Source organism: Caulobacter vibrioides OR37, assembly GCF_000372645.1.
GTDB classification, from domain to species: Bacteria; Pseudomonadota; Alphaproteobacteria; order Caulobacterales; family Caulobacteraceae; genus Caulobacter; species Caulobacter vibrioides_E.
This window is the reverse complement of record NZ_APMP01000031.1, coordinates 1-52,733: the sequence shown is the minus strand read 5'-3', so window position 1 is coordinate 52,733 and position 52,733 is coordinate 1. Positions and strand designations below refer to the sequence as shown.

Annotated in this window: 40 protein-coding genes; 11 read left to right on the top strand and 29 right to left on the bottom strand. The window is 68.5% G+C overall.

Annotated elements, in window-relative coordinates:
- Nucleotides 1-44: 44 nt before the first annotated feature.
- The 6 genes from serA (at nucleotide 45) to OR37_RS21905 (ending at nucleotide 7,870) form a co-directional block, all read left to right on the top strand.
- The gene (serA, locus tag OR37_RS17965) at nucleotides 45-1,625 is read left to right on the top strand and encodes a phosphoglycerate dehydrogenase (RefSeq protein WP_004623128.1); all 1,581 of its coding nucleotides are present in this window, start codon (nucleotides 45-47) and stop codon (nucleotides 1,623-1,625) included.
- Between the two features lie 56 nt (nucleotides 1,626-1,681).
- Nucleotides 1,682-2,053 carry a hypothetical protein gene (locus OR37_RS17960; protein ID WP_004623127.1) on the top strand — a complete coding sequence of 124 codons (372 nt, stop codon included), beginning with the start codon at nucleotides 1,682-1,684 and terminating at the stop codon, nucleotides 2,051-2,053.
- Nucleotides 2,054-2,529: 476 nt separating this feature from the next.
- Nucleotides 2,530-3,354, top strand: coding sequence for a flagellin (locus OR37_RS17955; RefSeq protein ID WP_004623126.1), 825 nt, complete (start codon nucleotides 2,530-2,532; stop codon nucleotides 3,352-3,354).
- 622 nt (nucleotides 3,355-3,976) lie between these two features.
- Nucleotides 3,977-4,798: a flagellin gene (locus tag OR37_RS17950; RefSeq protein ID WP_004623125.1), complete on the top strand. Its 822-nt coding sequence runs from the start codon at nucleotides 3,977-3,979 to the stop codon at nucleotides 4,796-4,798.
- A 355-nt stretch (nucleotides 4,799-5,153) separates the two neighbouring features.
- Nucleotides 5,154-7,637, top strand: a complete 2,484-nt coding sequence (locus tag OR37_RS17945; RefSeq protein ID WP_165570630.1) for a glycoside hydrolase family 3 protein — start codon at nucleotides 5,154-5,156, stop codon at nucleotides 7,635-7,637.
- 77 nt (nucleotides 7,638-7,714) lie between these two features.
- A complete protein-coding gene (locus OR37_RS21905; RefSeq protein WP_004623121.1) occupies nucleotides 7,715-7,870 on the top strand; it encodes a hypothetical protein in 156 nt (51 codons plus the stop codon).
- On the opposite strand, the gene OR37_RS17940 is transcribed toward OR37_RS21905, so the two are convergent.
- From OR37_RS17940 to putA, 6 genes are all read right to left on the bottom strand, one after another.
- Nucleotides 7,851-9,479 carry a carboxylesterase/lipase family protein gene (locus OR37_RS17940; RefSeq protein WP_004623119.1) on the bottom strand — a complete coding sequence of 543 codons (1,629 nt, stop codon included), beginning with the start codon at nucleotides 9,477-9,479 and terminating at the stop codon, nucleotides 7,851-7,853. The genes OR37_RS21905 and OR37_RS17940 overlap by 20 nt on opposite strands.
- 83 nt (nucleotides 9,480-9,562) lie before the next feature.
- On the bottom strand, nucleotides 9,563-10,885 hold the full coding sequence (locus tag OR37_RS17935; protein ID WP_004623118.1) for a glycoside hydrolase 5 family protein: 1,323 nt from the start codon (nucleotides 10,883-10,885) through the stop codon (nucleotides 9,563-9,565).
- A complete protein-coding gene (locus OR37_RS17930) occupies nucleotides 10,882-12,252 on the bottom strand; it encodes an alpha/beta hydrolase family protein (RefSeq protein WP_004623117.1) in 1,371 nt (456 codons plus the stop codon). Before OR37_RS17930 ends, OR37_RS17935 begins: the two co-directional genes overlap by 4 nt.
- Before the next feature lie 168 nt (nucleotides 12,253-12,420).
- The gene (locus OR37_RS22220) at nucleotides 12,421-12,690 is read right to left on the bottom strand and encodes a type II toxin-antitoxin system RelE/ParE family toxin (protein ID WP_035017674.1); all 270 of its coding nucleotides are present in this window, start codon (nucleotides 12,688-12,690) and stop codon (nucleotides 12,421-12,423) included.
- A gap of 129 nt (nucleotides 12,691-12,819) precedes the next feature.
- Nucleotides 12,820-13,095, bottom strand: a complete 276-nt coding sequence (locus tag OR37_RS17920) for a hypothetical protein (RefSeq protein ID WP_004623114.1) — start codon at nucleotides 13,093-13,095, stop codon at nucleotides 12,820-12,822.
- A gap of 16 nt (nucleotides 13,096-13,111) precedes the next feature.
- Nucleotides 13,112-16,210 carry a bifunctional proline dehydrogenase/L-glutamate gamma-semialdehyde dehydrogenase PutA gene (gene putA / locus OR37_RS17915; RefSeq protein WP_004623113.1) on the bottom strand — a complete coding sequence of 1,033 codons (3,099 nt, stop codon included), beginning with the start codon at nucleotides 16,208-16,210 and terminating at the stop codon, nucleotides 13,112-13,114.
- Between the two features lie 426 nt (nucleotides 16,211-16,636).
- On the opposite strand from putA, the gene OR37_RS17910 reads away from it, so the two are divergent.
- Nucleotides 16,637-17,104 (top strand): Lrp/AsnC ligand binding domain-containing protein, encoded by a 468-nt coding sequence (locus tag OR37_RS17910; protein ID WP_004623112.1) that lies wholly within the window; start codon nucleotides 16,637-16,639, stop codon nucleotides 17,102-17,104.
- 163 nt (nucleotides 17,105-17,267) lie between these two features.
- Here OR37_RS17910 and adeC read toward each other — a convergent pair whose 3' ends face one another.
- From adeC to OR37_RS17890, 4 genes are all read right to left on the bottom strand, one after another.
- Nucleotides 17,268-18,671 carry an AdeC/AdeK/OprM family multidrug efflux complex outer membrane factor gene (gene adeC, locus OR37_RS17905; protein WP_004623109.1) on the bottom strand — a complete coding sequence of 468 codons (1,404 nt, stop codon included), beginning with the start codon at nucleotides 18,669-18,671 and terminating at the stop codon, nucleotides 17,268-17,270.
- A gap of 2 nt (nucleotides 18,672-18,673) precedes the next feature.
- On the bottom strand, nucleotides 18,674-21,841 hold the full coding sequence (locus OR37_RS17900; protein WP_004623107.1) for an efflux RND transporter permease subunit: 3,168 nt from the start codon (nucleotides 21,839-21,841) through the stop codon (nucleotides 18,674-18,676).
- Nucleotides 21,842-21,853: 12 nt separating this feature from the next.
- Nucleotides 21,854-23,035 (bottom strand): efflux RND transporter periplasmic adaptor subunit, encoded by a 1,182-nt coding sequence (locus OR37_RS17895; RefSeq protein WP_004623105.1) that lies wholly within the window; start codon nucleotides 23,033-23,035, stop codon nucleotides 21,854-21,856.
- A gap of 241 nt (nucleotides 23,036-23,276) precedes the next feature.
- Nucleotides 23,277-23,885, bottom strand: a complete 609-nt coding sequence (locus OR37_RS17890; RefSeq protein WP_004623103.1) for a TetR/AcrR family transcriptional regulator — start codon at nucleotides 23,883-23,885, stop codon at nucleotides 23,277-23,279.
- A gap of 188 nt (nucleotides 23,886-24,073) precedes the next feature.
- Here OR37_RS17890 and OR37_RS17885 point away from each other — a divergent pair, with 188 nt between their 5' ends.
- Nucleotides 24,074-24,298: a hypothetical protein gene (locus OR37_RS17885; RefSeq protein ID WP_004623100.1), complete on the top strand. Its 225-nt coding sequence runs from the start codon at nucleotides 24,074-24,076 to the stop codon at nucleotides 24,296-24,298.
- Nucleotides 24,299-24,754: 456 nt separating this feature from the next.
- Here OR37_RS17885 and OR37_RS17880 read toward each other — a convergent pair whose 3' ends face one another.
- The 8 genes from OR37_RS17880 to OR37_RS17845 form a co-directional block, all read right to left on the bottom strand.
- Entirely contained in the window at nucleotides 24,755-26,191 is a 1,437-nt protein-coding gene (locus OR37_RS17880; RefSeq protein WP_004623098.1) for a sugar porter family MFS transporter, read from the bottom strand.
- A gap of 202 nt (nucleotides 26,192-26,393) precedes the next feature.
- The gene (locus OR37_RS17875) at nucleotides 26,394-26,597 is read right to left on the bottom strand and encodes a hypothetical protein (RefSeq protein ID WP_004623096.1); all 204 of its coding nucleotides are present in this window, start codon (nucleotides 26,595-26,597) and stop codon (nucleotides 26,394-26,396) included.
- Between the two features lie 150 nt (nucleotides 26,598-26,747).
- Nucleotides 26,748-27,161, bottom strand: a complete 414-nt coding sequence (locus OR37_RS17870) for a hypothetical protein (RefSeq protein ID WP_004623094.1) — start codon at nucleotides 27,159-27,161, stop codon at nucleotides 26,748-26,750.
- Nucleotides 27,162-27,367: 206 nt separating this feature from the next.
- Nucleotides 27,368-29,143, bottom strand: coding sequence for a xylonate dehydratase XylD (gene xylD, locus OR37_RS17865; RefSeq protein ID WP_004623093.1), 1,776 nt, complete (start codon nucleotides 29,141-29,143; stop codon nucleotides 27,368-27,370).
- Nucleotides 29,136-30,011 carry a D-xylonolactone lactonase gene (gene xylC, locus OR37_RS17860; RefSeq protein ID WP_004623091.1) on the bottom strand — a complete coding sequence of 292 codons (876 nt, stop codon included), beginning with the start codon at nucleotides 30,009-30,011 and terminating at the stop codon, nucleotides 29,136-29,138. Before xylC ends, xylD begins: the two co-directional genes overlap by 8 nt.
- Nucleotides 30,012-30,102: 91 nt before the next feature.
- Nucleotides 30,103-30,852, bottom strand: coding sequence for a D-xylose 1-dehydrogenase (xylB, locus tag OR37_RS17855; RefSeq protein WP_004623089.1), 750 nt, complete (start codon nucleotides 30,850-30,852; stop codon nucleotides 30,103-30,105).
- 46 nt (nucleotides 30,853-30,898) lie between these two features.
- A complete protein-coding gene (locus tag OR37_RS17850) occupies nucleotides 30,899-32,053 on the bottom strand; it encodes a fumarylacetoacetate hydrolase family protein (RefSeq protein WP_004623088.1) in 1,155 nt (384 codons plus the stop codon).
- Between the two features lie 178 nt (nucleotides 32,054-32,231).
- A complete protein-coding gene (locus OR37_RS17845; RefSeq protein ID WP_004623086.1) occupies nucleotides 32,232-33,287 on the bottom strand; it encodes a LacI family DNA-binding transcriptional regulator in 1,056 nt (351 codons plus the stop codon).
- An 88-nt stretch (nucleotides 33,288-33,375) separates the two neighbouring features.
- Here OR37_RS17845 and mobA point away from each other — a divergent pair, with 88 nt between their 5' ends.
- Nucleotides 33,376-33,888, top strand: a complete 513-nt coding sequence (gene mobA / locus OR37_RS17840) for a molybdenum cofactor guanylyltransferase (protein ID WP_035017671.1) — start codon at nucleotides 33,376-33,378, stop codon at nucleotides 33,886-33,888.
- Nucleotides 33,889-33,895: 7 nt separating this feature from the next.
- Here mobA and OR37_RS17835 read toward each other — a convergent pair whose 3' ends face one another.
- The 11 genes from OR37_RS17835 to OR37_RS17785 all read right to left on the bottom strand — a co-directional run bounded on the left by OR37_RS17835 (nucleotide 33,896) and on the right by OR37_RS17785 (nucleotide 47,934).
- Nucleotides 33,896-35,398 (bottom strand): sulfite reductase subunit alpha, encoded by a 1,503-nt coding sequence (locus OR37_RS17835; protein ID WP_004623081.1) that lies wholly within the window; start codon nucleotides 35,396-35,398, stop codon nucleotides 33,896-33,898.
- Nucleotides 35,398-36,399, bottom strand: a complete 1,002-nt coding sequence (locus tag OR37_RS17830) for an FAD:protein FMN transferase (protein WP_004623080.1) — start codon at nucleotides 36,397-36,399, stop codon at nucleotides 35,398-35,400. Before OR37_RS17830 ends, OR37_RS17835 begins: the two co-directional genes overlap by 1 nt.
- A gap of 146 nt (nucleotides 36,400-36,545) precedes the next feature.
- Nucleotides 36,546-37,466, bottom strand: coding sequence for a DUF4198 domain-containing protein (locus tag OR37_RS17825; protein ID WP_004623078.1), 921 nt, complete (start codon nucleotides 37,464-37,466; stop codon nucleotides 36,546-36,548).
- A gap of 14 nt (nucleotides 37,467-37,480) precedes the next feature.
- A complete protein-coding gene (locus tag OR37_RS17820; protein WP_004623075.1) occupies nucleotides 37,481-37,990 on the bottom strand; it encodes a DUF2271 domain-containing protein in 510 nt (169 codons plus the stop codon).
- Between the two features lie 10 nt (nucleotides 37,991-38,000).
- Nucleotides 38,001-38,630: a PepSY-associated TM helix domain-containing protein gene (locus OR37_RS17815; protein ID WP_004623073.1), complete on the bottom strand. Its 630-nt coding sequence runs from the start codon at nucleotides 38,628-38,630 to the stop codon at nucleotides 38,001-38,003.
- 131 nt (nucleotides 38,631-38,761) lie between these two features.
- Nucleotides 38,762-40,732 carry an HWE histidine kinase domain-containing protein gene (locus OR37_RS20840; protein WP_004623071.1) on the bottom strand — a complete coding sequence of 657 codons (1,971 nt, stop codon included), beginning with the start codon at nucleotides 40,730-40,732 and terminating at the stop codon, nucleotides 38,762-38,764.
- A gap of 115 nt (nucleotides 40,733-40,847) precedes the next feature.
- On the bottom strand, nucleotides 40,848-41,546 hold the full coding sequence (locus tag OR37_RS17805) for a 2OG-Fe dioxygenase family protein (RefSeq protein ID WP_004623070.1): 699 nt from the start codon (nucleotides 41,544-41,546) through the stop codon (nucleotides 40,848-40,850).
- Nucleotides 41,543-41,956 carry a group III truncated hemoglobin gene (locus tag OR37_RS17800; protein ID WP_004623068.1) on the bottom strand — a complete coding sequence of 138 codons (414 nt, stop codon included), beginning with the start codon at nucleotides 41,954-41,956 and terminating at the stop codon, nucleotides 41,543-41,545. Before OR37_RS17800 ends, OR37_RS17805 begins: the two co-directional genes overlap by 4 nt.
- 214 nt (nucleotides 41,957-42,170) lie before the next feature.
- Complete coding sequence (locus OR37_RS17795) at nucleotides 42,171-44,591, bottom strand: glycoside hydrolase family 3 N-terminal domain-containing protein (protein WP_004623067.1); 2,421 nt, start codon at nucleotides 44,589-44,591, stop codon at nucleotides 42,171-42,173.
- A 337-nt stretch (nucleotides 44,592-44,928) separates the two neighbouring features.
- A complete protein-coding gene (locus OR37_RS17790; protein ID WP_106404408.1) occupies nucleotides 44,929-46,872 on the bottom strand; it encodes a M61 family metallopeptidase in 1,944 nt (647 codons plus the stop codon).
- A gap of 198 nt (nucleotides 46,873-47,070) precedes the next feature.
- A complete protein-coding gene (locus OR37_RS17785; protein ID WP_004623062.1) occupies nucleotides 47,071-47,934 on the bottom strand; it encodes a BON domain-containing protein in 864 nt (287 codons plus the stop codon).
- Nucleotides 47,935-48,165: 231 nt separating this feature from the next.
- Here OR37_RS17785 and dnaG point away from each other — a divergent pair, with 231 nt between their 5' ends.
- Together dnaG and rpoD are read left to right on the top strand one after the other, a co-directional pair.
- Entirely contained in the window at nucleotides 48,166-50,094 is a 1,929-nt protein-coding gene (gene dnaG / locus OR37_RS17780) for a DNA primase (protein ID WP_004623060.1), read from the top strand.
- Nucleotides 50,095-50,639: 545 nt separating this feature from the next.
- The gene (gene rpoD, locus OR37_RS17775; protein WP_004623058.1) at nucleotides 50,640-52,598 is read left to right on the top strand and encodes an RNA polymerase sigma factor RpoD; all 1,959 of its coding nucleotides are present in this window, start codon (nucleotides 50,640-50,642) and stop codon (nucleotides 52,596-52,598) included.
- The last annotated feature ends 135 nt before the right edge of the window (nucleotides 52,599-52,733 follow it).

The following is a 52,733-nucleotide window of genomic DNA, read 5'->3' as shown; positions in this document are numbered from 1 at the left end:
CCCAGCCCCTCCCCGCAAGGGGGAGGGGAGCAAGGTACAGAACCATGACCGCTCCTCGCGTCCTCATCGCCGACAAGCTCAGCCCCGCCGCCGTCGACATCTTCAAGAACCGCGGCGTCGATTTCGACATCAAGACCGGCCTCTCGAAGGACGAGCTGATCGCCGTGATCGGCGACTATGACGGCATCGCCATCCGCTCGGGCGCCAAGCTCGACAAGGACGTCATCGCCGCCGCTCACAAGCTGCGGGTCATCGCCCGCGCCGGCATCGGCGTCGACAACGTCGACATCCCGGCCGCCACGGCCAAGGGCATCGTGGTGATGAACACGCCGTTCGGCAACTCGATCACCACGGCCGAGCACGCCATCGCCATGATGTTCGCCCTGGCCCGCCAGATCCCCGCCGCCGACGTCTCGACCCAGGCCGGCAAGTGGGAGAAGAACCGCTTCATGGGCGTTGAGCTCTACGCCAAGACCCTGGGCCTGATCGGGGCCGGCAATATCGGCTCGATCGTCGCCGACCGGGCTTTGGGCCTGAAGATGAAGGTCGTGGCCTACGACCCCTTCCTGTCGCCGGAACGCGCCGTCGAGATCGGCGTCGAGAAGGTCGAGCTGGACGACCTCTTGGCCCGCGCCGACGTCATCACCCTGCACACCCCGCTGACCGACAAGACCCGCAACATCCTGTCGGCCGAGAACCTGGCCAAGACCAAGAAGGGCGTGCTGATCGTCAACTGCGCCCGCGGCGGCCTGGTCGACGAGGTCGCGCTGCGCAAGCTGCTGGACGAGGGCCACGTGGCCGGCGCCGGCTTCGACGTCTTCGTCACCGAACCGGCCAAGGAAAACCCGCTGTTCGGCTCGGACAAGGTCGTGGCCACCCCGCACCTGGGCGCCAGCACCAGCGAAGCTCAGGAAAACGTCGCCCTGCAGGTCGCCGAACAGGTTTCGGACTACCTGCTGACCGGCGCCGTGACCAACGCCCTGAACAGCCCCTCGATCACGGCGGAAGAAGCCCCGAAGCTGAAGCCGTTCGTCGCCCTGGCCGAGAAGATCGGCGCCCTGGCCGGCCAGATGGTCGACTTCGGCATCAAGGCCATCGACATCGCCTATGAGGGCGAGGTCTCGAACCTGAACGTCAAGCCGATGACCTCGGCGGCCCTGGCCGGCGTGCTGAAGCCGATGCTGGCCGAGATCAACATGGTTTCGGCTCCGGCCGTGGCCAAGGAGCGCGGCGTCACCGTTTCGGAGAGCCGCCAGGAGGTCAGCCCCACCTATGACAGCCTGATGCGCGTGACCATCACCACCGAGAAGGGCAAGCGCGCCTTCGCCGGCACGGTGATCGCCGGCGCGCCGCGCATCGTCGAGGTCAAGGGCATGGAGCTGGACGCGGGCTTCTCGCCGGCCATGCTGTACATCAACAACCTGGACAAGCCGGGCTTCATCGGCGCGCTGGGCATGTTGCTGGGCGAGGCCGGCGTCAACATCGCCACCTTCAACCTGGGCCGCATGGCCGCCGACGAGGACGCCATCGCCCTGGTCGGCGTCGACCAAGCCCCGGACGCGGCCCTGCTGGCCAAGATCCAGGCCCTGCCGCACGTCAAGGAAGCGCGCGCGCTGACGTTCTGAGGATAATGGATCCTCCCTCGCGACGCGGGGGAGGATCTTTATTTCAAAGGCCCCGCATGTCGCTGTTCATTCCCCGCAAGATCAACAAGCTGGGCCTGGCGGCCTTCTTGGCGGCCGTGGCTTTCACCCTCTACGCGGCCCTGGCGCCCGGCGACGACACCGCCGGCCTGATCCCCTGGGACAAGGCCAAGCACTTTATCGTCTTCTATGGCCTGACCTTCCTGGCGACGATCGCGCTGCCCCGCAGCCGGTACTGGAAGATCGGCCTGGCCCTGCTGGGCCTGGGGATCGCCATCGAGCTGCTGCAGGCCCTGCCGGTGATCAACCGCGACTGCGACCCGTTCGACGTGATCGCCGACGTTTGCGGCATCGGCTTCTATTGCGGACCGATCCTCGTCAACCGCTGGCTGGAACGGGCCAGGCTTTAGAGCGCGCTCCGACGCTTCGGTCGCGAAACCGCGCCGGTCTCCGCCGCATCGGGGCTGGAGCAAAGTCCGCGATTGCCTGATCGCTTGGGTTGTCCAGCGGGCGAGGCGCGAAAAAAATCCGTCTTCGGTCGAATTTTTTCACGACATGGCGTTTCGCGCCGGCGTTGAGCGATATTTCGCGCGCGCGCGTTCGTTTACCCTGTTTTCTCACTGAACTGAGAATCTCGGAAACCTTGAGAAATAAAAATGCCACATTTCAGTCAAAATTGGCTCTCGTTGTGGCGAAATGAGGCGATTTCCTGGTTCATGACGAAATGTAAAATGTATTGGTGGTTGAATATAGTCCGGATTGACTCGTCTAGACTCTGGATAATTTAAAGGAGTCGGTAATCGAGCGGTCGGATGCTTGGCGCGGGCAAAACGCCTCCCTGGCGCCAAAAAGACGCTGGGGTTCACCTTGAAAAGGAACCCTCGTAATGTCGCTGAACAGCATCAATACGAACACGGGCGCGATGATCGCCCTGCAAAATCTGAACGCCACGGCCGCGCAGCTCGCGCAAACTCAGAGCATCATCAGTACAGGCAAGAAGATCGCCAGCGCCAAGGACAACGGCGCGATCTGGGCGATGGCCACGACCCAGCAGGCGAACGCCGACAGTCTGAACTCGGTCAAGGACTCGCTGCAACGCGGTCAGTCCACGATCGATGTCGCCCTGGCGGCGGGGGACACCATCACCAACCTGCTCAGCCAGATGAAGGACAAGGCCCTGGCCGCGTCCGACACCTCGCTGAACACCGCCTCGTTCAACGCCCTGAAGTCCGACTTCGAGTCGCTGCGCGATCAGATCACCAAGGCCGCCACCAACGCCAAGTTCAACGGCGTCAGCGTCGTCGACGGCACGACCGCCAAGCTGACCTTCCTGGCCAACTCGGACGGCTCGGGCTTCACCGTCGACGCCAAGACCCTGTCGCTGGCGGGCCTGGGCCTGTCGGCCTCGACCACGATGACCGACGCGGCCTCGGCCAAGGCGATGATCACCACGATCAGCAACGCCCTGCAGACCGCGACCAACAAGCTGGCCTCGCTGGGCACGTCCTCGACCGGTCTCGACACGCACCTGACCTTCGTCGGCAAGCTGCAAGACAGTCTCGACGCCGGCGTCGGCAACCTGGTGGACGCCGACATGGCCACCGAGAGCGCCAAGCTGCAGTCGCTGCAAACCAAGCAGCAACTGGGCGTCCAGGCGCTGTCGATCGCCAACCAGTCGTCCTCGTCGATCCTGAGCCTGTTCCGCGGTTAAGCCGCCTCATCAAAGCCAGGCCAGAAGGGAGCGGGTCCTAGGATCCGCTCCCTTTTCTTTTGGCAGTTCACACGTGGTCGCAGGTTCGGAGAGCACAGCGCGTCCCTCGACACGCTCAGGACGAGGATTGCGCGCGAGCCAAGCCTGCGGTCGCCCTCACCTTAGCGGCTTCAAGAGGAGAGACGGTCGCCGCGACGTCGCCGACGCTCAACCTCGACGCGGCTCCGCCCTCGGCGCTTGGGCCTGGCGCGGGTCGCGCTTTCGGAACCTCCAGGAGAGCGTTCGGGATACCGATCGCGCGGGGGTTTTGGCCGTTTTTGCCTACCCGCCAGACACTGAGTCCGCCTAGACTCTAAAGGCCTCGGCCGAACTTGCCTAGCTAGAGTCTCCGTCCGATTTTCACTAGGCAAAATGTGCCATTTTGAGACAAGCGAACTGGTTTTAGGGGCTCTGGGCGGGGCCGTTCCTGAGTCAACTATTAACGGAATGAGTTCGCGATATTGGCCGTGCGACATTGTGTCTTAAACGAAATGGAAATCTAGTTCGCGGATACCAGACGTTGGGCAAAATGCCCGCCGACGTCAAAACGACGTCGGGACACCTCGAATAGGAGTGTTTCGTCATGGCGCTAAACAGCATCAACACGAACAACAACGCGCTCATCGCGCTGCAAAACCTCAACGCGACCAGCGGCGAGCTGGCCACCGTCCAACAGCGCATCAGCACCGGTAAGAAGGTGGGCAGCGCCAAGGACAACGGCGCGATCTGGGCCACCGCCAAGAACCAACAGGCCACCGCCGACAGCCTGAATTCGGTGAAGGACTCGCTGCAACGCGGCCAGTCGACCATCGACGTCGCCCTGGCGGCCGGTGACACCATCACCAACCTGCTGGGTCAGATGAAGTCGAAGGCCCTGGCCGCTTCCGACACCTCGCTGAACACCGCCTCGTTCAACGCCCTCAAGGCCGACTTCGAGTCGCTGCGCGATCAGATCACCAAGGCCGCCACGAACTCCAAGTTCAACGGCGTCAGCGTCGCCGACGGCACGACCTCCAAGCTGACCTTCCTGGCCAACTCGGACGGTTCGGGCTTCACCGTCAACGCCCAAACCCTGTCGCTGGGCGGCATTGGCCTCAGCGCGTCGTCGACCTTCACCGACGCGGCCTCGGCCAAGACGATGATCACCACGATCAGCAACGCCCTGCAGACCGCCACCAACAAGCTGGCTTCGCTGGGCACGTCCTCGACCGGTCTCGACACCCACCTGTCCTTCGTCGGCAAGCTGCAAGACAGCCTGAACGCCGGTGTCGGCAACCTGGTGGACGCCGACCTGGCCAAGGAAAGCGCCAAGCTGCAATCGCTGCAAACCAAGCAGCAGCTGGGCGTCCAGGCGCTGTCGATCGCCAACGCTTCCAGCTCCTCGATCCTGAGCCTGTTCCGCTAAGTCGAAACACTCTTTCGATCCCTAGGGGGGGCGGGTCTTCGGACCCGTCCCCCTTTTTTTGCGCGCTGTCCGCCGCGATTCGCTCCGCCGGCGCGGACTAGCGGGTCGGGAGACCGGCCTGGCCGCCGTGGCGGAAAGGATTATTTCTCCGCTGCCGCGTCGTTGGATCGTCGGCGTCTCGGGGCGCGTGCGGCGAAGATTGTTAGCGCTGTCAAATAGATGCGCTCCGACCGGCGCTCCGGGAGTGAAAAACCCGGAAGACCGCCCATTGGTCGTACAAAATGAAGCCTATGGATCGTCGTCGCGGCCTATGACAACGTTGTCCTGCGCGGCGCGTGACCGCGAACGACAAGAGTTGGGGAGTATGAACACCAGGACCCTCCGCGTCGCCGCTCTGTTGGCGTCCACCGTTCTGTCCGGCGCGGCCGCCGCGCAAACCGGTCCCGCGAGCACGGCTCATCCCGCCCTCTGGCCGGCGGCCAAGAGCCAGGGCCTGGTCGATCCGGCGACGGAAGCCTTCGTGACGGCGCTGATGTCCAGGCTGACCGTCGAGGAAAAGGTCGGCCAGGTCATCCAGGCCGACATCGCCCACATCAAGCCCGAGGACCTTGTCGTCTATCCCCTGGGCTCGATCCTGGCCGGGGGCAGTTCGCCGCCGCTGGGCGCGCCGGACCGCTCGCCCCAGAAGCCCTGGGTCGATACGGCCCGCGCCTTCCGCGAGGCGGCCGCGCGCCGGCCGGGCGGAACCCCCATTCCGCTGATGTTCGGCATCGACGCGGTGCATGGCGACAACAATGTCGTCGGGGCCGTGCTCTTTCCGCACAATATCGCGCTGGGCGCGGCGCATGATCCGGCGCTGATCCGCCGCATCGGCGCCGCCACGGCGCTGGAGACCTCCGCCGCCGGCTTCGACTGGGCGTTCGGACCGACCCTGGCCACGCCGCGCGACGACCGCTGGGGGCGCGCCTACGAGGGCTATTCGGAGGATCCCGAGATCGTCCGCGCCTATGCCGGCCAGATGATCCTGGGCATCCAGGGGGCGGTCGGTCCCTATACGGGCGGCAAGGACGGCGTCATCCAGCAGGGTCACGTGGCCGCCAGCGCCAAGCACTTCCTGGGCGACGGCGGCACCCAGGACGGCCACGACCAGGGCGACGCGCGGGTCTCGGAAAACGACCTGATCAAGATCCACGCCCAGGGCTATCCGCCGGCCATCAACGCGGGGACCCTGACGATCATGGCCTCGTTCTCCAGCTGGAACGGCCAGAAGATGCACGGCGCCAAGGGCCTGCTGACCGACGTGCTGAAGGGGCGGATGGGCTTCGACGGCTTCGTGGTCGGCGACTGGAACGGCCACGGCCAGGTTCCGGGCTGCAAGCCCACCGATTGCCCGACCGCGCTGAACGCCGGCCTTGACATGTTCATGGCCCCCGACAGCTGGAAGGGGCTCTATGACAACACCCTGGCCGAGGTGAAGTCGGGCGTCATTCCGATGGCGCGCCTCGACGACGCGGTTCGCCGCATCCTGCGGGTCAAGGCCAAGCTGGGGCTGTTCCAGGCCGCGCGGCCCTACGAGGGGCGCGAGGGCGTGATCGGGGCTCCCGAACACCGCGCCCTGGCGCGCGAGGCGGTGCGCAAGTCGCTGGTCCTGCTCAAGAACGACGGCGTCCTGCCCGTGAAGAGCAGCGCCCACGTGCTGGTCGCCGGCTCGGGCGCCGACGACATCGGCAAGCAGTCGGGCGGCTGGACCCTGTCGTGGCAAGGCACGGGCAACACCAACGCCGACTTCCCCAACGCCGAGTCCATCTGGTCGGGCCTGAAGACGGCGATCGAGGCCGGCGGCGGCCACGCGACGCTGTCGGTCGGCGGCCAGTTCGATCAGAAGCCGGACGTGGCCATCGTCGTCTTCGGTGAAAATCCGTATGCGGAAGGTGTCGGCGACCTGAAGACCTCGCTGGAATACCAGCCGGGCGCCAAGACCGATCTGGCCCTGCTCAAGAGCCTGAAGGCGCGCGGCGTGAAGGTGGTGTCGGTGTTCCTCGGCGGCCGTCCGCTGTGGGTTAATCCCGAGATCAACGCCTCCGACGCCTTCGTGGCCGCCTGGCTGCCCGGCTCGGAGGGCGGCGGAATCGCCGACGTGCTGATCGGCGACAAGGCGGGCAAGCCGCGCGCCGACTTCACCGGCAAGCTGTCGTTCAGCTGGCCCAAGCGCGCCGACCAGTTCCGCCTGAACCGGGGCGACAAGCCTTATGATCCGCTGTTCGCCTACGGCTATGGCCTGAGCTACGCCAAGCCGGGCAAGGTCGGAAGGCTGTCGGAGGTCTCCGGCGTCAAGGCGGTGTCCGACAACGTCGTCAGCTACTTCGTGGGCGGCAAGACGCCGGCGCCGTTCGCGTTCCAGATCGCGCCGACCACCTCGGTCCAGATCGCGCCGGTCGACGCCGGCGGCGTGCAGGAGGCGGGGCGCCAGATCACCTTCGCCGGCGACGTTCCGGCCTTGCTGTCGATCGTCGGCGACAAGCCGCTGGACCTGTCGTTCCAGACCAATGCGGAGATGGCGCTGAGCTTCGACTACCGCGTGGACGCCCCGGCCTCGGCGCCGGTGACCCTGGCGATGGGCGCGGGACGCCTGGACGTCACCCCGCCGGCGGGCGCGCCGATCGGCCGGTGGTCCAGCCTGAAGATCCCGCTGAAGTGCTTCCAGGCCGCCGGGACCGACGTGACCAAGGTGGCCGCGCCGTTCGAGCTGGCCACGGCCGGGACCTTCAAGCTGTCGATCGCCGAGGTCCGACTGACGACCGACCCGGCCGGCGCGGTCTGTCCGGCCAAAGCGCGATAGCTTTCTCGGTTAACGCGCCTTAACCAGCAACCTCTTGATCCATCGGACGATTTCCTTCTTCGGAAAGGAGTCGTCCGGTGGATTACGACGTGCGTCAGGCCTGGATCGAGCTATGGCTGGCGGTCTTCGGCGAGCCACCGCCGATCGCGTCCGAGACCGATCTGACGGCGAAGATCCTGGTCCAGCATCTGCCGCCGACGCCGCCCTACGAGGTCAAGTGCCGAACTGAGTGAACGGAACGCGGTCGAAGAACGCGCGCTCGGCGCCGCGCGGGTCGTCCTCCATCCGCGACACGGTGTCGAAGATCATGGTCTGGCGGCGGGGCAGGGCGTAGGGCTCCCACCGGGGCAGGGCGCCGCCATTCGGATCGCCGGTCCGGGCGAAGGCGATGAAGGCGTCGCTCATCGTGTTCGACATGGCGACGGACTCCGGCCCCGTCCCGACGATCGAGCCTTTGGCGTCCAGCGTGCCGAACACCAGGCCGATGTCGATGGTGTGCGGCGCGCCGAAGATCCCGCCCTGGATCGGCGACTTCCAATTGACCTGATAGGCGTAGGCCGGGGCGCCGGCCCTGGCGCGCGCCTCGTCCTGGAGGATGGCCGCTTTCCACGAGCGCCCGGCCGTCGAGGCGGCGAAATAGACGTCCGCCGGCGAATAGCTCGGATAGGTCTTGCGGTAGAAGGCCACCACCGTCTCGGGATCGATGTCGATCCGGGCGTTGAACTGGGCCGGCAGGCGGGCGATCACCTCGTCCCAGGTCCTGGGGAAGGCCTTGGCGTCCCAGCCGATGAAGCCCTTGGTCTCGTCGTGGGTGTTGCCGCACATCATCGGCACGGACAGGCCCGTCGGGGCGGCGTCGGGGAAGAACGGGTGGCGGTCCAGGGCGCGCTCGTCCAGCACCGGACCCATATAGACCCCGCCCGAGCCGGCGATGGGGTCGATCGCCTTCAGGCCGTTCAGCATCTGGTCGGCGGGCAGGGCGCGCAGGGCGGCCAGATCCTTGATACCCAGCTTGTCGAGAAACGCCTTGGCGCGGCGGGTGGCGTTGAACGGGCCGCCGACCGTGACCTGCTGGCCGCTCATGGTGGCGGCGCGGTGGAAGAGGCCCTTGGCGGCGGGCATGGCCATCAGGGTGGCGATCTTGGCCCCGCCGCCCGACTGTCCGAACAGCATGACCCGGTCCGGATCGCCGCCGAACGCGGCGATGTTGTCGCGCACCCAGCGCAGGGCCAGGACCAGGTCCAGCTGGCCGACATTGCCGCTGTCGGCCACCGAGGGATCGTCGAAGAGACGGGCCAGATAGAGATAGCCGAAGGCGTTCAGGCGGTGGTTGACCGTCACCACCACCACGTCGCCGCGCTTGGCGAGCTTGGTTCCCTCGTACCAAGGCGAGGCGCCCGAGCCGCCGTTATAGGCGCCGCCGTGGATATAGACCATCACCGGCCGGCTGCCGCCGTCGGCGAGCCCGCTCTTGCCCGGCCCCTTTTTTTCGAGGACGGCGGGCGTCCAGACATTGAGGAACAGGCAGTCCTCGGACAGAGTCTCGCCGTCCTCGCCCTTGCCCGGCTGCATCGATGCGGGACCGTAGGCGAGGGCGTCCTTGACGTCGGTCCAGGGCTCGGGGGCGACCGGCGGCGAAAAGCGCCGCGCGCCGCCCATGTCGGCGCCGTACCGCAGGCCCTTGAAGACGCTGACCTCGCCGTCGCGATAGCCGCGCACCTTGCCGTTCGTCGTCGCCACCACCGGCGAGCGCGCCTCGGCCGTGAAACCGCTGGCCGGCATGGCGGCGTAGGCGGCCAGGGCGGCGGCGCCGGTGATCAGGGTGCGACGACGGGTGTCCATGGCTTCCTCCGACGCTTGTCCGCGCGTCCTGGCGCCAACCGGTATCATGAATGACACCGGTGACAATCCCTCTCGCCACGTTGTTAGACCAATCCCCGCACCGCGTCCGCGTGGGCCCTGATGACCGCCAGGGTCGACGCATCCGTGTCGAAAACGCCGTAAAGCCCTTGCTCCTCTTGCGGCGGATCGCCGACGAACGCGCGGTCGCCCTCGGCGAACCAGGCGTCGCGGTGCTGGGCGCGGCCCTCGCCGTTCCAGGCCCAGAAGTTGGTCCCGGCGACCGGCCCGCCGGCCTTCATGTCGGCCAGGGCCAGATCATGGATCGCGCGGTAGAAGCGGTCCTTGTCGGTCGTCGCCGAGCCGGGCGCGAAGGCGCGGCCGTCGCGGGCCAGGCCGAACTCCTCGATGACCAGCGGCTTGTTCAGGCCCTTGGCTAGGGCGATGTGGCGGGCGACGTAGTCGCGGCATCGCGCCTCGCCGGCGGCGTAGGTTTTCGGCTGGTTGCGGGCGTCGATCCAGCCCCAGTTGTTGGGCCAGACATGCAAGGTGACGTAGTCGATCGTCGCGGGCCTGTGGGCCTCGACCACGCAAGCCTCGCGCTCCAGGCAGCCCACGGCCCCCTCGCTTCCGGTGCAGACCAGGTGGCGCGGGTCGAGGGTCTTGATGATCGCCGAGGTGTCGGCGATCCAGCGGTAATAGGCGGGCAGGTTGGCCAGTCCGAACGCCTCGCTGCCGCCCGGGCGCGGCTCGTTGGCCAGCTGCCAGGCCATGATCGTCGGGTCGTCGCGATAGGCCTTGCCGGTCACGCTGTTGCGACGGCCGACCAGGGCGCGCAGGTAGCGGCGAAACAGCGCGTTGGCCTTGGCGTCGCCATAGAAACGGGCCGAATAGTCCGCATATTCCGGCCACGGATGGTTGGGGTCTCCCGCCTGGAACCAGGGGCCGTCGCCCGCCCAGTTCAGATAGGCCGGCATCCCGCCCGACCAGTCCCAGAAGTTGTTCAGATAGATCACCGCCTTCATGTCGCGAAGCGCCAGCTCGGCCAGCAGCGTGTCGAGGCCGCGCAGCAGCGCCTCGTCATAGACGCCGGGCGTCTCCTGCACCGTGGGCGCGACGGCGGCCTTGGCCGGCGAGCGCTCGCCCGCGCCCAGGACGCGCAGATTGGTGACGCCCAGGGCCTTCAGCCGATCCAGTTCCCGCGCCAGGCGCGCGCGGTCGCCGGAGGGGCCTTCCGAGCCCAGCCAGGCCCCGTACCAGAGGTTCGCGCCGACGAAGCGATAGGGCTTGCCGTCGAGGCTCAGGCGACCGTCCCGCGCCGTGATGAAGCCCTTGGGCGCCGGACCCGCCGCGCCGAGCGCGGGCAGCGCCGCTAGGCCGTGGAGCAACTGGCGGCGCGAGGCGGTCATTTCTTGGTCGCGTGGGCCACGGTCCAGTCGACGATCGTGCTCAGGGCGACGGGAGCCATGGTTTCCTCGATCGTTCCGTATTCGTCTGGCAGCCCTGTGCCGGCGGTCTGGAGCAGGTGATTCAGGCCGGGAAGCTCACGTGTGGTGACGTCCCGATCGCCGGCCAAGGCGGTCTTGATCGCGGCCAGGTTGGCGGCGGCTGGAACCTGCAGGTCCTTCGAGCCTCCGATCGCCAGGACCGGAACCTTGATCTGTTTCAAAGTGTCCGCGGGCCGCGTGTTGAGGGTGTAATGCCACCAGGGCGCCGCGAGGCTCAGAACCTGGGCCCGCGTTGGCGCGCCGACCGGCGCGCCTTGGCGGTCCAACACGGCGTTCAGGCGGACGCGGCCGTCGTCCTCGTTCCGGGCGTCGCGGGCGGCCTCGAACCAGGCGCGTTTGGTCTTCAGCATCGCTTCGACCGCCGTGGGCGGCGCGCCGGAGGCCTCGGCGATGGCGCGGTTCTGCGACAACAGCAGCTCCACCCCATCGACGCCGGGGGCGGCCATCAGAACCAGGAAGGCGATGCGAGGGTCCTGGGCCGCGACCAGGGGCGCGATCATGCCACCCTCGCTGTGGCCGATCAGGCCGATGCGGGCCGGATCGATGTCCTGGCGGCCGCGCAGGAAGGCGACGCCCGCCGCGACGTCGGTGGCGAAGCTCGCCGAGGTCGCCTTGGCGATGTCGCCGGCTTCCGATCCGCCCGCGCCGCGATCATCGACGCGCAGCACCGCCACGCCGCGCCGTGTCAGGGCGTCGGCGATCAGCAGGAACGGCTTGTGATCGAAGACGGTCCCGTCGCGGTCCTGCGTGCCCGAGCCCGTAATCAGCAGAACGGCGGGGAAGGGGCCCGAGCCTCGCGGCAGGGTCAGGGTCCCGGCCAGTTTCAGGCCCGAGGCCGGATTGACGTAGGTGACGTCCTCGGCGCGATAGGGGAAGGGCGGCTTGGGCGTTTGCGGACGCTTCGGGGCCGGCGCGGCGGCCGGCGCCGTGCGGGTCATGGTCAGCGGCAAGTCGCCCTGGGTCCACACGCCCGTCAGGCTGTTGCCGTCGGCCGAGGCCGCCCCCTGAAATCCGGCGTGGATAGCTTGCAGCGTTACGCTGACCTTGCCGTCGACCACGGTCGCCGTCGCGGCCAGGCCCAGGGCGTGCTGGGCGGGGCTGTCGAACGTCGCGGTCCCGTCGGCCTTGATGTGGAAGACGAGCGGCAGCGCCGCGCCTGGCGCCTGAAGCGTCCCGTACCAGTCCCCGACGATCGGCCCGACCTGCGCCGCCGCGACGGCGGGCGCGAGGAGCGCGGCGGCGACAACGGCGCGCGGCAGGAAACGCATGGTTCGGAACTCCACCCGATGGCGGCGGGATGATGGCCACGACCGGAGCGTGTCGTCTAGAGCCTTATCCGCTCGAATGGAATCATTCGAGCGGAAAAATAAGGCCCTAAATCAAACATTTAGAGCGTGATAACCGCCGAAACCGCTCACACTTTCGGCTATCACGCTCTAGCGTCTCTCCAACCCATGCCAGATCCGGGCGATGAAGACGCTGTCCGGATCGACCTCGTAGCGGATCACAGAGTTCGAGCCGCCGAACGGGACGACCAGCTCGCGGATGCCCTCGCCGATCGAGCGCCCCCGATCGGAGAAGTCGGCCAGGCTCTCGAAGTGATCTTGCAGGACTTCGATCAATCGCAGGGCGGCGTGCCGGTTCTTCTCGAACAGCCAGTCATGCAGGCGTTCGATATCGCGCCGGGCCGCCTCCGCGAGGTAAATCGGGCGCGCCAGGCGACTAGAGCATTTTCCGATAAGTGTGAAACGGTTATCGGATCGAAAATGCTCTAAACTTTTGATTTAGAGCCCTTTTTATCCGATCTGATTGGATCAATCAGATCGGAAAGGGCTCTAGCGGCGATGGCGGGCGAGAAGGCCGTCGCGCACATCCGGCCATGACGCGAACTGGCTCGTGCGCTTGGCGTGGTCGAGGATGGCGCGATCGATCGCGGGATCCGGATCGATCGAAGGCCGCGCGGCTTGGTCGATTTCGCGGTCGATGAGCAGGGCGGCGTAATCTTCCGCGGACATGTCGAGCTGATCCGCCAAAGCCTTCAGCTTGGCGGCGCGTTCAGCGCTGACATGGATATCGAAACCATCGGCCATGGACGAAAGGGTCTCGTCCATGGCCTTCGGAGTCAAATCACAGATTCAGCAGCGCCGGGTCGCCGCCCTGGGCGGTGATGTTGACGCTGACCGCGCGCTCCACGGCGAAGCGCAGCAGGGCGTGGGGGCCGCCGGCCTTGGGGCCGGTGCCCGACAGGCCCTCGCCGCCGAACGGCTGGACGCCGACGACCGCGCCGGTCATCGAGCGGTTGACATAGGCGTTGCCGGCCGGAACCAGCCGCTGGACGTCGGCGGCGAAGCGCTCGATCCGCGAGTGGACGCCCAGGGTCAGGCCGTAGCGCCGCGCCGCCAGGGCGCCGGCCACTTGCTCGAGGCGTTCGGGCTTGTAGCGGACGACGTGCAGGATCGGGCCGAACACCTCGCGCTCCAGGAAGTCGGCGCTGGGGATCTCGGCCAGGACGGGGGCGAAGAAGGTGCCGCCGGCCGGGGCGGCGAGGGCGTGCAGGATCTTGGCGTCCTTGGCCAGGCGCGCCTGGTGGGCGACCAGGGCCTCCTTGGCCTCGGCGTCGATGACCGGACCGACGTCGGTGACAGCCTTGGCCGGGTCGCCCAGCACCAGCGCGTCCATCGCGCCCTTCAGGCCGTCGATGATGTGGTCGGCGGTGTCCTCGGGCAGGAACAGCAGGCGCAGGGCCGAGCAACGCTGGCCGGCCGAGCCGAAGGCGCTGACGATCACGTCGTCGATCACTTGCTCGCGCTGGGCCGTGGTGTCGACGAACATGCCGTTCAGGCCGCCGGTCTCGGCGATAAACGGCACGATCGGGCCTTGGCGCGCGGCCAGGGTCTGGTTGATCCGCCAGGCGGTGTCGGTGCCGCCGGTGAAGGCGACGCCGTCCAGGCCCTCGTGGGCGACCAGGGCCGCGCCGACGGTCTCGCCGCGACCCGGCAGCAGGGCCAGCAGGCGCGGGTCGAGGCCGGCGGCGTGATAGAGCTTCACGGCCTCCGAGGCGATCAGCGGGGTCTGTTCGGCGGGCTTGGCCAGCACGGCGTTGCCGGCGGCCAGGGCGGCGGCGATCTGGCCGGTGAAGATGGCCAGCGGGAAGTTCCAGGGGCTGATGCAGACGAAGACGCCGCGCCCGGCCAGGCGCAGGCTGTTGGTCTCGCCGACCGGGCCTTTCAGAACTTGGGCCTCGCCGAACTGGTCCTCGGCCAGGGTCGCGTAGTAGCGGCAGAAGTCGACCGCCTCGCGGACCTCGGCGATCCCATCGCTCAGCGTCTTGCCGGCCTCGCGGGCCAGGATGGCGATCAGGCGGTCGATATTGGTCTCGAGCGCGTCGGCCATGGCGCGCAGCACCTGCGCGCGGGCGGGACCGCCGGCCTGGTCCCAGGCCGGTTGCGCGGCGCGGGCCAGGCGGAAGGCTTCGTCGATCTGCGGGGCCTGCGCCTCGGAGACCGCGCCGACCACCTTGCGGTCGTTGGCCGGGGCGATCACCGGCAGCGGCGCGCCGCCCGCCACGACCTTGCCGTCGATCAGCGGACCAGCCGACAGGGTCACGGCGTCCAGGACGACGACCGAGGCTTCGAGGCGCGCGCGGTCGGCCCTGACCGACAGATCGAGGCCGGCGCTGTTGCGGCGGCGGGGGCCGTAGACCTCGATCGGCGTCGGGATCTTGGCGTGGCGATCGGGGTGGGCCTCGACCGCGTCGATCGGATCGACCACGACCTTTTCCACCGGCACCCGTTCATCCAGCAGGGCGTGGACGAAGCTGGTGTTGGCGCCGTTCTCCAGCAGGCGGCGGACCAGATAGGGCAGCAGGTCCTCGTGGCCGCCGACGGGGGCGTAGGCGCGCAGGGTGACGCCGTCATACAGCTCCTCGGCGGCCTGGTAGAGCGCCTCGCCCATGCCGTGCAGACGCTGGTGCTCGATCTTGACGCCGGCGTTCTTGGCCATCCGCGCCACGGCCGCCAGGGTGTGGGCGTTGTGGGTGGCGAACTGGGCGTAGAGGTGCGGAGCGCCGTCGATCAGGGCCTTGGCGTTGACCAGGTACGACAGGTCGGTGGCGGGCTTGGTCGTATAGACTGGATAGTCCGGACGGCCGGCGACCTGGGCGCGCTTGATCTCGCTGTCCCAATAGGCGCCCTTGACCAGGCGGACCATCAGCCGGCGGCCGGTCTCCTTGGAGAGGGCCGTCAGGCGGGCGATCACCTCGCCGCAGCGCTTCTGATAGGCCTGGACGGCCAGGCCCAGGCCTCGCCATTCGCCGAGCTCGGGCTCGCGGCACAGGCGGTCCAGCAGCTTCAGCGACAGGGCCAGGCGATCGGCTTCCTCGGCGTCGATCGTGAAGTTGAGATCATGGCGGGCGGCGATCTTCGCCAGGCGCAGGGTGCGGGGATAGAGCTCCTCCCAGACGCGGTCCTCGTGCGTGGCCTCGTAGCGGGGGCACAGCGCCGAGAGCTTGACCGACACGCCGTGGCCGTTCTCCGGCCCCGCGCCCTTCGACAGCTTGCCGACGGTCTCGATCGCGTCGGCATAGGCCTTCTCGTAGCGCGCGGCGTCGGCGGCGGTGCGGGCGCCTTCGCCCAGCATGTCGAACGAGCACATGGTCGCCTCGTTCGCGGCGCGCTTGATCGCGGCCTCGATCGTCCGTCCCAGGACGAACTGTTCGCCCATGATGCGGATGGCCTGGCCGACGGCGGCGCGGATCACCGGCTCGCCGATGCGCCCGGCCAGCTTCTTGATGAAGCCGGGCAGGTCCTTCTGGGCCTCGGCGTCGGGCTCGACGATCTTGCCGGTCAGCATCAGGCCCCAGGTCGAGGCGTTGACGAACAGGCTGTCGGAGCCGCCGAGGTGCGAGGCCCAGTCGGCCGAGCCGATCTTCTCGGCGATCAGGCGGTCGCGCGTCTCGTCGTCGGGGGTGCGCAGCAGGGCCTCGGCCAGGCACATCAGGGCCAGGCCCTCGCGGGTGCCCAGGCTGAACTCCTGCAGGAAGCTTTCGACCACGCCCTGCTTGCGGACGCTGCGGCGGGCGCCGCGGACCAAGGCCTCGGCCTCGGCCCGGACGGCCGCGCGGTCCTCGCTGGACAGCGGCTTCCTGGCCAGCAGGTCGGCGATCACCGCCGCTTCGTCGCGATACTTGCCGTCGTCCAGAGAGTCCCAGTCAGCCCAGTTGGTCATGGTTGGTCCCGTGATTAGAATATCATCGGTCTAACGTGACTTAGGCCAAAGGTGCTTCGTTTGTTGGCCTGTGGCGTCGGATGTTCTTCGGAAAAAGCGCCGGAAATCTTCGTTCGCTCCAACGCCGCGCCGGCGCGCGCGGCCGCGTTCGAGAATGCTTCGAAAGAGGGGAGGGAGGAAGGAGCGCGCGCTGGGGGGGGGGGTAGTAGTGCCGCGCCCCTTCCTCTCTAGCGCGACGCCCTTGAGGGGGAGAGGGGCGAGCGTCGCGTGTGTTCCGCCCGACAGCGGCTGGCTGTATCGCCGGCGCCCAAGGGAGGAGAGCGGCGCCAAGCGGGGCTGGAACGATCGAAGGTGTAACGCTAAGCTATTCGAATGTGCTTCGTTTGTTAGCGTTATTTTTCGAAGCTTCTTCGGAGAAAATTCTCGATGACCATCTCCGCTCTGGATGACACCGATCGTCGCCTGTTGAAGGTTCTGCAGGCCGATGGCCGGATCACCAACGCCGAGTTGGCCAAGCGCTGCAACCTGTCGCCGGCGGCCACCTTCGACCGCGTGCGCCGGCTGCGCGAGCGCGGCTTCATCACCGGCTACGTCGCGCTGCTGGACCCGGCCAAGGTCGGCAGGGCCCTGCTGATCTTCGTGGAGGTGGTGCTGGAGCGTACGACGGGCGAGACCTTCGAGGACTTCGCCTCGGCGGTGCGGCGCGCGCCCGAGATCCTGGAGTGCCACATGGTGGCCGGCGGGTTCGACTACCTGATCAAGGCCCGCGTGCGCGACATGGAGGCCTATCGCAACTTCCTGGGCGACATCCTGGTCAAGATGCCGGGCGTGCGCGAGACGCGGACCTATGCGGTGCTGGAAGAGGTCAAGAGCACCGTGCAACTGCCGCTGTAGGAGATTCCCGGAGAGGCGCGGTCCGCCAGGGAAGGTGGAACGGGCGCCTCCAGGGATGGGGGGGAGGAGCGCGCCCGTTCCGTTCGTGACCATCGGGGGGTGGGGGGATGATGGTCAGCGAACTTCCCCGACCGTCGCCGGGGAAGGCTTTCAGGTCTTCGGATCAGGTCGCCGGAGCGCCGCCGCCGAGGGCCTTGTAGAGGGTGACGAGGTTGCTGGCCCGGGCCAGGCGCGCGGTGATCAGGCCCTGCTGGGCCGCGTACAGCGAGCGCTGGGCGTCCAGCAGGGTCAGGGCGCTGTCCAGGCCGGCGTCGCGGCGCTGTTGCGACAGGCGTTGGCTGTCGGCGGCCGCGACCACCAGACGTTCCTGGGCCGAGACCTGGTCGGTGATGGTGTTACGCACCGACAGGGCGTCGGAGACCTCGCGGAAGGCCGTCTGGACGGTCTTCTCATAGGTCGCCACGGCGATGTCGCGGCTGGTCTTGGCGCTGCTCAGATTGGCGACATTGGCCCCGCCGGCGAAGATCGGCAGGCTGATCTGGGGCGTGAAGCTCCAGGTCCCCGTACCGCTCTTGAACAGGCCGTCCAGGTCGGTGCTGGTCGTGCCCGTCGAGCCGGTCAGGCTGATGCGCGGGAAGAAGGCCGCGCGGGCCGCGCCGATATTGGCGTTGGCGCCCCGCAGCTGATGCTCGGCGGCCAGGACGTCGGGACGACGCGTCAGCACGTCCGACGGCAGGCCCGCGGGCAGGTCGGCCAGGATATTGGCCGTCTGGATCCCGCCGGACGGCAGCAGATTGGCGGGCACGTCCGCGCCGGCCAGCAGCACCAGGGCGTTGCGGTCCTGGGCGACCTGGGCGGTGTAGGTCGCCACGTCCGAACGCGCCGTCTCCGCCAGGGTTTGGGCGTTGCGCAGGTCGAGGGCCGAGCCCGCGCCGCCATCGAACCGCTGCTGGGTCAGGCGCAACGACTCCTCGCGGGTCGCCAGCGTGTCCTTGGCCAGGGCCAGGCGATCCTGATCGGCGGCCAGGGTCAGCCAGGCGTTGGCGGTCTCGGCGATCAGGCTGACGCGCACCGAGCGGCTGGTCTCCTCGGTGGCCAGATAGCTCTGCAGCGCCGAGGCGTTCAGGCTGCGGACACGGCCGAACAGGTCCAGCTCATAGGCCGTGAAGCCGACCGAGGCGGTGTAGACCTCGGTGTCGAAAGCCTTGCCGGTCTGCGAGACCACGGCCGGCGTGCGGCTCCGGGTCTCGCTGCCCACGGCGTTGACGCCCGGGAACAGGGCCGAGCGCTGGACGCCGTACTGGGCGCGGGCCTTCTCGATGTTCAGCACCGCCACGCGCAGGTCGCGGTTCTGCTTCAGGGCCAGGTCGACCACGCCTTGCAGGCGCGGATCGACCAGCACCTGGCGCCAGTCGAGGTCGGCGGCGGTGACCGAGGTCGCCGGCTCCGGCGTCGGCGTCGACCAGGTCTGGGCCACCGGCAAGGCCGGCCGCTCGTACTTGGGCGCCAGGGTGCAGGCGCCGACCGCCGTGGAGGCGACGAGGATCAGGGAAAGGTTACGCAGCATGATCAGTGGGCCTCCGTCGACGACGCCTCGCCGCCCTGCTGGGCGACCGCCGCGTCATGACCGGCGTGCTTGGGTTTGAAGACCTTCTCGACCACCACGAAGAACAGCGGGACGAAGAAGATCGCCAGCAGGGTGGCCGACAGCATCCCGCCGATCACGCCGGTGCCGATGGCGTGCTGGGCCCCGGACCCCGCCCCGTTGGAAATCGCCAGGGGCAGCACGCCGAAGACGAAGGCCAGCGATGTCATGATGATCGGACGCAGACGGATGCGGACCGCTTCCAGGGTGGCGTCGATCAGGGACAGGCCCTTCTCGTACAGGTCCTTGGCGAACTCGACGATCAGGATGGCGTTCTTGGACGCCAGGCCCATGGTCGTCAGCAGGCCGACCTGGAAGTAGATGTCGTTGCTGAGACCGCGGGCGAAGGTGGCCAGCAGGGCGCCGACGACGCCCAGCGGAATGACCATGATCACCGCCAGCGGGATCGACCAGCTCTCGTAAAGAGCGGCCAGCAGCAGGAACACGACCAGGATCGAGATGGCGTACAGGGCCGGAGCCTGGTTGCCGGACTCGCGTTCCTGGGCCGACAGGCCGGTCCATTCGAAGCCGATGCCGGGCGGCAGCTTGGCGGCCAGCTTTTCCATCGCGTCCATGGCCTGGCCCGAGCTCTTGCCCGGGGCCGGGGCGCCCTGGATGTTCATCGACGACAGACCGTTATAGCGCTCCAGGCGCGGCGAGCCGTAGGTCCACGACGCGGTGGCGAAGGCCGGGAAGGCGACCATCTGGCCGCTGCTGTTGCGCACGTACCAGCGGTTCAGGTCTTCCGGCGTCATGCGGTAGGGGGCGTCGGCCTGCATGTAGACCTTCTTCACGCGACCGCGGTCGATGAAGTCGTTCACATAGGTCCCGCCCCAGGCCGAGCTGAGCGCGCTGTTGATGTCGGCGGTGGTCAGGCCCATGGCGCCGGCCTTGGCCTGGTCGACCTCGATCTTCAGCTGCGGGGTGTCGTCCTGGCCGTTGGGGCGCACGCCCACCAGGTTCGGGTCCTTCGAGGCCATGCCCAGCATCATGTTCCGGGCCTGCATCAGGGTGTCGTGGCCGACGCCGCTGATATCCTGCAGCTGGAAGTCGAAGCCCGACGAGGTGCCCAGTTCCGGCACGGCCGGCGGGATCACCGCGAACACCATGGCGTCGCGGATCTGGCTGAACGCCGCCATGGCGCGACCGGCCACGGCCTGGGCCTTCAGCGGCCCGGCCTTGCGATGGTCGAAGTCCTTGAGGCGGACGAAGGCCAGACCGGCGTTCTGGCCCGCGCCGGCGAAGCTGAAGCCCGAGACGGTGAACACAGACTGCACGGCGTTCTTCTCGCCGACCAGGAAGTGCTCGCGCACCTTGTCCAGCACGGCCAGGGTCTTTTCCTCGGGCGCGCCGGCCGGCAGCTGGACGAGGGTGATCATGATCCCCTGGTCCTCATCCGGCAGGAAGGCGCTGGGCAGGCGGACGAACAGCAGGCCCATGGCCACGATGATCGCGGCGTAGACGGCCATGTAGCGGCCGCTCTTGCCCAGGATGCCCCGGACCGAGCCCTGATAGCGAGACGACAGGTCGTTGAAGCTGCGGTTGAACCAGCCGAAGAAGCCGGTCTTTTCGTCGTGATGGCCCTTCTCGATCGGCTTCAGCAGCGTGGCGCAGAGGGCGGGGGTGAGGACCAGGGCGACGACCACCGACAGGGCCATGGCCGAGACGATGGTGATCGAGAACTGCCGGTAGATCACGCCCTGCGAGCCGCCGAAGAAGGCCATGGGCACGAACACCGCGGCCAGCACCAGGGCGATGCCGATCAGGGCGCCCGTGATCTCGTTCATCGACTTGCGGGTGGCCTCGACGGGCGAGAGGCCCTCTTCGGACATCACCCGCTCGACGTTCTCGACCACGACGATGGCGTCGTCGACCAGCAGGCCGATGGCCAGCACCAGGCCGAACATGGTCAGGGTGTTGATCGAGTAGCCGAAGGCCGCCAGCACGCCGAACGTGCCCAGAAGCACGACGGGCACGGCGATCGTCGGGATCAGGGTCGCGCGCCAGTTCTGCAGGAACAGGAACATGACGATGAACACCAGCACGATGGCTTCGATCAGCGTCTTGACCACTTCCTCGATCGACAGCTTCACGAACGGCGTCGAGTCGTAGGGGACGACGTACTTGTAGCTGGCCGGGAAGTTCTTCTCGAGCTGAGCCATCTTGGCCTTCACGGCCTTGGCGGTGTTCAGCGCGTTGGCGCCGGGGGCCAGCTTGACGGCCAGGCCGGCGGCCGGGTGGCCGTTGAACTTGGCCACGGAGACGTAGTTCTCGGCGCCCAGCTCGACCCGGGCGACGTCGCCCAGGCGCACCGTGGCCCCGCCCGTGCTGTTCTTCAGGATGATGGCGCGGAACTGTTCGGGGGTCTGCAGGCGCGACTGGGCGGTGATGGTGGCGTTCAGGCCGGTGCCCGGCAGGTTCGGCGCGCCGCCCAGCTGGCCGGCCGAGACCTGGGCGTTCTGAGCCTTGATGGCGTTGGCGACGTCCGCCGGGGTCAGGCCGAAGCTGGCCAGCTTTTGCGGATCCAGCCAGATGCGCATGGCGTATTGCGCGCCGAACAGCTGCATGTCGCCGACACCGTCGATGCGGCTCAGCGGGTCCTGGATGTTGGAGGCCAGATAGTCGGCGAGGTCGGTGTTGGTGGTCTTGGGGTCCTCCGAATAGAGGCCCACGACCATCATGAAGTTACGCGCCGCCTTGGCGACGGTCAGGCCCTGTTGCTGAACCTCCTGCGGCAGCAGCGCGGTGGCCGTCTGCAGCTTGTTCTGCACCTGCACCTGGGCGATGTCGATGTTCGCGCCGGCCTTGAAGGTCAGGGTGATGGTGGCCGTGCCCGAGCTGTCGCTGGTCGACGACATGTATTCCAGGCCGTCCAGGCCCTTCATCTTCTGTTCGATGACCTGGGTGACGCTGTCCTCGACCGTCTTGGCCGAGGCGCCGGGATAGACGGCGGTGATCGACACCTGCGGCAGGGCGATATCTGGATATTGCGCGACCGGCAGGGTCCGGATGGCGAGCGCCCCGGCCAGCATGATCACGATGGCGATGACCCACGCGAAGATGGGCCGGTCGATGAAGAAACGGGAAAGCATCGGAACCTGGCCTTAGCGCTTGGCCGAAGGGGCGGTTTGGGCGGCGGGCGCCGAACCCGCCGGGACCGGCTTGATCGGAACGCCGGGGCGCAGCTTCTGCAGGCCCTCGGTGATGACCTTGTCGCCGGGCTTCAGGCCGCCGGTGACCAGCCACTTGTCGCCGACCGTCTGGCCCAGCGTGACCGGGCGCGGCTCGGCGCCCTGGGCCCCGACCACGCTGACCATCGCATTGCCCTTGGGATCGCGTTGGATCGCGGTCTGCGGCACCAGCACGCCGCCCGAGGCGACGCCCTGGGTCAGGACGGCGTGGACGTACATGCCCGGCAGCAGCGCGCCATTCGGGTTCGGGAACACCGCGCGCAGGCCGACCGCGCCGGTGCCCGGATCGACGGTGATGTCAGAGAACTCCAGCGAGCCCGCCAGCGGATAGGTCGAACCGTCCTCGAGCTTCAGGCTGACCGAGGTCGAGCCGGCCTTGCCCAGCTTGCCGCTGGCGAACTGCTCCTTGAGCTTCAGCAGCTCGGCCGAGGTCTGGGTGACGTCGACATAGATCTTCGACAGGTCCTGCACGGTGGCCAGGGCCGTGGCCTGGCTGGCCGTGACCAGCGCGCCCGGCGTGACCGAGCTCTTGCCGATGCGGCCCGAGATCGGCGCGGCGACCTTGGTGTAGTTCAGGTTGATGCGGGCGTTGTCGACGGCGGCCTTCTGCACGGCGACGGCGGCGGCCGTCTGCAGCGCGGCGGCCTGGGCGTCGTCATTGTCCTGCTTGGACACCGCGCCGGTCTCGACCAGGGTCCTGTAGCGGTCGGCCTTCAGCTTGGCGCTGGTCGCCTGGGCCTGGGCCTGGGCCAGGGCGGCGACGGCGCTGTTATAGGTGGCCTGATAGGTGGCCGGGTCGATCTGGTACAGCGACTGGCCCGCGTGGACGATCGAGCCCTCCTGGAACAGGCGCGACTTGATCACCCCGCCCACCTGCGGGCGCACGTCCGAGACCAGATAGGCCGAGGTGCGGCCGGCCAGCTCGGTGGTCAGGCCGACGCTCTGGGGCTGGACGACGATATAGCCGACCTCGGCCGGACCGCCCATGCCCATGCCGGCGCCGCCGGCTCCTTGGCCTTTGCCGCACGCGGCGAGCGTGAGGGCGATGGCGGCGAGTCCCACGGCCGTCGTCACGGCCGAGCGTTGGAATTGCATGTTTGACCCCGGAATGCGGCGGCCGCGCGGGCTGTTACCCTTGACGCGTCCAGCATGATAAACAAAGTGAGAATGAACGTTCATTCTCAAGTCGGCTGCACATAGGTACGGCGCTGATCGGAGTCAACCTCCGTCGCGACCGGTTTTCGCTGACCTTACGGAAATGTCATCCCGCCCGCGCATTTCAACCGGCATTTGGTGAAAACGGCGTGTCGAAAGTCCCGCTTCGGACCGGGCGTTTTCAGCTCAGCAGATAGCGCATGGTCGCGCGCAGCACCTGGGTGACCGCCGGGCGGTCGATGTCCGGGTGGTTGATGCCGCGCATCAAGAGGCCGTCGAAGACCAGTCCCACCACCTCGCAGCGGGCCTGGAACTCGGACTCGCTCCAGTCGGGATGGCGATTGCGCTCCATCATGGTCTTGGCCAGGGCGCGTTCCTGGGCGTCGGCGGCGCGGACGATGGCGGCGACCTTCGGATTGCGCGCGGCCTCGGCCAGCACTTCCAGCGCCAGGGCGGCGCGGCCGGGGTCCAGGCACTTGTCGAGGGCGTCGGGCAGGTGGTCGTCCAGCGCGTCCAGCAGGGTGCCCGGCTGGCTTTCCATTTCGGCGAACTTGTCGCGCATCTCGGCCAGGTCCTGGGCGACGATGGCGGCGATGATCGCTTCCTTGTTCTCGAAGTAGCGGTAGATCTGGCCGACGCTGAGGCCGGCGGCCTTGGCGATGTCGGCCATGCTGGCGCCGTGGAACCCGCGCTGGCGCACCTGGTCGCAGGCGGCGTCCAGGATCTGCTGGCGACGCGATTCCGGCGAGGGACGGCCCGCCGGCGTTTCCGGAGCGATCTCGTCGGTCATTGGAAAATCCCGGTAGGGACGAAGCGCGGCATGAAGATTCCGTGTAGGCGGCGAACCGGACGCGAGGACGACTTGACTTGCGATAAACCGGGGCCTAAGTCCAGCCCAATGAGAATGAACGTTCATTCTCATTTCGGGCATCGAAGGGGCGACGTCAAGGGCGACGCCCCCTATTTCGGGTGTGACTCATGCAATTCCAACACGCGGCGGTCGAGGAAGCGGTCGTCCGAGCCAAGACGATGCTCGAAACCAATCGCAGGCCGGAATGGAGCGAGGCCGAGCTCCAGGCCCGCAGCGACGTGGTGGGCCTGCTCTTCGAAGGCCTGCTGGTCCACGAGGCCGACGCGCCGGCGGCCAACCGCGCCGCCCTGACCCAGGTGGTCGCCCAGACCATGCGCCATCTGCTGGGCTGAGGCGTCTTTAGAGGCCTCGACCCTCGACCCTTATCCGCTCGAATAGAATCATTCGAGCGAAAAAATAAGGCTATAAATCAAACATTTAGAGCGTGATAACCGCTGAAACCGCTTACCCTTTCGGCTGTCACGCTCTAGTCCAGGGCCCGGTATCGGAAGTTTCGAAGCCGCGCCGACTGGCGGGCGGGGGGCTTCCGGACGCGGACGTGTTTGTCGGGCTCGGGCCAGGTTGGTCCGGCGGTGTCATTCAGGTGTCCGCGCAAAAGAAAGCGCCCGGAAGCCGAGGCCTCCGGGCGCTTTTTGACCAAGATGCTCCCCCGCGATGCGGGGAGGAACCGACGCGCCTAGAGCCTTATCCGCTCGAATGGAATCATTCGAGCGGAAAAATAAGGCTCTAAATCAAACATTTAGAGCGTGATAACCGCCGAAACCGCTTACACTTTCGGCTATCACGCTCTAACCTTCCATTGCCTCGAGCTCGCGGCCGCGGGTCTCGTGGATCAGCTTCTGAACCAGGAAGTAGGAGACCACGGCGCAGACGGCGTAGAAGCCGTAGGTCGCCGGCAGGCTGGCCTTCTTCATGATCGGGAAGCTGAACGAGATCGCGAAGTTGGCGATCCATTGGGCGAAGCCGCAGACGGCCAGGGCCGAGCCGCGCATCTGGTTGGGGAACATCTCGCCCAACATCACCCACATGACCGGGCCCCAGGAGAGGTTGAAGAAGATCACGTAGAGGTTGGCGGCGACCAAGGCGATCGGGCCGACGCTGGGATCCAGGTGCAGGGCGCCGTTGACCACGGTGGCGGTCGAGAAGCACCAGGTCATCACGCCCAGGGTCACGGCCATGCCGGCCGAGCCGATCAGCAGCAGCGGCTTGCGGCCGATCCTGTCGATCAGGGCGATGGTGGCCAGGCAGGCCAGGATCGACAGCGAGCCCGACAGGATGTTGATCTTCAGGCTGTCGTCCTCGGTGAAGCCCACCGACTGCCACAGCACCGAGCCGTAGTAGAAGACGATGTTGATGCCGACCAGCTGCTGGAACACGGCCAGGACCAGGCCGGCCCAGAGGATGACGCGCAGTTTCTTGGTCACCGGGTCCAGCAGGTCCGAGAACTTGGGCTGGTGGTCGGCCGCCAGCGAGGCGCGGATTTCCGCGACCTTCTTGGCGCCTTGGCCTTCGCCGAACAGGCGCGACAGGATCGCCTCGGCCTTGGCGTCCTGGCCCTTGGCGACCAGGTAGCGGGGGCTCTCGGGGATGCCCAGCAGGCAGAGGAAGAAGACGCCGGCCGGGATGACCTGCATCCAGAACATCCAGCGCCAGGCCGGCAGGCCCAGCCAGAAGGTCGCGGTCGAGCTGCCGGCGGTGTGGGCCAGGGCGTAGTTGGCCAGGAAGGCGCCGGTCAGACCGATGATGATCATGATCTGCTGCACGGACGACAGGCGGCCGCGGATATTGGCCGGGGTGACTTCCGAGATGTAGACCGGGCACAGCACCGAGGCGGCGCCGACGCCCAGGCCGCCGACCAGGCGGAACAGCACGAAGACCAGCGAGGTGTGGGCCGCGCCGGTGCCCAGGGCGCTGATCACGAACAGCAGGGCCGAGATGATCATCACCGTGCGGCGGCCCCAGACGTCGGCCAGGCGGCCCGCCGCGAACGCGCCGAACGCGCAGCCCAGCAGGATGGCGGCGACGTTGAGGCCCTCGCCGGCCTCGGTCAGGTTGAAGGCGGCCTTCAGGCCCGTCTGGGTGCCGTTGATGACGCCGCTGTCGTAGCCGAACATGAAGCCGCCGATGGTGGCGACGGCGACGATCGCGGCCACGAAGGCCATATTGACCTTCGCGCCCTCGGCGCTCATCCCCGCGCTGGGACCGGCGTTGGAAACTGAAGCCACAGGTGTCCTCCCCGTTGGGCCGCGTGGCCCGCTTTGATGCCTATGGTCCTTGTCGGACCTCTAGTTGCCGGCGACCTTAGTGTTACCGGTATCAGCGCGCAAGCGGTGGTTCAGGCGACCGCTGCTGGCGGGCGAGACTCAGGCCCGCGCCTCCTCGATAGCAGAGGAGGGCCGGCTTACGCGACGTCGTCGGGTAATGGCCTCAGTCTTCGCGGGGCCTGACAGACCAGGCGGACAAAACGCCGCCCAAGGTCTTGATCGCGAACATCGTTAAGGCGGCCACCGCCGCCGGAACCAGGGCCAGCAGCCAGACCAGCACCACCAGGGCGAGTTGAAACGCCGTCGTCACGACCACCAGGGCCGGCGACTCCTTGCGTTCCTCTAAGGCCTGGCTCACCGACAACATGCCGTCCGCGCTAAGTAATTCCCCTTAGGGCAATCACCATAGCCTCATTTTGAGTTTCAACCGAGAAGAGAATTTTACAATTGACCGCAAGTTTTTTAGGGATTTCTTAATCCCCTTGGAGTGGTCAAGCTTGTTTACCGAGACGCCCGGTCATCGGCCGCTGAGCCGGACGCCCAGTCGTCTTTCGGCCTCCTCCACGCCAGCCTCGACGTCGGCGGCCAGATAGAGCGCGCCGGCCTCGCGCCACAGGTCGACCGCGGGGCGTCCCAAGGCCTCGCGCGCCAGGGCCGACAGCCGCAGGGCGTTGGCGAGGTCCAGCGGCGTGGCGTCCGGGCTGGCGCGATAGAGGCCGACGGCCTCGTCGGCGGCGATCAGCGCCCCCTCGGCCTGGCCGGCCTCGCGATCCAGATCCGAGATGTGACGCAGCGCATGAGCCAGCGGCGCGGCGGCGCCGGCGGCGCGAGCCCGCTCGGCGGCCTTGGCGTAGAGGTCGCGGGCCTGGTCGGGATGGCCGGCGGTCCGGGCCTGGCGCGCGGCGACGACAAGGGGCTCGAAATCTTGCAAGGCGGGACCCTCCCGGAGGCATCCTCGCAAGCCGCGCCCGACAAGGCCAGGGGCCAAGAAGAAAGCCCCCGGATCGCTCCGGGGGCTTTTGTCCTTAGAGCCTTATCCGCTTGAATGGAATCATTCGAGCAGAAAAATAAGGCTCTAAATCAAATATTTAGAGCGTGGTAACCGCCGAAACCGCTCACACTTTCGGCTATTACGCTCTAGTGATTGTGCCGGGGCAGCTTGGAGGCCAGGTCCTGGTACTTGACCGCGAACTCCAGCACCCCGCCGGTCTCGAGCTGGCCGGTGTGGGCGCGGTAGATCTCCTGCCAGGGCGTCATGGTCGCCGGCGTGGCGGGAATGCCCTCCTTCTTGCGCTCGGCGATGGTCGCCTCGTCCACCAGGGCGTCGCAGCGGCCGGTGTTGAGGTCGATGCGGATCGTGTCGCCGGTGCGCAGCCACGACAGGCCGCCACCCACCGCGCTCTCGGGCGAGGCGTTCAGGATCGAAGGGCTGTCGGCCGTGCCCGACTGGCGGCCGTCGCCCAGGGTGGGCAGGCTCATGATCCCCTTCTTCAAGAGGTGATCCGGCGGTTGCATGTTGACGACCTCGGCCGAGCCGGGCCAGCCGATCGGGCCGGCGCCGCGGATCACCAGGATGCAGCGCTCGTCGATCTTGAGGGCCGGGTCGTTGATCCGCTTGTGATAGTCGTCCGAGCCGTCGAACACGATGGCGCGGGCCTCGAAGACGCCCTCCTTGCCGGGCTCCGACAGGTAGCGCGCGCGGAAGTCGGCGCCGATGACGCTGGACTTCATGATCGCGAAGTCGAACAGGTTGCCCTTCAGCACCAGGAAGCCGGCCTTTTCGGCGAGCGGCTGGTGGTAGGGGAAGATCACCTCGCGGTCGCTGGTCTCGCGGCCCTGCAGGTTCTCGCCCATGGTCTTGCCGGTGACGGTCAGGACGTCGCCGTGCAGGCGGCCGTTCTGGAGCAGCTCCCACAGCACCGCCGGCGCGCCGCCGGCCCGGTGGAAGCGCTCGCCCAGGTACTTGCCGGCCGGCTGCATGTTGACGATCAGCGGGATGTCGTAGGCCGCGCGCCAGTCGTCGGCGGTGATCTCGACGCCGGCGTGACGGGCCATGGCCACGATGTGCGGCTGGGCGTTGGTCGAGCCGCCGGCCGCCGCCACCAGGGCGATGGCGTTCTCGAAGGCCTTCTTGGTGAGGATGTCGAGCGGTTTGACGTCCTCATAGGCCAGGTCGACGATCCGTTGGCCGGTCTTGTAGGCCATCTGGCCGCGCTCGCGGTACGGGGCGGGAATGGCCGCGCAGCCGGTCAGCGACAGGCCCAGCGCCTCGGCCACCGCATTCATGGTCGAGGCCGTACCCATGGTGTTGCAGTGGCCCGCCGACGGCGCCGAGCTGGCGGCGCGGTCGATGAACTCTTCTTCCGTGATCTCGCCGGCCGCCAGCTTGCGGCGCGAGCGCCAGATCACCGTGCCCGAGCCGACCAGCTCGCCCTCGTGCCAGCCGTCCAGCATCGGACCGCCCGAAAGGACGATGGCCGGGATGTTGACCGTCGTGGCGGCCATGATCCCCGCCGGGGTGGTCTTGTCGCAGCCGGTGGTCAGCACCACGGCGTCGATCGGGTAGCCGTGCAGGGTCTCGACGAGACCCAGATAGGAGAGGTTCCGGTCCAGCGCCGCCGTCGGACGACGGCAGTTCTCGAAGATCGGATGGACCGGAAACTCCATGGGGATGCCCCCGGCGTCGCGGATCCCGTCCCGCACCCGCTGGACGAGGTCCAGGTGGATGCGGTTGCAGGGCGAGATGTCGCTGCCGGTCTGGGCGATGCCGATGATCGGCTTGCCGCTTCGCAGCTCCTCCGGCGTGATCCCGTAATTCATGAAGCGCTCCAGATAGAGCGCGGTCATGTCGATGTGGTCGGGGTTATCGAACCAATCGCGGGACCGGAACCGGCGGGGCGTGCGTTCAGACAAGGCGAACCTCGTGTTGGGGCTGGCCCGCGACGTCGACCCGAACGCCGAACAGACCGCCGGACAGTGGGTACTGGGCCAGGGTCTCGTCGCTCAGGCCCTTGCGGGCGGTGGTGAAGTAAAGCGTCTTCAGATCGGGCCCGCCGAAGCAGGGCTTGGTCACGTTGGGCGCCGGCAGTTCGATGCGGGCCACCAGTTCGCCGGCGGGCGAGATGCGGACGACGCCGAAGCCGCCCCACAGGGCGGTCCATAGATAGCCTTCCGAATCAACCACCGATCCGTCCGGATAGACCGCGTTTTCGCCCTGGAAGTTCACGAAGCCGCGCTTGTTCGACAGCGTCCCGTCCTCGGCGAGGTCATACGCCCAGATGATCTTTTCCAGGGTGTCGGTGTGGTAGAGGGTCTTGCCGTCGGGCGAGACGCACGGGCCGTTGGTGATGCAGATGTCCTTGTCCATCCGTGCCACGCCGGTGGAGTCCATGCGGTAAAGCGAGCCGCTCTTGGCCTCTTCGTCATCGTGCATGGTGCCGAACCACAGGCGGCCGCCATGATCGACGGTCGCGTCGTTGGGACGGTTGTTCAGTTCGGCCGACTCCACCTGGATCAGCGGCTTGAAGCCGCCCATCACCGGGTGGAAGCGGTGCAGGCCGCTTTTCAGGCCGACGACAAAGCCGGCGCGGGCGTTCGGGGCCAACGGGGCGATGAACGTCACCGGCTCCGGCGCGTCGAAGCTGAAGCGCTCATCGGTGGCCGGGTTGTAGTTGTGGATCTTGTGGCTCTTGATGTCGACGAACCACAGGCTGTCGTCATACCAGATCGGGCCCTCGCCCAGGGTGGCCTTCAGATCCCAGACGCAGGTGACGGCGTTCATGCTCGACCGTTCTCCGTAAAACCGATGTTGGCCGTTCGATAAGGCGGCGAAGGCCTCCATGGAAGCCCCAACGCGCTCGCGGCCGCGCCGGTCACCGCCAACCGGCGTCGATCCAATACTCGTGGCCGGTGCACAGCGAAGCGTCGTCCGAGGCCAGGAACAGCACCAGCGCGGCGACATTGTCGGGCAGGATGCGGCCCTTCAGGCACTGGGCCTTGACGATCTCGGCCTCGCCTTCGGGCGTGTACCACTTCTCCTGGCGCTTGGTCTTGACGTTGCCGGGCACCACGCAGGTGACGCGGATGTCGTCGGGACCCAGTTCGCGGGCCAGCGCCCGGGTCATGCCCTCGATGCCGGCCTTCGCCGTTTCGTAGAGGACCAGGTCCTCCAGACCCAGGTGCCAGCTGATCGAGCCGAAATTGATGATCGCGCCGCCGCCGCGCCGGGCCATGCCCGGCGCGACCGCCTGGGCCGCGAACACCATGTGGCGCAGATTCACGCCGATGCGGTTGTCCCAGTATTCCGGCGTCAGATCGGCCAGGCTGTGGCGGTCGTCATTGCCGGCGTTGTTGACCAGCACGTCGATGTCGCCGATCTCGGCCAGGACAGCCTTGAGCCCCGCCAGGTCCATCAGGTCGCAACGCCTGTAGACCGGCGCGATCGCCGCGCCGTCCGACAGCTGGGCGACCAGGGCGTTGGAATCCTCATCGACGATGTCGAGGAAGATCACCTCGGCCCCTTGGCGGACAAAGCCGGCGACGAGGCCGGCGCCGATGCCGGATCCGCCGCCGGTGATGACGACGCGCTTGCCCTTCAGGCTGGGATAGATGGCTGAGGACATGCTGCTTACGACCGTGACAAGAGGGATTGGAGCAAGGCGGCGCTGATCAGAGCAGACCGCGGCCGGCCAGATTGCGGATCAGGGCCGAGATGCCGAAGGTCCAGGGCTTGGCCTGGTCGCAGGTGGTGACCTCGTTCTCGAGCACGCCCAGCTTCGGCGTCGAGACGCGGACGCGGTCGCCGACCTTGTGCGTGAAGCCCTGGCCGGGCGCGTCGCGGTCCTGGATCGGCGCGAACATGGTGCCCAGGAACAGGACGAAGCCGTCCGGATACTGGTGCTGCTTGCCGTGGGCCTGGCCGGCCAGCACGGCGGGGTCGCGGCTGATCAGGCTCATGTTCGACCTGCCGTCGAGCACGAAGTTGTCGCGGCCGGTGATCTTCAGCTCGACCTCGGCCGAGCGCACGTCGTCGAGGCTGAAACCGTCGTCGAACAGGCGGAAGAACGGGCCGATGGCGCAGCTGGCGTTGTTGTCCTTGGCCTTGCTGAGCAGCAGGGCCGAGCGGCCCTCGAAGTCGCGCAGATTGACGTCGTTGCCCAGCGACGCGCCCCGGATCTGGCCGGCGCCGTCGCACAGCAGGACGATTTCGGGCTCCGGATTGTTCCAAGAGCTGTCGGCGCGGACGCCGACATGATCGCCCCAGCCCATCGACGACAGGGTCGGGCCCTTGGTGAAGATCTCGGCGTCGGGGCCGATGGCGACCTCCAGATACTGCGACCACAGGCCGTCGTTGATCAGGGTCTGCTTCAGGCGCGCCGCGCCCTCCGAGCCCGGGTTCACGCTCTTCAGGTCGCCGCCCATGCTGGCCGACAGCTGTTCGCGGATCTGCAGGGCGGCGGCGGCGTCGCCCCGCGCGCGCTCCTCGATGACCCGTTCCAGGGTGGAGACGGCGAAGGTCACGCCGGCGGCCTTCAGGCACTGCAGGTCGACGGGGGCCAGCAGCTTCACGGGCGCGGCGCCGTCGGGGTCTTCCCAGACCGGGCGTAGATCCAGGGCTTCCAGCGGGCCCTTGTCCTCGCCGCGCGGGATTTCGGCGCCGGCGCCATAGGCGTTCATCAGGTCGGCGACGGTGGGAGCGATCTTGGAGACGTCCTCGACGCGGCCGCCGCGCACCAGAACCGGCGTCGGGCCTTCGCCAAAGTCGATGCGACCCAGCAAGGTCGCGGTTTTCCAATCTTCCGGCAGGAATTCGCTCACGCCCATGGCGTCGTCTCCCCTTTGTCGAGCGTCTGAAGGCTGCCGGATACGGCCGGCGGCGCTCGTTCGTCAAATGCTTGGTAGCGCTAACATGCGGAGACGGCAAGCGCGTTGTCAGACCAATTTGAGCCGATCCGCCCAACGCTTCGCGGCGGGGCCGGCTTCTCGCGCCGGGAGAGGCGGTCTATTCCGGAACCGGTCCCGAGGAATCCCGCACGATCAGCGTGTGCGGATGCATCAGCTGGCGAGGCTCGCCGCCGCCGTCGCGATGGCGCCGGATCTCCTCCAGCGCCAGATCGACGGCCGCGCGGGCCATGGCGGCGATCGGTTGGTGGACCGTGGTCAGGGCTGGCCAGATGTTGTCGGCGATCGAGGTGTCGTCGAAGCCGACGATCGAGATGTCGCCCGGCACGTCCAGGCCCAGGCGATGAGCCAGGCCCGCGGCGGCGGCGGCCATGTCGTCATTGGCGGCGAAGACGGCCGTGGGGCGCGAGTCGGCCGACAGCAGCCGCTCGGCCGCCTCCAGGCCCGAGCGATAGGTGAAATAGCCTTGCTCGACCCGGATATCCTCCATTGGCACGCCGGCGACCTTCAGCGCCGACATGAAGCCGTCCAGGCGCTGCTGGCTGACGGTCTGGTTAGGGTGGCCCTTGATGAAGCCGAACCGGCGGTGGCCCAGACCGACCAGGTGCTGGGTCAGCTCGAAGGCGGCGGTTTCGTTGTCGATGCGGATCGTGGCCATGTCGGCGCTGGCCATGCCCGGCGCGACGGCCACGGCGGCGGCGCCGGCGGCCTTCACCTCGGCCAGCACCTGCGGCGACTCGCACAGCGGCGGCGGCAGGATCACGCCATCGACGCCGGTCTTCAGCAGACGGGTCAGGGTGGCGCCCGCCAGTTCGGGCTCGGCGCACTTCTCGATGACGATCTGGGCGCCGGTGCGGCTGCTCTCGTCCAGGGCCCCGACGAGAAACTCCGACAGATAGCCGGTGGAGGGGTTGTCGTAGAGCAGGCCGATGCGGAAGGGCGCGCTGCCGGCCAGGCTGCGGGCCGCCGGGTTGGGCGCGTAGTTCAGCTCGGCGATCGCCTTCTCGACCAGGGCCCGCGTCTCTTCCTTGACGGTGCTTTCCCGGTTGATCACCCGCGAGACCGTCATCGGCGACACGCCCGCCCGCGCGGCCACGTCACGGATCGTGGCGCTTTGGGTGGTGCGGCGACGCTGGCGCTCGGCAGGCTGGCTCATTCTTGTTTGGTCCCTTCGCGGGGCCGAAGACTAGACCGCTTCGGGCGGCGCTTGGAAGAGCGGCGGGAAATCCTGCTAAGCTTCGGGCATGAGTTGTCTTGGCGCCATCATCCTTTGCGGCGGCGCGTCCCGACGGATGGGGCGCGACAAGGCCTTGCTCGACTGGGACGGCGTCCGGGCCGTGGACCGCGTGGCGGCCCTCGCCCGCGCCGTGGGGGCGGAGGCGCTGGTCACCGCCGGCGCCGACCACGGCCTGCCCTGGGTCCCGGACGACCAGGCCGGCGCGGGGCCGGTCGGCGGCGTGCTGGCCGGGGCGCGGGCGCTGGGGACGAGCCGGCTGCTGGTCCTGGCGGTCGACGCGCCGATGGTCGCGGCCGACGACCTGGCGCCGCTGCTGGCGGCCGGCGGCTACTACGAGGGCCTGCCCGTGCCGATGGTGCTGGAGGCGCGGGCGATCCCCGCCGACGCCGAGGCCGGTTGGCCGCTGCGGCGGTTCGTGGACCGGGCGGGTCTGACGGCCTTGTCGGTTCCGGACGGCGCGGTGGCCCGCCTGCGGGGCGCCAATACGCCGGAAGAGCGCGCCGATCTGCTGCGCCGATAAGCGCGGCTCAGTAGACGTCCCGCCGGTACCGCCCCTCTTGCGTCAGGCGGTCCAGCGTCTCGGCGCCCAGCACCTCGACCAGCGCGGCGTGGACGTCGCGCGACATGCCGTCCAGGGATCCGCAGACATAGACGGCCGCGCCGTTGGCGACCCAGCGCCGCAGCACGTCGGCCGCCTCGCGCAGGCGATGCTGGACGTAGATCCGGTCGTCCTGATCGCGCGAGAAGGCCAGGTCCACGCGGTCCAGCAGGCCCGAGGCCTTCCAGGCCTCGATCTCGGCGCGGTGGAAATAGTCGTGGGCCGACGCGCGCTCGCCGAACACCAGCCAGTTCCAGCGCACCCCCAGGGCGGCGCGGGCCTTCAGATGCGCCCGCAGACCGGCCAGGCCCGTGCCCGCGCCGATCAGGATCAGCGGCCGATCCGGCTCGGGCGCGTGGAAGCTCCGATTGGTCCGCACCCGCGCGTCGATCGCCTCGCCGACCTTGGCGAACCGGCAGAGCCAGCCCGAGCCGAGGCCCGGCTGGCCGTCGGCGCGGGGCATGAGGCGGACGATCAGCTCGACCCCGCCGTCCTCGGGCAGGGAGGCGATCGAATACTCGCGGTGCGGCAAGGGAGTCAGGCGTTCGGCGACCGTCTCGGCCGAGAGGTCGCGCAGCGCCTCGATCGCCGCCGGCTCGCGCGGCAGGCGCAGGCCCGAAAGCGTGTCGGTCAGGGTCTCGGGCAGGCCCAGGGCGGCGATGTCCTCGGCGCTGTTGCGCGGTCCGACCTCCAGGATGTCGCCCGCTTGCCAGGTCGCGCCGTCGGCGGGGACCAGGCGGATATGCCAGGCCTCGCCGCCGGGGCTGCCCGGATTGAGCAAGGTCCGCTCGGCCAGGGTCCAGCGGCCATAGGCGGGACGGCTCCAGTCCGGCGCGTCGGTGACGCCGGTCAGCAGCGACAGCTGCCCTTGCCAGTGGCGCAGGGCGGCCGGATCGCCGTCGTCGACCTCGACGGCGTCGAACAGCGGCGTCGCGCCCGCGTGGGCCAGCCAGGCGTCCAGGCTTCGTCCGAAGGCGCAGAAGTTGGCGTAGGTCGAGTCGCCCAGGGCCAGGACGCCGTAGCGCAGCGCGCCAAGCTGGCGGCCCTCGGTCATCACGTCGCGGATGAAGGCGCGCGCCGAGTCGGGGGCGTCGCCCTCGCCGGTGGTGCTGACCACGAACAGGGCGCGGCCCGACAGGTCGGCGGCGGTGACGGCCGATAGCTCGCGCAGGGTCACCGGCGCGCCCATCTCGGACAGGGTCTTGGCCGTCGCGGCGGCCAGTTCCTCGGCGAAGCCGGTCTGGCTGGCATAGGCGACCAGCACCGGCTCGCCGCCGCCGCGCGACAAGGCTTCGGCGGCGCGGCGCGCGGCGCGGCGGCGCAGGATCTCGCGCGTCGCGACGCCGGCGCAGAACAGGGCGTAGGCGGCGGCGACCGCGCCGGCGGCGATCAGGCGGTGAGCGTCGGGCGAGAGGTTGGCGAGAGCTTGCATCAGTCCAGCATCGCCCGCAGCGCCGACGAAAGCCGCTCCTCCAGGCCGCCTGGCCCTCGGGAAACGATCAGGGCGGCCAGGTCGCGCGCGTCGGCGAAGGCCAGCGCCGCGTCCGGCGCCATGACCGTCAGGGCCGTGGCCCAGGCGTCGGCGCTCATGCAGTCGCGGGCCAGCACCGTGACGCTGACCGTCGGGTTGCGGGTCGGCGCGCCGGTGGCGGGGTCCAGGGTGTGAGCGTAGCGGCGGCCGTCGTGGTCGAAGAACCGGCGGTAGTCGCCCGAGGTGGCGATGGCCAGGTCGTGCAAGGCGACCACGGTGCGCTGGGCGTCGTTGGCCGCCAGATTCAGAGGCGGCGGACGCTCCATCTCGACCCACCAGGGCTGGCCGTCGGGCTTGGCCCCCACGCCGCGCAGCTCGCCCCCGACCTCGACGAGGTAGCTCTTTACGCCGGCCCGGTCGAGGGCGGCGGCGGCCTGGTCGACCCCGAAGCCCTTGGCGATGCCGTTGAGGTCGAGGCGCAGGCCGCCCGGCTGGAACAGGCTGTCGCCGTCGAGCGTCAGGCGCCTCCACCCGCTGGCTTGGCGCAGCGGCGCGATGGCCTCCGCGTCCGGCGGGCCGCCCGGGAAGGGGCGGGGGCCAAAGCCCCACAGGTCGACCAGCGCTCCTAGGGTCGGGTCGAAGGCGCCGTCGCTGGCGGCGGCGATCTCGAGCGCCCGGCGCAGCACCGCAACGGTCGCGGCGGGCAGGGCGGTCCAGGTCCCGGCGGCCGCGCGGTTGTAGCGCGACAGGTCGGAGAGCGGCTCCCACGGGCTCATCTCGGCGACGACGGCGTCGAGCGCGCGCTGGACCATGGCCTCGAGGGCGACGAGGTCGGTCGTGGCCGGCAGCAGGGCCTTGACCGACCAGGTGGTCCCCATGGTCGCGCCGCCGAACGCGCGCACGGTCCCGCCGACGGGACGGGCCGGGGGCGAGCTCAGGGCGGGGACGAGGACGCGGGGCATGTGAAAATCTCATCCTCCCCCGGGCAACGGGGAAGAGGGGCCGCGAAGCGGTGGAGGGGGCGTCGACGGCGGGGAGCGCCCCCTCCGTCACGGCGCGTATCCGCGCCGCGCCACCTCCCCCGCCGCGCGAGGGAGGAGACGCCGCCTTACGGCTGCTGGGCTTCGATCACGGCGGTGTAGCTGGCGCCGTAGCCGTCGCCGGCCGGGGCTTGCGGCGGACCGCCGCGACCGCCTTCGCCGCCGGCCATCCCCGGCATCCCCGGCATGGCGCCCGGCGCGGGCGCGGGGCGGGGCCCCTCGGGCGGGCGGCCCGTCTCGCCCGTGCGCAGGCTGGCGCTGATCCACCACAGGCCCGCCTGCGGCAGGGTGACCTTGAAGGCCCCGTCCGGGCCGGTCTTGGTGGTGATCTCGCCGACGGGCTTGGTCGCCCAATGATCGTAGCCGCGCATCACCGTGACCTCGACGCCGGCGGCCGGTTTGCCGTTCAGCAGCAGCTGGAAGGTGGCCGGTTCGGTGGCGACGACGTCCGAGGGATGGGTCACGGGGACCATCTCCAGGTCCTTGCCGGTCGGCTTCAGGGCCTCGCGGGTCGGCTTGTCGCGCGTGACGAAGGTCTCGTTGCGGCTGACATTGCGAATGGTCTTCAAGTCGGCGGCCCCGGCCGGAACCTGCTTGGCGAAGTCCTCGCCCGTTCCGCGGAAGCGCTTGACCTCGCCGTTCTCGGTCCAGCTGGCCATGACCATGGTCGAGACCGAGGCGACCTTCCAGGTGCCCGGCTTGTTGACCTGCACGTCGAAGGTCGAGCGGAACTTGCCCTGCGAACCGTTCTGGACCTGGTCGGCCGCGCCGTCGCTGGCGATCACCTGGATCGAGGTCAGGGCCAGCGGGCGCAGGTCGGGGAAATAGAGCTCGTCGGAGCTGGCGGCGTCGAACGTCACCCAGGCGTTGGAGCCCGAAAGCGTCGTGGTCGACGGCATCACCCAGTTGCGGGCCGCCTGGGCCGTGACCGGAGCGATGGCGGCCGCGCCCAGGGCGACGACGGCGAGCAGGCGGGTCTTGAGGCCCATGGCGCGGTCCTTCCTCACTTCACGGCGACGGTGACGGCGCCCAGCTCGGACGCGCCCTTGGCGGTGGCGGGCTTGCCGGGCTTGCCCCAGGTGAAGGGCACGCGGACGGTCTCGTGACCGCCGGCCTCGCGGGCGGCCTCGACCACCAGCACGTACTGGCCGGGCTTGAGATCCTTCAGCGGGGCCTTGGCGGCGCTGAACGTCACCTTCTGCGGACCTGGCGCGTGGGTGGCGCCGCTGATCCCGTCGGCCGGGAAGGTCATTTCGCGGCCGGCCTTGCGCCACCACTGGCGCATGTCCTTCAGCCACTTCTCGTGGTTGGGTTTGTACCAGACCGCCAGGGTCTGGGAGGGCGCGGCCGCGTCGGTCGGGTTCTCGATCCAGATCGACACGAAGGGCGCGTGGTACTCGGCCACCGTCAGGCGCGGGATGTCGAAATTGACCGAGAGGTCGGCGGCCGAGGCCGGGGCGGCGGCCCCCACGGCGGCGCCGGCGAAAGTCAGCAGGGAGATCGAACGCTTCACGGTGGCTGCCTCAAAGGTGGACGAACAGGATGACGAGGATGACGGGGATCACCAGCCCCAGCCCGACCAGCGGCCAGGTCAACGGGCGCGAGCGGGCGTGGAACTGCAGCAGGATCAGGCCGGTGATCGTGAAGACCACGCAGGCGCCCGCGAAGATGTCGATGAACCAGCCCCAGGCCTTGCCGGCGTTGCGGCCCTTGTGCAGGTCGTTGAGCAGGCTGATGGCGCCGCGCGTGGTCTTCTCGTGCTCGACGGCGCCGGTCGCGCGGTCGATCGAGACCCAGGCGTCGCCGCCCGGCCGGGCCAGGGCGATATAGACCTCGTCGGCCGACCACTCGCCGACCTGTCCGGCCACCTCGGCGCCGACGGCCTTGGCCAGGAAGGGCTCGAACGGGGCGGGCAGGGGGCGCTTGCCGGTCTCCGGGCCCTTGGCCAGCAGGGCCAGAAGATCGGGCGGCAGGGTCGCCTTGCGGTCGACGACCACCGGCTTGGCCTCGATCTGGCTGGCGTGGTTCAGCGTGAAGCCGGTCACCGCGAACATCAGCATTCCGATCAGCGACACGGCCGCGCTTATCCAGTGCCACTGGTGCAGCTGCTTGAGCCAGAAGGAACGGCGGTGCTGGTCGGCGGCGGACTTCACGAGCGCTTTTTCACGAGAACCTCGGCGACGGAGGCTCGTCCATACTTGAGAACGAATTGCAATAGCAAGAGCGAAGGCAAAACCTTTCGCTTCCGAGCGGGCCGCACTCGTAGGGATCGATTGTTGCGGGCCTATTGCGCGCCGGCGGGTCGAGCGGTCAAGGGGGCGCCGCGCGCCAGGGCGCCCAGCAAGGCCGAGGTCGCCACCGGCTTGCGCAGAACCGGGCCGCCGTCGACGTCGGGGTCCTGATAACCGGTCAGATAGACGAACGGGATCAGGCGGCGCGACAGCGCCCGCGCCACCGGCGTCACCGGCTGTCCGCCCAGATTGACGTCCAGCACGGCGCGATCGATCAGGGCCGCGTCCACCAGGTCCATCGCCTCGGCGATCGTGCCGACCGGACCGACCACCACGGCGCCGGCGGCGGTCAGCACCCGCGCCAGCTCCATGGCGACCAGGGCCTCGTCCTCGACCACCAGCACCCGCTGGTCGCGCAGCGCCGGAACGTCCTCCGCCGCCAATCCGGGCCGATAGGGCGGGGTGCTGTCGGCGGCGCGAGGGTGGGCGCCGCCCTGGATGAACAGGCTGGCCTCGAGCCCCTCGGGCCGCCAGTCGATCGCGACGCGCGAGCCGATCTGCTTGACGGCGCTCTGGATCAGCGTCGAGCCGAAGCCCCGCCGCGTGGGCGCGGCCACCGGCGCGCCGGTGGTCTCGCGCCAGACCAGAGTCAGGGTCTGGCCGTCCAGCCAACGCCAGGCCACGGTCAGGCGACCTTCGGGACGGGCCAGGGCCCCGTACTTGCTGGCGTTGGTGGCCAGTTCGTGAATGACCAGCGCCATCGACTGCGCCGCCTGGGCGTCGATCAGCACCGGCGGGCCCTCCAGAACCACGCGCTCGCCGCCGTCGGCGTCGTAGGGCTCCAGCTCCTGCCGCAGCAGGTCGCGCAGGTCGACGCCGCTCCAGCGGGCGGTCGACAACAGGCTGTGGGCGCGGGCCAGCGAGCCGATGCGGCCCGAAAGGGCCTGGACGTACTGCGCCTTGCTCTCGAAGGGCGTCAGCTGGGCCAGGGATTGGACGACCGCCAGCACGTTCTTGGCGCGGTGATCGACCTCGCGGATCAAGAGGCGCTCGGTCTCGGCGGCGCGCGCCAGGGCCTGGTCGGAGCGGGCGCGCTGGCTGGCGCTCCAGATCAGCTCGGCGACGTCGGCGACGAAGGCGACATCGTCGGCCGAAAAGGCGCGGGGCGCGTCATGGGCGACGAACATGAAGGCCGACAGCGCGCCGGCCTTGATCAACGAGATCGTCAGGAAGGACCGCACGCCGATGGCGGCGTAGGCCTCCAGCGCGTCGGGGTCGTTGGTGCGCGGGTCCAGGGCGACGTCGCCGACCATCACCGTATGGCCCGCGTGCATGTCGGCGCTCAGGGACGCGCCAAAGTCGCCGAGCCGCAGTCGCCGGCCGCCCAGAAGCCCGACCCCGCTTCGCGGATCGCCGTCGTCGGCGATGATCTCGGTCATGTCGGGCTCGGGCAGCATCTCGCCATAGCCGGCGCGGCCGACGCCCAGTTGGGCGGTCAACAGACGGGCGGCGATCTGGGCGATGGCGATCGGATCGGGCTCGTCGCGCAGCGTCTGGCCCAGATCCAGGAGGACGGCCCGCCGACGCTCGCCCGCCAGGGCGCGCGCCATTTCCGCCTCGGCCGTCTTGCGGTCCGAGATGTCGGTGATCAGCGCGTAGTAGCCGAGGATCTCGCCCGTTGGCGCGACGTCGGGGACATAGCGCGCCTCGATATGGCGCACGCCCGCGCCCTTGTAGTCGACCTCGCCCTCGAAGGTCAGGCTCTCGCCGGCCATCGCGCGGGACACGTGCTGGCGGACACGGGCATAGGCGTCGTCGCCCAGCACCTCGCGCAGGGTCTTGCCCTCGATCTCGGAGCGGTCGACCCCGAACCAGTTCTCGTAGGCGCGATTGACGAAGCGATAGCGCTCGTCGCGATCGACATAGCTGATCAGGACCGGCACGGCGTCGGCCATCGCCGCGGAGAGGACGGAACGTCTCTCCGACGACGGGTTGCGCGACAGGGCTTGGTCGTCCTGGGACATGCGCGGGCGACGCTCGATCCTCGAAAAAGGGAGAAAGCCAACCTGACACGCCGAGGTCGATCAGGCGGTGAGACAAACGGTCGCATAATCGGTTTTCACGTTCTGTGTGGCCGACTCAGGCGGCGTCGTCTTGTCGAAACGTGACGACCAGAACGTCGCGAACCGCCGGGGTCGACTCGTCGCGAGGTCGGATCGGCGTCACCCCGTGCAGCACGCGGCGATCGTCCAGGAAGACGGCGTCGCCCGGCGCGGTCAGGGTGAAGGCGCCAAGGCTGGTCCCGTCCGGCGCGTAGATGTCGGTGACGCCGCTCTCGACGTTCCGGCGATCCACCAGCATGACGATCACCCAGTCGACCCCGTCACGGTGCGCGCCCTCAGGCGTGGGCAGGCCCGCCTCGCCGGCCTTGGCCTCGATGCGGAACTGGTGCAGCTCGACATGCCAGGGGGCGGCCGGCGAACCGAACAGCGACAGGCCGGCGGCGATCAGGCCTTGGGTCACCGGGTGGTCGGCGATGGCGTCGGTGACGGGCTCGAACCAGCGCTGCACGCCGCCGTTCAGCGGGTTGTAGTCGCGGCTCTGCCAATGCGGCTGGTGCGGCTTGCGCGCGACCGCGCCGGGCCGGGCCGAGAACGCCGCGAACCGTCGCCGACGATAGCGGCCGCCGTCGGCCATGAAGGTGTCGAGGCCCAGGTCGTTCCAGCTGTCGGCGAAGGCCTTCCACTCGGCGATCGCTTCGTCGCCCAGCAGCGCCTTGGTCTGGTCGGCCTCGAAGCGGATGAAGCCGTCCGCCGCCAGCGTCTCGCGCGCGCTCAAGCGACCGCGTCCGGACGGAAGAACAGACCAAGCTTCAGGCTGGCGGCGATGCGCTCGGCCTTCTGGCCGACGATCGCGGCGCGCGGGGCGTCGAAGATCTCGACGCAGGTCTGGTGGAACAGGTTCAGCCAGGGCGTGAACAGGCCCTCGGTGAGCGCCTCGACCGATTGGTGCGCGACCATCGGCTGGCCCTTGTAGCGGCCGGAGGCGTTCAGCACCGACGACCAGAACGCCTTCAGCGTCGACAGGTGGGCGGGCCAGCCGTCCTCGCCGATCGCGGCCTCGAAGATCGGACCCAGGCGGTGGTGACGACGGACGCGGGCGTAGAAGGTCTCGACCAGGCGGTCGATCTCGTCGTCGGTGAACGTGGCGGCGTCGGCGCGGGCCAGGGCGCGGTCTGAAGCGGACATCGCCGCGATATGGGCTCTTCCGCTCCGGGACTGAACCCCGGGACGATCAAACTTGGCTTTCGATTGTTACTTAAGGGGGGCGGCGGACGCCCCCTCCGTCACGACGCGTATCCGCGCCGCGCCACCTCTCCCGCGGCGCGGGTGAGGAGGAAGCCCATCCTCCCCCGTGCAACGGGGGAGGTGGCGGCGAAGCCGACGGAGGGGGCGCTAAGCCTCAAGCCACCGTCAGCGTCGCCTTCTTCAGGTCCACCGAGTTCGGCCCGACCAGGATCGAGAAGTCGCCGGGCTCGACCACGCGCTTCATGTCGAGGTTCCACATCCACAGATCCGACGGCTTGATCTCGAAGGTCACCGTCGTCCTGGCGCCCGGGGCCAAGGTCACGCGCTTGAAGTGCTTGAGCTCCAGCACCGGGCGGGTCACCGAGGCGGCCTCGTCGTGGACATAGAGCTGCACCACCTCGTCGCCGGCCAGCTTGCCGGTGTTGGTCACGTCGACCTCGACCTTGACGCTCTCGCCCTGGCCGATCGTGGTCTTGGCCAGGCGCGGGGCCGAGATGTCGAAGGTGGTGTACGACAGGCCAAAGCCGAACGGATAGAGCGGCCGGGTGTCGCCGCCCAGATAGCCGCGACGGGCCGTGGGCTTGCGGTTGTAGAAGATCGGCAGCTGGCCGACGTCGCGGGCGATGCTGACCGGCAGCTTGCCGCCCGGATTGGCGCGGCCGAACAGGATGTCGGCGGCGGCGTGGCCGGTCTCCTGGCCCAGGTACCAGCCCTCGATGATGGCGTCGGCGCGCTCGGCCAGCAGGTTGATCGACAGCGGGCGGCCGTTCAGCAGGAAGACGATGGTCGGCTTGCCCAGGTCGAAGATCGCCTTGGCCAGGTCGTTCTGCTGGCCGACCAGGTCCAGGCTCTCGCGGTCGCCCAGGTGGTTGTCGGCCCAGGCCTCGCGGCTGGTCTGCTCGTTGTCGCCCAGCACCATGACCACGACGTCGGCCTTCCTGGCGACCTCGACGGCCTCGGCGATCAGCTTGGCGTTCACGGCGGGGTCGGTGAAGTTGACCTTGTCCTGGGCCCAGACGCGCTGCTCGGTGATCCGCACGGCCTCGGCGTAGTCCAGCTGGAAGCCCTGGGCCTTGGCCTCGGCGGTCAGGCCCTCGAGGATCGACACCACGTGGCGCGGCGTGTCGGAATAGCCGCCGATCGGCGTGTTCTTGGCGTGGGTGCCCAGCAGCGCCAGGCGCTTGATCGTCTTGCCGTCCAGCGGCAGCGCGCCCTTCTGGTTCTTCAGCAGCACGGCGGCCTTGCGGGCGGCCTCGCGGGCCAGGGCGACGGCGTCCGGCGTCGCGGTCTTGGCGTCGGCGGTCTTCTCGTCGCAGTAGGGGTTTTCGAACAGGCCCGCCTGGAACTTCATCTCCAGCACCCGGGCGACGGCGGCGTCGACCTCGAACTGGGGAATGCGGCCTTCCTTCACCAGTTGCGGGATCAGGGCGTAGGCCTCGCCGTCCGGCAGCTCGACGTCGACGCCGGCGTGCAGGGCCATCACCGCCGTGTCGGCCAGCTTGTCGGTCAGCTTGTGGCGGGCGATCAGTTCCTTGATCGCGAAATAGTCGCTCTGGACCGAGCCCTTGTAGCCCCACTCCTCGCGCAGGACCTTGGTCAGCAGCCAGCGGTTGGCGTGCGAGGGCACGCCGTCGATCTCGTTGTACGACGGCATGACGGCGCGGACCGGCAGCTCCTTCACCGCGCGCTCGAACGGCGGGAAGAAGTTCTCGCGCAGGGTGCGCTCGGCGATCTGGGCCGGGCCGACATTGGTGCCGTTCTCGGGCTGGCCGTGGCCGGTCATGTGCTTGAGGGTGGCGAAGACCTTGTCCTTGGCCAGCGGCAGGGTCGTCCCCTGGAAGCCGCGAATGGCGGCCAGGCCCATCTCGGCGCACAGGTGCGGGTCCTCGCCATAGGTCTCCTCGATGCGGCCCCAGCGCGGGTCGCGGGCCACGTCGACCACCGGCGCCAGGGCCATGTTCGAGCCCCGGGCGCGCATCTCGCGGGCGGCCACGGCGAACACCTTCTCGGCCAGCTCGGGATCGAAGGTCGAGGCCAGGCCGATGGCCTGCGGGAAGCTGGTCGCGTCGCGGGCGACATAGCCGTGCAGGGCTTCGTCGTGCATCAGCAGCGGGATGCCCAGGCGCGTCTTTTCGACGGCCCACTTCTGGGCGGCGTTGGTGTAGCGGGCGGTCTCCAGGGCGTCGCGGCCGACCGCGCCGTCATCGGCGCCGGCGGCGGCGTCGACCACGGTCGCGGGCTTCATGCCCTTGCGGTCGGTCGGGCGCGAGATCTGGCCCAGGCCGTTGGGGAAGTTCCTCGACGCTTCCTCGGCCGAGAACTCGCCGTTGGGGCCATGGATCTTGGCCTTGGTCAGCCAGATACCCTGCAGCTGGGCGGCCTTTTCTTCCAGCGTCATCCGCGACAGCAGGTCCTGCACCCGCGCGTCGATGGGCTGGGCGGGATCCTTGTACAGCGGCTTGCCGCCGGCGCTCTTGGCGGCCTTGTCGGCGGCGCGGGCCAGGGCGGGCATGGCGGCGGCGGACAGGGCCGCGAGGCTCGCGCCGAACAGGCGGCGGGTGAGGGTGGCGGTCATCTGGTCGTTTCCCCCTTGGACCCGTCCGGGACAGGTCCTCGATTCACACTTGAAATCGCGATGGCGTCGTCGGCGGTTTCGAGACCGCGCTTGGCGCCACTATGGGGGTAGTTGTCTGACCACTCAAGACAGAAATGGTACCGGTCTCATTTAGCCGGCGCCGCGCTTGGGTCCGCGCCGGACTCCAGACGTGAAAAAGGACCCGCTCAGGAGGGGACGGGTCCTTTTGGTACGCGTTCAGGGGGAATGAACAGGCGGGAGATTGACACAAGTGTCCGCCGCCCGCCCTTGTCCAAATCGTCGCAGGTCGCGATGAGGTCGAGACCTGCCCAAACCGTTACTTGCGCGGCGTCAGGATGTCGCCGAGACGGTCCGGAGCGGTCGCGACGCGCTCCAGGCGCGGGTAGCGCAGGCCGCCGCGATAGTCGATCTTGACCGTCTTGTAGCGGCTTCCGTCCTTGATCAGCAGCTCGACCAGCGGGCCGTCGGCCTTGGCGGCGGCCTTGACCGCGGCCTTCAGCTTGTCGCCCTCATAGGCCTCGCCATTGACCGCCACCACGGTCAGGCCCTGGGTCAGGCCGGCGTTGAAGGCCGGGCCGCCCCACTGCACGTCGGTCAGCACGCCGTCGGCGCCCACCGACAGGCCCAGCGAATAGGCCAGGCTCGTGCCCTTCGAGCGGGCCTCGGCCGTCTTCATGAACTCAGTGGGCGTGTCGGTATAGACCAGCTTGTAGCCGCCGCGCTCCAGGCCATCCAGCGGAGCCTTGGGCTGGACCTCCTGGATGCGGGTCTTCAGGAAGGTCGCCCAGTCATAGGCGTAGACGCCGTTCAGCGCGGCGACGACGTCGTCGAAGGTGTAGGTCTTCTCGTTCCAGGCCCCGTTGTCGACGCCGAAGAAGGCCTTGGCGAAGTCGTCCAGCGACTTCTTGCCGCCGGTCTTCTCGCGGATCAGCGTGTCGGCGTCCAACCAGACCAGCTGGCCTTCGGAATAGTAGTCCTCGCTGCGCTGCCAGCTGAGCCACGACAGCGGCTTGCGGTTGGCGATGATCGGGTCGTTGGTGGTGTCCTGCACCGGACGCCAGTCGCGGCCGCGACGGTTGTCGTAGGTGGCGGCCGTGGCGGCGATGGCGTCCATCGCCTGCTGCTTGGTCAGGAGGCCCGAGCGGGCGGCCAGGACGTAGCCCCAGTACTGGGTCTGGCCCTCATAGACCCACATCATGCTGTCGCGCATCGGCACGTTCAGATTCGGGGTCCACAGGTCGGCGGCGCGGCGGAACTTGCCGTTCCACGAGTGGGTGTATTCGTGGGCCAAGAGGTCGCGGCCGACGAACTGCTTGTCCCATTCGTTGAAGTACTTGGGCGAGACGCCGTTTTCCGACGAGCGGTGGTGCTCCAGGCCGATGCCGCCCAGGTTCTCGGACATCGCGACCAGGAAGTCATAGTGGTCGTAGTGATGCGAGCCGTAGAGCTTGTAGGCCTGCTGGACGAGGTCCTTGTGGATCTGGATCTGCTCGGGCTTGGCCTCCAGGTTCTCGGCCTTGTCGGCGACCAGGTTCAGGCGCACCGGAACCGGGCCGGCGGGATCCAGCTCGATCGACTTGAAGTACTTGCCGGCCATCATCGGCGAGTCGACCAGCACCTCGACGCTGGTCGGCTTGAAGGTCGTGACCTGGCCGTCGGTCTTGGCCGTCTCCAGGGCGGTGGCGAACTTCCAGCCTTCCGGCAACTTGACGCTGGCCTCGATCGGGATCTGGCGGGTGTAGTAGCCGGCCGGATACATCACGACCTGCAGCCATTGCAGGTTCAGCATCTCGGGCGTCACCTCGATGCGGCCGACCTTGCCGTTCACGGCGGTCAGGAACTGGTAGCTGAGCTTCAGCTCGGTCGTGCCGGCCGGGACGTCCACGTGGAAGGCGTGGACCTCGACCACGTCGCGCGTCCACGGGATGCGCTTGCCGTTGGCGGTGACCACCAGGCCGGCCAGCTTGTCCAGGTCGTTGCGCGGCGAGTGGCCGCCGGGCACCCACTGCGGATAGTAGAAGACGAAGTCGCCGGCCTTGTTGACCGGGATCGTCGTCGTGACGTTCCAGATCTTGCGGTCCAGGTCCGTGGCGTCGACGGCGATCTTCAGCGGGCCGACATAGGGCACGTCGCGCGGAGCGGCGATCGCCGGGGTGGGCGGCGCCGACTCCGGAAGAGGGACGCTCTGGGCCAGAGCGGCGGTGGCGGCGAGAGACAGGACCGAGACCGAGAAGAACAGCGCTTTCACGAAACACCCCAATGCGGCGCGCGGGTTCGCGTCCCGCGACGAGAAGTCGGGATGTTTGTGGCGTCATCTCGCGCTTGTCGAGGACAAGTTGGCCTTGGAGCGCGGAAGGTTGGTGATCGGACGGGTTTCGTTTCGGGCCTGAAACGAAGCGGCGTTCCGGTAACGCGAAAGCGAGGCTCCCCCGCGACGCGGAGGAGCCTTTGGCCTTCCTTAGCCCAGCGGCGACAGCGGGACGGTCGAGGTCGGGGTTTCGGCGCCGCGATCGACGCGCAGGTTGTTCTGCACGTTGCCCACGCCGGTGACGCTCTCGGCCAGGGCCTCGGCGCGCTTCTTGTCCTCGCGCGATCGGACCGCGCCCGAGAGAGTGACGTCGCCGTCGGCGACGGCGATCTCGATGTTCTCGGCGTTCAGCCAGCTGTCGTCGGTCAGGCGGTCGGCGATGTCCTCGCGGATGCGCTCGTCTGAGCGGCGATAGCCCTTGGGCCCCCGGCCGCGATGCTCGCCGTCGGCCTCGCGGCGATGCAGGGCGTCGCGATCGCCCATCCACGAGGAGACCTCGTCGCGGGCCCGGTCGAACCAGGTGCGCTCTTCATGGCGCGGCCCTCGATCGCGGGCGAAGACGCGATAGGGGTTGTAGTCGCCATAGGCGCCGTCGCGGCCCTGGCGGTCGCGGTCATGCCGGTCGAAATAGCGTTCGTCGCCATAGTCGGCCACGCGGCTGGAATAGCCGCTGGCGCCATAGTCGCCGGTCGCCTGTCCGAAGTCATGCCCGCCGACGCGGCCATAGTCCCCCGGCTGGGCGTAGCCGGTCGCGCCCGCGCCATAGTCGGCGCCCGAGCGCGTGCGGCCATAGCCGATGTCGCCGCCGGCCTGGGCCGCGCGCAGGAACTCGCCGCCGTGGCGACGGCCCCGATGGCCGGGATCGGCGCGATAGCCGCCTTCGCCCCGATAGCTGTTGTCATAGGCCGGGTCCCGACGCCGCCCGGCGTCGTAGCCATAGCCCCGCTGACGGTCGAAATCGTCGTCCGGTTCGACGTCGAAGCGGCCTTCGCGATCATTCCAGCGTTGTGGCATGGGTCTTCTCCCGTGGCGTTCTGAGGGTTTTCCGGCGCGTCGCGGCGCTCGGGCTCAGAACGGGGAGGGCGAAGGCGCTGTTCCTAGGGCGGAGCTTCGATCGGTGAATCTGTGGGTAACTTGTGAGGGACTCGCCCTATGACACTGGACGGTCCCCCACGTCCGGTTCTGGCGACGCGCGGGGCCAGTTAAGGTGACCGGTTCAAGTCCGCGAGTTCCGCCCTCTCCTCGATGCGTTTCGACGACCGCTTCCTCGAAGAACTGAAGTCCCGCCTTCGCCCGTCCGACGTCGTCGGCAAGACGGTGAAGCTGCGGCGGCAGGGGCGCGAGTACGCGGGGCTGTCGCCGTTCACCAAGGAAAAGAGCCCGTCGTTCTTCGTCAACGACGAGAAGGGCTTCTATCACTGCTTCTCCAGCGGCAAGCACGGCGACATCATCAGCTTCCTGCAGGAGACCGAGCGGCTGACCTTCGCCGAGGCCGTCGAGCGGCTGGCGGCCGAGGCCGGCATGAGCCTGCCCGAGGTCGATCCCCGGGCCGCGCGCGAGGAGCAGAAGCGCGCGTCGCTCGGCGACTGGATGGAGCTGGCCGCGGCCTGGTTCGAGAGCGAGCTGCGCCGCCCGGTGGGCCAGGCCGCCCGCGCCTATCTGGAAAAGCGCGGCCTGCCGGAAAGTGAATGGAGCCGCTTCCGCATCGGCTTCGCGTCCAACAACCGCACGGGCCTGAAGGACTATCTGGTCGCCAAGGGCGCCAAGCCGGGCGATCTCGTGGACGCCGGCGTGCTGATCTCGCCCGAGGACGGCGGAGCGCCCTACGACCGCTTCCGCGACCGGATCATCTTCCCGATCACCGACAGCCGGGGGAAGGTCGTCTCGTTCGGCGGCCGGGCGATGGATCCCGCCGCCCGCGCCAAGTATCTGAACGGCCCCGAGACCAGCCTCTTCCACAAGGGGCGGGTGCTGTACGGCCTGTTCGAGGCCCGCAAGATCCTGCACGCCGGCCAGAGCGGCGGCGACAAGCCGGCCATGGTCGTCGTCGAGGGCTATATGGACGTCATCGCCTGCCAGCGCGCCGGGATCCCGGCCGTGGCGGCCATGGGCACGGCCCTGACCGAGGAGCAGATGGAGGCCCTCTGGCGCCTGCATCCCGAGCCGACCCTGTGTTTCGACGGCGACAAGGCCGGCCAACGCGCCGCCCACCGGGCCATCGACCGCGCCCTGCCGCTGCTGAAGCCCGGCCGCTCGTTCCGCTTCTCGATGCCGGTCGGCGGCAAGGACCCCGACGACGTGCTGCGCGAGCAGGGGGCGGCGGCGCTGCGGGCCCAGCTGGCCGACACCAAGCCGTTCGTCGAGGCTTTGTTCGAGCGCGAGCGCGACCTCGAGCCGTTCGACACGCCCGAGCAGCGCACCAATCTGAAGGTCCGCCTGCGGACCCTGGCCGCGACCATCGCCGACAAGGACCTGGCCCACGCCTACAAGGAAGAGCTGCTGGACCGCCTCGACGAGATGCGGGCGGCGCGGCGGGTCAAGGCGGACGCCAGCGACGCGGGCCGCGCGTTGTCGCGGGCCCGCTGGGACAACGCGCCCCGGCGCGGCGGCAAGACCCGGCTGGAAGGCGCCACGGCCGAGGGGCGGCAGGCGGCCGCCGTGCTGCACCAGGCGCCCAAGCCCTTCTCGGCGGCGCTGCTGGTCGCGGCCCTGCGCGACCCAAAGGTCGTCGACGATCGGATCGAGGTCCTGATGAACCAGGGCTTTGGCGACCAGCGCCTGGACGCCATCGCTCACGAGCTGGTCAATCTGCGGATGGAGGCCGACCACGTCGAGGCCGAGATGCTGCGCGGCCGCCTGGCCTCGGCCGGCTATGACGACGCGACCCTGGCGGCCCTCGAGCGCTCGGCCGCGCACGTCAAGGCGCTGAACGTCGCGCACAGCGCCGCCCAGAGCCCGGAAGAGGCGGTCCGCGCCCTGTGGTCCCAGGCCTTCGACCTCCTGCTGCGCCTGATCGCGCTGGAACGCGCGGTCGACGACGCCAAGACCGATCTGGCCGACGACAGCGACTTCCAGACCCTGCTGCGCCTCAAGACCGAACGCGACGCGGTCAAGCGCCTGATCGACAGCGGCGGCTGGACCGATCCGGGACTGGTGGCCCAGGTGCTGCACTAGGTCCTTTAAAGTCCGATCTCCCCGGCGAATGCCGGGGCCCAGATCGAACCCCTCATGCCGAGGTCTTGGTCGAGGCCTTAGGCGAACCCACGCCAATCTCACCGGGAAATCGGGAGTAGGGGGGCGAGCGGAACAATATGGCCGCCCCGCCGCCAAAACCGTGCGTCCCATCTTGACACCGGTCTCTCCCAAAGCCACATGCCGACTCAAGGATTTGCCACGCAGCTGATTGACATCGCTCGGGCCGCCGGAGCGCGCGCCCTCATCGAAACAGGATGTCACCCTCGCCGCGGTCCCAGGTCCCCAGCGGTCGTCGATCTCAAAAGGAACGACGCCAGGCCGCGCCCAGCCTCTGGGCCTCCGCCGGGACTCCCGCGGAGCGATCCGACATGGCGAAAAGGGCGCGCTCGGGCGGGTTTTGACGGGAACGTGATCTCTGGGCGCGCGCTGACCTAAGGCGCGGACCGGGCTGTCGGATCCTTTTCGAAACGGATTTTCTCGGCGCCGCTCTTGCAGTGAAGGCGACGTCGATTGCGGAGAGCTTGATGAGCACCAATTCCTCGGCCGAGACGGAAGCGCCCGAAGCCACCGGCGGCGACGGCCCCCTGCTCGACCTGACCGACGCCGGCGTCAAGAAGTTCATCAAGCAGGCGAAGGCCCGCGGCTACGTCACGATGGACGAGCTGAACAAGGTGCTGCCGTCCGAGGAAGTCAGCCCCGACGCCATCGAAGACACCCTGGCGATGCTCAGCGAGATGGGCGTCAACGTGGTCGAGGCCGAGGAAGACGCCGAAGGCGGCGAAGGCGGAGAGGTCGCCACCCGCGAAGAGAACACGGCCGTCATCACCAGCGACAAGCCGGCGGCCTATGACCGCACCGACGACCCGGTGCGCATGTACCTGCGCGAAATGGGCTCGGTCGAGCTGCTGTCGCGCGAGGGCGAAATCGCCATCGCCAAGCGCATCGAGGCCGGCCGCGACACGATGATCCGGGGCCTCTGCGAGTCGGCCCTGACCTTCGAAGCCATCATGGTGTGGCGCGAGGAACTGGGCACCGGCCGCATCCTGCTGCGCGAAGTCATCGACCTGGAAGCCACCTACGCCGCGATCAACGGCGTCGCCGCCCAGCCGGCGGCCGAGGACGACGAAGGTCCGGCCGAACCCGTCGACGACGAGGCCGGCGAGGCCAAGCCCGAGGGCGAAGGCGGCGAGGACGAGGACGACTTCGACGACGGCGCCGGTCCGACCGTCAGCGCCATGGAAGGCGAGCTGCGCGAAGGCGTGATGGCCATCCTGGACGCCATCGCCAGCGAGTTCGAAAGCTTCCGCAAGCTGCAGGACAAGCTGGTCGGCAGCCGCCTGAAGGGCGAGGACCTGTCCGACGCCGACCGCAAGGCCTACGAGCAGCTGTCGGCGACGATCATCCAGCACCTGAAGACGCTGAAGCTGAACAACAACCGCATCGAGGCCCTGGTCGAGCAGCTCTATGCGATCAACAAGCGCCTGATCGGCCTGGAAGGCCGCCTGCTGCGCCTGGCCGACAGCTACGGCATCAGCCGGGGCGAGTTCCTGAAGGCCTATTTCGGTTCGGAGCTGAACCCGACCTGGGCCGAACAGGTCAAGGGCATGGGCGTGCGCTGGACCAAGTTCGTCGAGAACGACAGCCAGTCGGTCATGGACATCCGCCAGGAGATCGCCGCCCTGGCCACCGAGACCGGCGTGCCGATCGACGACTATCGCCGCATCGTCCAGACCGTGCAGAAGGGCGAGCGCGAGGCCCGTCAGGCCAAGAAGGAGATGGTCGAGGCCAACCTGCGTCTCGTGATCTCGATCGCCAAGAAGTACACCAATCGCGGCCTGCAGTTCCTGGACCTGATCCAGGAAGGCAATATCGGCCTGATGAAGGCCGTCGATAAGTTCGAGTATCGCCGCGGCTACAAGTTCTCGACCTACGCCACCTGGTGGATCCGTCAGGCGATCACCCGCTCGATCGCCGACCAGGCCCGCACCATCCGTATCCCGGTGCACATGATCGAGACGATCAACAAGATCGTCCGCACCAGCCGCCAGATGCTGCACGAGATCGGCCGCGAGCCGACCCCCGAGGAGCTGGCCGAAAAGCTGGCCATGCCGCTGGAAAAGGTCCGCAAGGTCCTGAAGATCGCCAAGGAGCCGATCAGCCTCGAAACCCCGATCGGCGACGAGGAAGACAGCCACCTGGGCGACTTCATCGAGGACAAGAACGCCGTCCTGCCGATCGACGCCGCCATCCAGAGCAACCTGCGCGAAACCACCACCCGCGTGCTGGCCTCGCTGACCCCACGTGAAGAGCGCGTCCTGCGGATGCGCTTTGGCATCGGCATGAACACCGACCACACGCTGGAGGAAGTTGGCCAGCAGTTCTCGGTCACCCGCGAACGCATCCGTCAGATCGAGGCCAAGGCCCTGCGCAAGCTCAAGCACCCCTCGCGGTCGCGCAAGCTGCGCAGCTTCCTGGACTCTTAGGAGCCGGTTCCCACGAATGAAGACGCCCCGGTCGAAGGACCGGGGCGTTTTTGTTTGGGGGCTGCCGACACAGTTGGCTTTCGGCGCGCCGGAAAGCGGACAGATCCTCCCCCGATCGCGGGGGAGGTGGCCCAG

Bases quoted from the DNA above. Each gene is read 5' to 3' on its own strand.
- serA (WP_004623128.1), top strand. From the start codon at position 45: ATGACCGCTCCTCGCGTCCTCATCGCCGACAAGCTCAGCCCCGCCGCC.
- OR37_RS17960 (WP_004623127.1), top strand. From the start codon at position 1,682: ATGTCGCTGTTCATTCCCCGCAAGATCAACAAGCTGGGCCTGGCGGCC.
- OR37_RS17955 (WP_004623126.1), top strand. From the start codon at position 2,530: ATGTCGCTGAACAGCATCAATACGAACACGGGCGCGATGATCGCCCTG.
- OR37_RS17950 (WP_004623125.1), top strand. From the start codon at position 3,977: ATGGCGCTAAACAGCATCAACACGAACAACAACGCGCTCATCGCGCTG.
- OR37_RS17940 (WP_004623119.1), bottom strand. From the start codon at position 9,479: ATGGACACCCGTCGTCGCACCCTGATCACCGGCGCCGCCGCCCTGGCC.
- OR37_RS17935 (WP_004623118.1), bottom strand. From the start codon at position 10,885: ATGACCGCCTCGCGCCGCCAGTTGCTCCACGGCCTAGCGGCGCTGCCC.
- OR37_RS17930 (WP_004623117.1), bottom strand. From the start codon at position 12,252: ATGCGTTTCCTGCCGCGCGCCGTTGTCGCCGCCGCGCTCCTCGCGCCC.
- OR37_RS17920 (WP_004623114.1), bottom strand. From the start codon at position 13,095: ATGGACGAGACCCTTTCGTCCATGGCCGATGGTTTCGATATCCATGTC.
- putA (WP_004623113.1), bottom strand. From the start codon at position 16,210: ATGACCAACTGGGCTGACTGGGACTCTCTGGACGACGGCAAGTATCGC.
- OR37_RS17910 (WP_004623112.1), top strand. From the start codon at position 16,637: ATGACCATCTCCGCTCTGGATGACACCGATCGTCGCCTGTTGAAGGTT.
- adeC (WP_004623109.1), bottom strand. From the start codon at position 18,671: ATGCTGCGTAACCTTTCCCTGATCCTCGTCGCCTCCACGGCGGTCGGC.
- OR37_RS17900 (WP_004623107.1), bottom strand. From the start codon at position 21,841: ATGCTTTCCCGTTTCTTCATCGACCGGCCCATCTTCGCGTGGGTCATC.
- OR37_RS17895 (WP_004623105.1), bottom strand. From the start codon at position 23,035: ATGCAATTCCAACGCTCGGCCGTGACGACGGCCGTGGGACTCGCCGCC.
- OR37_RS17890 (WP_004623103.1), bottom strand. From the start codon at position 23,885: ATGACCGACGAGATCGCTCCGGAAACGCCGGCGGGCCGTCCCTCGCCG.
- OR37_RS17885 (WP_004623100.1), top strand. From the start codon at position 24,074: ATGCAATTCCAACACGCGGCGGTCGAGGAAGCGGTCGTCCGAGCCAAG.
- OR37_RS17875 (WP_004623096.1), bottom strand. From the start codon at position 26,597: ATGTTGTCGGTGAGCCAGGCCTTAGAGGAACGCAAGGAGTCGCCGGCC.
- xylC (WP_004623091.1), bottom strand. From the start codon at position 30,011: ATGAACGCCGTCACCTGCGTCTGGGATCTGAAGGCCACCCTGGGCGAG.
- xylB (WP_004623089.1), bottom strand. From the start codon at position 30,852: ATGTCCTCAGCCATCTATCCCAGCCTGAAGGGCAAGCGCGTCGTCATC.
- OR37_RS17850 (WP_004623088.1), bottom strand. From the start codon at position 32,053: ATGGGCGTGAGCGAATTCCTGCCGGAAGATTGGAAAACCGCGACCTTG.
- OR37_RS17845 (WP_004623086.1), bottom strand. From the start codon at position 33,287: ATGAGCCAGCCTGCCGAGCGCCAGCGTCGCCGCACCACCCAAAGCGCC.
- mobA (WP_035017671.1), top strand. From the start codon at position 33,376: ATGAGTTGTCTTGGCGCCATCATCCTTTGCGGCGGCGCGTCCCGACGG.
- OR37_RS17835 (WP_004623081.1), bottom strand. From the start codon at position 35,398: ATGCAAGCTCTCGCCAACCTCTCGCCCGACGCTCACCGCCTGATCGCC.
- OR37_RS17830 (WP_004623080.1), bottom strand. From the start codon at position 36,399: ATGCCCCGCGTCCTCGTCCCCGCCCTGAGCTCGCCCCCGGCCCGTCCC.
- OR37_RS17825 (WP_004623078.1), bottom strand. From the start codon at position 37,466: ATGGGCCTCAAGACCCGCCTGCTCGCCGTCGTCGCCCTGGGCGCGGCC.
- OR37_RS20840 (WP_004623071.1), bottom strand. From the start codon at position 40,732: ATGTCCCAGGACGACCAAGCCCTGTCGCGCAACCCGTCGTCGGAGAGA.
- OR37_RS17800 (WP_004623068.1), bottom strand. From the start codon at position 41,956: ATGTCCGCTTCAGACCGCGCCCTGGCCCGCGCCGACGCCGCCACGTTC.
- OR37_RS17795 (WP_004623067.1), bottom strand. From the start codon at position 44,591: ATGACCGCCACCCTCACCCGCCGCCTGTTCGGCGCGAGCCTCGCGGCC.
- OR37_RS17785 (WP_004623062.1), bottom strand. From the start codon at position 47,934: ATGCCACAACGCTGGAATGATCGCGAAGGCCGCTTCGACGTCGAACCG.
- dnaG (WP_004623060.1), top strand. From the start codon at position 48,166: ATGCGTTTCGACGACCGCTTCCTCGAAGAACTGAAGTCCCGCCTTCGC.
- rpoD (WP_004623058.1), top strand. From the start codon at position 50,640: ATGAGCACCAATTCCTCGGCCGAGACGGAAGCGCCCGAAGCCACCGGC.